At 35.8% G+C, this 57671-nt stretch carries 50 protein-coding genes, 2 tRNA genes and 1 riboswitch (2 of these 53 cut by a window edge); of the genes, 5 read left to right on the top strand and 47 right to left on the bottom strand.

What is annotated here, in order from left to right:
* Nucleotides 1-1343: the 3' portion of an aspartate ammonia-lyase gene (locus EUI_RS10025; RefSeq protein WP_010015988.1), read on the top strand. 82 nt of this gene lie to the left of the window's left edge; the window shows 1343 of its 1425 coding nt (coding positions 83-1425); the start codon falls outside the window, past its left edge; it ends in the stop codon at nucleotides 1341-1343.
* A 146-nt stretch (nucleotides 1344-1489) separates the two neighbouring features.
* Here EUI_RS10025 and EUI_RS0103060 read toward each other — a convergent pair whose 3' ends face one another.
* The 4 genes from EUI_RS0103060 to araA form a co-directional block, all read right to left on the bottom strand.
* Entirely contained in the window at nucleotides 1490-2194 is a 705-nt protein-coding gene (locus EUI_RS0103060; RefSeq protein ID WP_010015989.1) for an L-ribulose-5-phosphate 4-epimerase, read from the bottom strand.
* Between the two features lie 5 nt (nucleotides 2195-2199).
* Nucleotides 2200-3822: a xylulokinase gene (locus EUI_RS0103065; RefSeq protein ID WP_010015990.1), complete on the bottom strand. Its 1623-nt coding sequence runs from the start codon at nucleotides 3820-3822 to the stop codon at nucleotides 2200-2202.
* Nucleotides 3823-3918: 96 nt separating this feature from the next.
* Nucleotides 3919-5298 (bottom strand): sugar porter family MFS transporter, encoded by a 1380-nt coding sequence (locus EUI_RS0103070; RefSeq protein WP_010015991.1) that lies wholly within the window; start codon nucleotides 5296-5298, stop codon nucleotides 3919-3921.
* Between the two features lie 10 nt (nucleotides 5299-5308).
* Nucleotides 5309-6733: an L-arabinose isomerase gene (gene araA, locus EUI_RS0103075; protein ID WP_010015992.1), complete on the bottom strand. Its 1425-nt coding sequence runs from the start codon at nucleotides 6731-6733 to the stop codon at nucleotides 5309-5311.
* A gap of 496 nt (nucleotides 6734-7229) precedes the next feature.
* Between araA and fba the strand changes: the two genes are divergently transcribed.
* On the top strand, nucleotides 7230-8117 hold the full coding sequence (gene fba, locus EUI_RS0103080) for a class II fructose-1,6-bisphosphate aldolase (RefSeq protein ID WP_010015993.1): 888 nt from the start codon (nucleotides 7230-7232) through the stop codon (nucleotides 8115-8117).
* A gap of 76 nt (nucleotides 8118-8193) precedes the next feature.
* On the opposite strand, the gene EUI_RS0103085 is transcribed toward fba, so the two are convergent.
* The 18 genes from EUI_RS0103085 to EUI_RS0103175 all read right to left on the bottom strand — a co-directional run bounded on the left by EUI_RS0103085 (nucleotide 8194) and on the right by EUI_RS0103175 (nucleotide 25913).
* The gene (locus tag EUI_RS0103085) at nucleotides 8194-8919 is read right to left on the bottom strand and encodes a DUF1003 domain-containing protein (protein WP_010015995.1); all 726 of its coding nucleotides are present in this window, start codon (nucleotides 8917-8919) and stop codon (nucleotides 8194-8196) included.
* A gap of 241 nt (nucleotides 8920-9160) precedes the next feature.
* On the bottom strand, nucleotides 9161-10240 hold the full coding sequence (locus EUI_RS0103090) for a GntR family transcriptional regulator (RefSeq protein ID WP_010015998.1): 1080 nt from the start codon (nucleotides 10238-10240) through the stop codon (nucleotides 9161-9163).
* 216 nt (nucleotides 10241-10456) lie between these two features.
* Complete coding sequence (locus EUI_RS0103095) at nucleotides 10457-11509, bottom strand: HoxN/HupN/NixA family nickel/cobalt transporter (RefSeq protein ID WP_010016000.1); 1053 nt, start codon at nucleotides 11507-11509, stop codon at nucleotides 10457-10459.
* A 215-nt stretch (nucleotides 11510-11724) separates the two neighbouring features.
* The gene (locus tag EUI_RS0103100; protein ID WP_029508505.1) at nucleotides 11725-12513 is read right to left on the bottom strand and encodes an L-threonylcarbamoyladenylate synthase; all 789 of its coding nucleotides are present in this window, start codon (nucleotides 12511-12513) and stop codon (nucleotides 11725-11727) included.
* A gap of 89 nt (nucleotides 12514-12602) precedes the next feature.
* The gene (gene leuD, locus EUI_RS0103105; protein ID WP_010016002.1) at nucleotides 12603-13187 is read right to left on the bottom strand and encodes a 3-isopropylmalate dehydratase small subunit; all 585 of its coding nucleotides are present in this window, start codon (nucleotides 13185-13187) and stop codon (nucleotides 12603-12605) included.
* A gap of 9 nt (nucleotides 13188-13196) precedes the next feature.
* The gene (gene leuC / locus EUI_RS0103110) at nucleotides 13197-14573 is read right to left on the bottom strand and encodes a 3-isopropylmalate dehydratase large subunit (RefSeq protein WP_010016003.1); all 1377 of its coding nucleotides are present in this window, start codon (nucleotides 14571-14573) and stop codon (nucleotides 13197-13199) included.
* A complete protein-coding gene (gene leuB, locus EUI_RS0103115; RefSeq protein WP_010016006.1) occupies nucleotides 14570-15643 on the bottom strand; it encodes a 3-isopropylmalate dehydrogenase in 1074 nt (357 codons plus the stop codon). Before leuB ends, leuC begins: the two co-directional genes overlap by 4 nt.
* Complete coding sequence (locus EUI_RS10030) at nucleotides 15643-16815, bottom strand: 2-isopropylmalate synthase (protein WP_010016007.1); 1173 nt, start codon at nucleotides 16813-16815, stop codon at nucleotides 15643-15645. Before EUI_RS10030 ends, leuB begins: the two co-directional genes overlap by 1 nt.
* Nucleotides 16816-17120: 305 nt before the next feature.
* Nucleotides 17121-17426 carry a metal-sulfur cluster assembly factor gene (locus EUI_RS0103125; protein ID WP_010016008.1) on the bottom strand — a complete coding sequence of 102 codons (306 nt, stop codon included), beginning with the start codon at nucleotides 17424-17426 and terminating at the stop codon, nucleotides 17121-17123.
* Between the two features lie 2 nt (nucleotides 17427-17428).
* On the bottom strand, nucleotides 17429-18859 hold the full coding sequence (sufB, locus tag EUI_RS0103130; RefSeq protein ID WP_010016009.1) for a Fe-S cluster assembly protein SufB: 1431 nt from the start codon (nucleotides 18857-18859) through the stop codon (nucleotides 17429-17431).
* A complete protein-coding gene (gene sufU, locus EUI_RS0103135; protein WP_010016010.1) occupies nucleotides 18846-19307 on the bottom strand; it encodes a Fe-S cluster assembly sulfur transfer protein SufU in 462 nt (153 codons plus the stop codon). The genes sufB and sufU overlap by 14 nt, the downstream gene beginning before the upstream one ends.
* Entirely contained in the window at nucleotides 19285-20520 is a 1236-nt protein-coding gene (locus EUI_RS0103140) for a cysteine desulfurase (protein ID WP_010016011.1), read from the bottom strand. The genes sufU and EUI_RS0103140 overlap by 23 nt, the downstream gene beginning before the upstream one ends.
* Nucleotides 20507-21691 carry a Fe-S cluster assembly protein SufD gene (gene sufD / locus EUI_RS0103145; protein WP_010016013.1) on the bottom strand — a complete coding sequence of 395 codons (1185 nt, stop codon included), beginning with the start codon at nucleotides 21689-21691 and terminating at the stop codon, nucleotides 20507-20509. Before sufD ends, EUI_RS0103140 begins: the two co-directional genes overlap by 14 nt.
* 1 nt (nucleotide 21692) lies before the next feature.
* The gene (sufC, locus tag EUI_RS0103150; RefSeq protein WP_010016014.1) at nucleotides 21693-22493 is read right to left on the bottom strand and encodes a Fe-S cluster assembly ATPase SufC; all 801 of its coding nucleotides are present in this window, start codon (nucleotides 22491-22493) and stop codon (nucleotides 21693-21695) included.
* A gap of 1 nt (nucleotide 22494) precedes the next feature.
* Complete coding sequence (locus EUI_RS0103155) at nucleotides 22495-23337, bottom strand: helix-turn-helix domain-containing protein (RefSeq protein ID WP_010016016.1); 843 nt, start codon at nucleotides 23335-23337, stop codon at nucleotides 22495-22497.
* 363 nt (nucleotides 23338-23700) lie between these two features.
* Nucleotides 23701-24456, bottom strand: a complete 756-nt coding sequence (locus EUI_RS0103165) for a class I SAM-dependent methyltransferase (RefSeq protein ID WP_010016019.1) — start codon at nucleotides 24454-24456, stop codon at nucleotides 23701-23703.
* Complete coding sequence (locus EUI_RS0103170) at nucleotides 24453-25439, bottom strand: thymidylate synthase (RefSeq protein WP_010016021.1); 987 nt, start codon at nucleotides 25437-25439, stop codon at nucleotides 24453-24455. Before EUI_RS0103170 ends, EUI_RS0103165 begins: the two co-directional genes overlap by 4 nt.
* A 36-nt stretch (nucleotides 25440-25475) precedes the next feature.
* Complete coding sequence (locus tag EUI_RS0103175) at nucleotides 25476-25913, bottom strand: nucleoside 2-deoxyribosyltransferase (RefSeq protein WP_029508507.1); 438 nt, start codon at nucleotides 25911-25913, stop codon at nucleotides 25476-25478.
* A gap of 119 nt (nucleotides 25914-26032) precedes the next feature.
* Nucleotides 26033-26140, bottom strand: a riboswitch (TPP riboswitch).
* 349 nt (nucleotides 26141-26489) lie between these two features.
* Between EUI_RS0103175 and EUI_RS0103180 the strand changes: the two genes are divergently transcribed.
* A complete protein-coding gene (locus EUI_RS0103180) occupies nucleotides 26490-28856 on the top strand; it encodes a phosphoketolase family protein (RefSeq protein ID WP_010016023.1) in 2367 nt (788 codons plus the stop codon).
* Nucleotides 28857-29008: 152 nt separating this feature from the next.
* Here EUI_RS0103180 and EUI_RS10505 read toward each other — a convergent pair whose 3' ends face one another.
* The gene (locus EUI_RS10505; protein ID WP_010016025.1) at nucleotides 29009-29197 is read right to left on the bottom strand and encodes a hypothetical protein; all 189 of its coding nucleotides are present in this window, start codon (nucleotides 29195-29197) and stop codon (nucleotides 29009-29011) included.
* 635 nt (nucleotides 29198-29832) lie between these two features.
* On the opposite strand from EUI_RS10505, the gene EUI_RS10990 reads away from it, so the two are divergent.
* Complete coding sequence (locus EUI_RS10990; RefSeq protein ID WP_373306362.1) at nucleotides 29833-29949, top strand: recombinase family protein; 117 nt, start codon at nucleotides 29833-29835, stop codon at nucleotides 29947-29949.
* A gap of 671 nt (nucleotides 29950-30620) precedes the next feature.
* On the opposite strand, the gene EUI_RS0103185 is transcribed toward EUI_RS10990, so the two are convergent.
* The 8 genes from EUI_RS0103185 to EUI_RS0103220 all read right to left on the bottom strand — a co-directional run bounded on the left by EUI_RS0103185 (nucleotide 30621) and on the right by EUI_RS0103220 (nucleotide 37769).
* Entirely contained in the window at nucleotides 30621-31343 is a 723-nt protein-coding gene (locus EUI_RS0103185) for an SDR family oxidoreductase (RefSeq protein ID WP_010016026.1), read from the bottom strand.
* Between the two features lie 5 nt (nucleotides 31344-31348).
* Entirely contained in the window at nucleotides 31349-31876 is a 528-nt protein-coding gene (locus EUI_RS0103190; protein ID WP_010016027.1) for a PadR family transcriptional regulator, read from the bottom strand.
* Nucleotides 31866-32399, bottom strand: a complete 534-nt coding sequence (locus EUI_RS0103195; protein WP_010016028.1) for a 4'-phosphopantetheinyl transferase family protein — start codon at nucleotides 32397-32399, stop codon at nucleotides 31866-31868. Before EUI_RS0103195 ends, EUI_RS0103190 begins: the two co-directional genes overlap by 11 nt.
* Nucleotides 32380-33288, bottom strand: coding sequence for an MBL fold metallo-hydrolase (locus tag EUI_RS0103200; RefSeq protein ID WP_010016030.1), 909 nt, complete (start codon nucleotides 33286-33288; stop codon nucleotides 32380-32382). The genes EUI_RS0103195 and EUI_RS0103200 overlap by 20 nt, the downstream gene beginning before the upstream one ends.
* Before the next feature lie 4 nt (nucleotides 33289-33292).
* A complete protein-coding gene (locus tag EUI_RS0103205) occupies nucleotides 33293-33733 on the bottom strand; it encodes a 3-hydroxyacyl-ACP dehydratase FabZ family protein (RefSeq protein WP_010016032.1) in 441 nt (146 codons plus the stop codon).
* Nucleotides 33723-34019: an acyl carrier protein gene (locus tag EUI_RS0103210; protein ID WP_010016034.1), complete on the bottom strand. Its 297-nt coding sequence runs from the start codon at nucleotides 34017-34019 to the stop codon at nucleotides 33723-33725. The genes EUI_RS0103205 and EUI_RS0103210 overlap by 11 nt, the downstream gene beginning before the upstream one ends.
* Nucleotides 34020-34033: 14 nt before the next feature.
* Nucleotides 34034-36145: a beta-ketoacyl synthase N-terminal-like domain-containing protein gene (locus tag EUI_RS0103215; protein ID WP_010016035.1), complete on the bottom strand. Its 2112-nt coding sequence runs from the start codon at nucleotides 36143-36145 to the stop codon at nucleotides 34034-34036.
* A gap of 70 nt (nucleotides 36146-36215) precedes the next feature.
* Entirely contained in the window at nucleotides 36216-37769 is a 1554-nt protein-coding gene (locus EUI_RS0103220) for an MFS transporter (RefSeq protein WP_081460644.1), read from the bottom strand.
* Between the two features lie 1695 nt (nucleotides 37770-39464).
* On the opposite strand from EUI_RS0103220, the gene EUI_RS0103225 reads away from it, so the two are divergent.
* Nucleotides 39465-39851, top strand: coding sequence for an MmcQ/YjbR family DNA-binding protein (locus tag EUI_RS0103225; RefSeq protein ID WP_010016037.1), 387 nt, complete (start codon nucleotides 39465-39467; stop codon nucleotides 39849-39851).
* Nucleotides 39852-39989: 138 nt separating this feature from the next.
* Here EUI_RS0103225 and EUI_RS0103230 read toward each other — a convergent pair.
* From EUI_RS0103230 to EUI_RS0103305, 16 genes are all read right to left on the bottom strand, one after another.
* Nucleotides 39990-40061, bottom strand: a tRNA-Gln gene (locus tag EUI_RS0103230).
* 39 nt (nucleotides 40062-40100) lie between these two features.
* Nucleotides 40101-40183, bottom strand: a tRNA-Tyr gene (locus EUI_RS0103235).
* A gap of 205 nt (nucleotides 40184-40388) precedes the next feature.
* Nucleotides 40389-42086, bottom strand: a complete 1698-nt coding sequence (locus EUI_RS0103240) for a glycosyltransferase family protein (RefSeq protein WP_010016038.1) — start codon at nucleotides 42084-42086, stop codon at nucleotides 40389-40391.
* 81 nt (nucleotides 42087-42167) lie between these two features.
* Nucleotides 42168-44060, bottom strand: a complete 1893-nt coding sequence (locus EUI_RS0103245) for a M13-type metalloendopeptidase (protein ID WP_010016039.1) — start codon at nucleotides 44058-44060, stop codon at nucleotides 42168-42170.
* 121 nt (nucleotides 44061-44181) lie between these two features.
* Nucleotides 44182-45120, bottom strand: coding sequence for an ABC transporter ATP-binding protein (locus EUI_RS0103250; protein WP_010016041.1), 939 nt, complete (start codon nucleotides 45118-45120; stop codon nucleotides 44182-44184).
* Nucleotides 45117-46172 (bottom strand): ABC transporter ATP-binding protein, encoded by a 1056-nt coding sequence (locus EUI_RS0103255; RefSeq protein WP_010016043.1) that lies wholly within the window; start codon nucleotides 46170-46172, stop codon nucleotides 45117-45119. The genes EUI_RS0103250 and EUI_RS0103255 overlap by 4 nt, the downstream gene beginning before the upstream one ends.
* Before the next feature lie 14 nt (nucleotides 46173-46186).
* A complete protein-coding gene (locus EUI_RS0103260; protein WP_010016045.1) occupies nucleotides 46187-47218 on the bottom strand; it encodes an ABC transporter permease in 1032 nt (343 codons plus the stop codon).
* Nucleotides 47219-47229: 11 nt separating this feature from the next.
* Nucleotides 47230-48147 (bottom strand): ABC transporter permease, encoded by a 918-nt coding sequence (locus EUI_RS0103265; RefSeq protein ID WP_010016046.1) that lies wholly within the window; start codon nucleotides 48145-48147, stop codon nucleotides 47230-47232.
* Nucleotides 48148-48226: 79 nt separating this feature from the next.
* On the bottom strand, nucleotides 48227-49861 hold the full coding sequence (locus EUI_RS0103270) for a peptide ABC transporter substrate-binding protein (RefSeq protein WP_010016047.1): 1635 nt from the start codon (nucleotides 49859-49861) through the stop codon (nucleotides 48227-48229).
* 193 nt (nucleotides 49862-50054) lie between these two features.
* Nucleotides 50055-51692 (bottom strand): peptide ABC transporter substrate-binding protein, encoded by a 1638-nt coding sequence (locus EUI_RS0103275; protein ID WP_010016048.1) that lies wholly within the window; start codon nucleotides 51690-51692, stop codon nucleotides 50055-50057.
* A 181-nt stretch (nucleotides 51693-51873) separates the two neighbouring features.
* Entirely contained in the window at nucleotides 51874-52533 is a 660-nt protein-coding gene (locus tag EUI_RS0103280) for an amino acid ABC transporter permease (RefSeq protein ID WP_010016049.1), read from the bottom strand.
* Nucleotides 52534-52542: 9 nt separating this feature from the next.
* Nucleotides 52543-53184, bottom strand: a complete 642-nt coding sequence (locus EUI_RS0103285) for an amino acid ABC transporter permease (RefSeq protein ID WP_010016051.1) — start codon at nucleotides 53182-53184, stop codon at nucleotides 52543-52545.
* Nucleotides 53184-54050, bottom strand: coding sequence for a transporter substrate-binding domain-containing protein (locus tag EUI_RS0103290; RefSeq protein WP_010016052.1), 867 nt, complete (start codon nucleotides 54048-54050; stop codon nucleotides 53184-53186). Before EUI_RS0103290 ends, EUI_RS0103285 begins: the two co-directional genes overlap by 1 nt.
* An 86-nt stretch (nucleotides 54051-54136) precedes the next feature.
* A complete protein-coding gene (locus EUI_RS0103295) occupies nucleotides 54137-54874 on the bottom strand; it encodes an amino acid ABC transporter ATP-binding protein (RefSeq protein WP_013231176.1) in 738 nt (245 codons plus the stop codon).
* A 219-nt stretch (nucleotides 54875-55093) separates the two neighbouring features.
* Complete coding sequence (locus EUI_RS0103300) at nucleotides 55094-56890, bottom strand: ABC transporter ATP-binding protein (protein WP_010016055.1); 1797 nt, start codon at nucleotides 56888-56890, stop codon at nucleotides 55094-55096.
* Nucleotides 56874-57671 carry the 3' portion of an ABC transporter ATP-binding protein gene (locus EUI_RS0103305; RefSeq protein ID WP_010016057.1) on the bottom strand. 990 nt of this gene lie beyond the right edge of the window, so the window shows 798 of its 1788 coding nt (coding positions 991-1788); its start codon lies off the right edge, out of view; it ends in the stop codon at nucleotides 56874-56876. The genes EUI_RS0103300 and EUI_RS0103305 overlap by 17 nt, the downstream gene beginning before the upstream one ends.

Here is a 57671-nt window from a genome sequence, read left to right on the forward strand (position 1 = left end):
ATAATTTCCCCATCTCTTCACAACCAACACATCCTGAATTGATTCGTGCTTTTTTAGAAATAAAGCAAGCGGCTGCAAAAACTAATGCTACCTCTGGTAATCTTGATCGGTCTGTAGCCAAACATATCGTCAGTGCCACTAAAACACTCCTCAATAATCCAATTGATTTATCAATGTTTCCAATCAGTGATATTCAAGGTGGCGCTGGCACATCAGCTAACATGAATGTTAATGAAGTCATTGCTAATGTCGCCTTGGAACAAACTGGTCGTGTGCGCGGTGATTATACTTATATTAATCCAAATGACGATGTTAACATGGCTCAGAGTACAAACGATACCTATCCTAGTGCTGGAAAAATAGCTTTATTACGTTTGCTCGATCCACTACTTTTGGAACTACAAAATTTAATTGATGCTTTAGGCAACAAGGCTGATGAATTCTCAACGACCTATAAAATGGGTCGTACGCAATTGCAAGATGCCGTCCCAACGACTTTAGGTAACAGCTTTCATGCTTGGTTAAAACCGTTACTTCGAGATGATTTACGTATCAAAACCGCACGCGACGCACTTTATATGTTGAACTTAGGTGGTTCAGCAATCGGTTCAGGCATTAATGTGAGCTACCATTATCAAGTCCATATTGTGCCAAACCTTGCAGGCATCACCAAGTTGCCATTAACACAGGCTCATGATCTGTTTGATGCCACACAAAATCTTGATAGTTTGGTCGCTTTATCTGGTACTTTGAAAACACTAGCCATGAGTCTTTCTAAAATTGCCAATGATTTACGGTTACTGAGTTCCGGACCGCGATCTGGGCTTCTTGAAATCAATTTACCGGCAAAACAAGCTGGTTCATCAATTATGCCTGGCAAAGTTAATCCAGTCATTCCAGAAGTTGTAAATCAAGTCGCTTTTGAAATGTTTGGCTTTGATGCAACAATTACCGCAGCTGCAGAAGCTGGACAATTAGAACTCAACGCTTTTGAACCAATCATATTCCGCTCGTTATTTGCTGGTATTGAGCATCTCACATCAGCAATGACTACCTTACGACTTAATGCGATTGATGGCATCACAAGTAACAAATCACGACTTGCACAAGATATTGATTTATCTGTTAGTTTCGCTACTGCTATGACTCCGATTATCGGTTATCAAGAAGCTGCAAAACTGGCCAAAGAATCTATCAAAACAGGTAAATCATTGCGTCAACTTGCCGAGAAAAAATCATGCTTTACACCTGATCAATTGACTCATATATTCAAAATTGAAGATATTGTCATTAATGCACGAACACCTGAACACGGGTTAGTTTTGCATGCACCAACACAGTAAGGCATACATCACAAAACATAGAGCCGTATTTAAGCATTTTTCACAAAAAACCAACATATCTTCGCTTCAAAGAAGGTATGTTGGTTTTTTGTGAAAACATATATCATAATCAATTTACAAAATAAATGACTCAAATATTTTAAATTTTAGTCTTTACTCTGCCCATAATAAGCATTAGCACCATGTTTACGATAATAATGTTTGTCTAATAAATACTGTGGCACATGAATATCTTGTGCTGGATTAAGTTGCATCGTGTGATAATCCATGTCTGCTACAACATCTAAAACAATCGCATTGTGTACAGCATCCATGGCATCTTTCCCCCATGTGAAAGGACCATGATCATTCGTTAACACGCCTGGGATTGCCATTGGATCCAGGTTTTCTCGTTCAAACACACGAACAATTGATTTTCCTGTATTCAATTCATATTCATCCGCAACTTCCGCCTGTGTCAACCGATCGGCCACTGGTACATCGCCATAAAATGTGTCGGCATGTGTGGTGCCTGCGGCCGGCACTGGAATACCCGCTTGCGCAAACGCTACTGCCCATTTTGAATGTGTATGCACAATACCACCTAAATCATCCCAGTGTCGATACAAAAAAGCGTGTGTTGGGGTATCACTTGATGGGTTCATATCACCTTCAACCACATGACCCTCTAAATCAACCACAACCATATCTTCAGGCCGAAGTGTTTTATAATCTACACCACTAGGCTTGATGACAAACAAACCCTTTTCACGATCAATTTGCGAGACATTGCCCCATGTGAGTGTCACCAAATTATTGGCTGGCAAGGCCATATTAGCCTCATAAACTACTTTCTTCAAATTTTCTAGCATAACCTTTATTCCTTTCTTTTTTGTGATGGCAATGCTTTGATAGCCGCCAATTCAATATCTAATCCAGCAACATATCTTGTCATAAATGCCTCAAATCCAGCAACATCAGTTGGATCTGGTGATAAAGTTTCAGATTTTTCATTAGCGAAAACAACATGACTTAAAAAGTCATCTAATGTTTCATTAGTACGCTTATTTGCAGCATATAACGACAAAATTGCCATGCCCCAAGGGCCACCTTCACCTGCAGTTTTCATCACAGTAATGTCGGTATTTAAAGCCGCAGATAACAACTTTTGGGCAACAATTGGTGTTTTAAATACGCCACCCTGTGCCACAATATTATCAGTCAGTACTTGTTCATCTTCTAATATACGCATACCAATCTTAATTGCGCCAAAAGCTGTAAATAAATGCAAACGCATCAAATTACCAATTGTGAAATTAGAGTCAGGTTGTCTAACAAGCAATGGTCGCCCTTCAGGAACTGCAGTAATATTTTCTCCCGAATAATATCCATAGCCAGAAAGTCCACCTGCATCCGGTTCAGCATCATTTAATGCAGCATCAAACAATGTTTGATAGAGTTGACTTGTTGAAATGTCACAACCAATTAACTTTACAAATTGCGCAAAAAGTTTCGACCATGCATTTAAATCAGATGCAGAATTATTAGCATGTACCATTGCTACAGGTAATCCGGTGGGTGTTGTAACAATATCAATATTACTGTAAACATGTTCAAGATTTTTTTCCAAAACGATCATTGAAAAGATTGAAGTGCCAACCGAAATATTACCTGTTCTTTTTTTGACACTGTTAGTGGCTACCATACCAGTCCCAGCATCCCCTTCAGGAGGCGCAATAATTGCTCCAGCTGTTAAGTGACCCGTTGGATCTAATAACTTTGCGCCTTTTTCTGTCAGATGACCTGCATTGCCACCAGCTTTTAATGGTGTTGGTAAAATATTGTCTATTTGCCAATTATATTGTTGAACCGATTTAAGTGAACTAAATTGATCCAGCATTAACTGATTATAAGTTCCCGTTTTTTCATCAATCGGAAACATACCAGATGCATCACCAATACCAATTACCTTCTCATCTGTTAACTGCCAATGTACATAGCCGGCTAGTGTGGTTAAAAAATCGATATTTTTAACATGCGTCTCTTGGTTTAAAATGGCTTGATAAAGATGTGCAACGCTCCAACGTTGCGGAATATTAAAATTAAATAATTTGGTTAATTCTGAAGCAGACTCACCTGTAATGGCGTTACGCCACGTTCGAAAAGGTACCAATAATTGATTATTTTTGTCAAATGCCAAATAACCATGCATCATAGCAGAAAATCCCATTGTTTTAATACTGGTTATTGTCACACCGTAGTTATCATGAATCTGATTTTGTAAATTGGCATATGCCGTCTGTAGACCTAACCAAATGTCAGCAACCGCATAAGTCCAAAGCCCATCTTGAAAATTGTTGTCCCATTCGTAACTGCCTGAAGCAATTGTTTTAAAATCTTCTGTTGTTAACACAGCTTTAACCGTGGTCGATCCAAATTCGACGCCCAAGGCAATGTCGCCTGTTTTAATTGCTTGCATTGTTTCTTCATGTGTCATCATAAACATTCTCCTAAGTGAAAAACGCTAATCAGTTCGTGTTCATCTGACTAGCGTTTTTGTTTTGATTCAGATAAACCATTTGAATTTTGTCGTGTTTTAACGGTTTGTCCCTTGTGCCTCAATTTCTTCAAGTGTTTTACCGTAAGTTTCTGGTACGGCAAATTTAATAAAGAGCACAGCAATGATTGAGATAACACCAAAAATTGCAAATACTGATGCTTGTGGCATTGCCGCAGTCATAATTGGAAACAAAAGACCTACAGCAAATGATCCAAGCCAGTTAAATGATGACGCTAAACCACTAGCACGTCCGCGAATAGCTAACGGAAATACTTCTCCTACTAATACCCAAGTAAGTGGTGCCCAAGTAAATGAATAAAACGCCACAAATATAGATAGGAATACAACAATCAACATAGGTGGAAACTTATCTGCACCAAGAAGTGCATTTAACGCAGCAGGCATCAAGAAGGACAATGCCATAATTGTACCCCCAAGCATCAGCAATGTACGACGCTTGAATCTATCCGCAATGACAATGTAAAGTAGCGCACCAAGCACAAGAATGACACCTTGAATAATAGGCCACAATAGTGCGCTAGAAGCCGCTTGTCCACTGGCTCTTTCAACAATCAAAGGAATATAGTAGAAGATAGCGTTTGCTCCCATAAACTGTTGAAAAGCTGCTACACCAATCCCAGCTGTTACAAGATAACGATACTTACTTGAAAACAACGTTCCCAAGGTAATATTTTTTTGAGCACCTGCTTCAAGCGCTACAGTTTTTTGAATGTCCTTTAATTCTGGATCAACTTCTTTATCCGGACGAATATAAGTTAAGACTTGACGCGCTTCTTTTAATTTATTAGTTTTGACCAAAAATCGTGGTGATTCAGGTAACCGTAAAACACCAAAGAAGAGTATAATGGCAGGCACTGCTGCTAACCCTAACATTAGGCGCCACGCAATTGTGTGAGGTAACCCTTGCAATAAATAGTCAACAATATAGGATAAAAGCATACCAGACACAATCATCAGCTGGTTTAATCCTGATAAGCGACCACGCGTTTTAGCAGGAGCCATTTCAGACATATAGGATGGTACTAAAGCCGAAGCGGCTCCTACTGCCAAGCCAAGTAACACACGTGCACACAACAACCAAGCAACACCATTATTTGGCGAAAATCCCGCCATTATGGCACCAATGGCAAATACAAATGATGATGCAAGAATCATGCGACGACGGCCTAATTTATCAGATAATTGACCGGCCAATGCGCCACCGACAATTGCTCCTAACATGAGTGTTGATGTTATCCAACCAATTGTACCAGCATCAGTTAAATGCCAATCCCTTTGTAAAAACGGCAAAGCACCTGTCATAACGCCGATGTCATAACCAAATAAAATGCCACCAAAAGCACCGAAGAAATAAATGAAGGCACTTCCTATTTTTTTTGTAGCTCTATTTTCCATGTTTACACCATTACTTAATATCTACGAATGTCAGATCAAATAACTTCGCTAAATCAGTCAATTGTTCAGTATCCACTGCAAAACTCAACGTTGTATGATGGCCACCACCAACTGTTAACCAGCCTTCTGCACCAGCTTTAAGCCCTGATTTTGGTGTCCAAAGTTGCTTAGCAACAGGCAAAAATGGGGTTTCAGATTCAGGTTTATTCCCGGTAACTTCATAACTAATCAATTTAAATTCATCGCCAAAGTCAGCTAACGTGACATCAATCGCATCACCTGTGCGTCCAGTAAAGACCAAACGTGCAGGATCTTCTTTACCACCAATATCTAGTGGATGCACTTCAATACGTGGCTTATCTGAGGCAATTGTTGGGTCAACCTCTAACATATGTGATCCCAAAATTGCTTCATGCCCCTTACGCAGATCCAGTGTGTAGTCTTCCATAAAGGCTGTTGCCTGGTTATGAGAAACAATTTTTAGTAAACGCGTTAGGGCTGCTGTTTTCCAATCACCCTCACCGGCAAATCCATAACCATCAGCCATCAACAGTTGAACAGCCAAGCCAGGTAATTGTTCCAAACCAACTAGGTCCTCAAAGTTAGTCGTAAATCCTGAATAACCTTTGTCAGTCATAAACTTCTTAAGCGCAATATATTCACGTAATTGATATTTAACATTGTGCTCAAATTTTTCGGGCGTGTTCTTTCCTTCAATAAAATCATATTTTTCTTGTAAGTCTTCATACAGCTGGTCAATATCATCATCATTAACTGCATTAACATAGGCAACTAAGTCACCTACACCCCAATAATCTACTGTCCAACCCAACTTGATTTGAGCTTCAATTTTATCGCCATCTGTCACCGCCACGTTACGCATTTTATCCGCAAATGTGACGATTTTAATTTTAAAACTCTCATTGTAGGCAACAGCGACATCCATCCATTTACCAATTTGCGTTTGAATATCATCATCGGCCCAGTGCCCAAAAATAATTTTGTTGTTCAAACGTAGGCGCGCATTAATAAATGCATATTCACGATCGCCATGAGCAGATTGATTTAAATTCATATAATCAAAGTCAATCGTGTCATAAGGAATCGTATTCAACATTTGTGTTGCTAAATGCATAAGGGGTTTATTTAATAATTGCGTACCACGAATCCAATTTTTTGCTGGTGAGAATGTATGTGCCCAAGTAATAATACCGGCCACAGAATCATCATAGTTTGCTTCCATCATTGTTTTTGTAATGTTTTCCGCAGTGACACCAACCGTTTTAAATTCAATTGGATAAGGTAATTTACCTGATTCATTTAATTTGTTAATCAGTTTTTTTGAGTCTTCTTCAACTTGTGTCAATACTTCCGGTCCGTACAAAAATTGAGATCCTGTCACAAACCAAAACTTATAATCTTTTATATCAGCCACTTTAAATTCCTCTTTTTACTGGATTATTTATAATCATGTACAGCAAAATTACATTTATCTAGAATTAATAAGTTCGTTGTAAACGCTTACAAACAAAGTTTACAACATTTATACGTATAAGTCAAATGTATTTTATTTTATCTGATGAATTACGTTTGACTGTCATATCCAATTATGTTTCCAAAATCATGTCAAATCACTTCAATTGGTACACATTATAAAAGTTGTTGCTTTTTAAATTTCAAAGTTGTATAATTTCACTTATACTCAAAAAGTAAACGCTTACAAAAGAATTAAGTTACTCAGCTATTACTATTATTATTCCCATATACTCTAGGTGTATGTAAGATATTAATACGCTTTGTTTCTATAAATTTCTATTGAAGCCATCAACATGAACTAACTACTAAAGAACTGTCAATCAAAAATTGGTATAGTCATCTAATATCTTTTTGATTGAAGCTCTAAACTAACCAAAAAAGGATGGTATCACTAAATGACAATCGTTTCAGGAAAAGAAATTATTCAACAGGCACGGACTGAGCAGTACGCAGTGGGTGCCTTTAACACCAACAATCTGGAATGGACCAAAGCTATTTTGCATATGGCAGCAACTCAAAAAGCGCCTACATTTGTAGCAGCTTCTATGGGCGCCATTAAGTATATGGGTGGTTATAAAACAGTGGCTCATTTAATTCAAGATCTAGACGACGCACTCGATATATCAGTTCCAATTGCTATTCACCTCGATCACGGTGACTATGATGCATCTCTAGCAGCTATTGACGCTGGATTCACATCCATTATGTTTGATGGTTCACATTTACCACTAAACGAAAATTTAGCTCGAACGCGTGAAATTGTACAAATTGCGCATGAAAAAGGTATATCAGTCGAAGCAGAAGTCGGTAGCATTGGTGGCGAAGAAGATGGTATTATCGGTAACGGTGAAATTGCCCCAATTACAGATGCAGTTGCAATGGTGAACACTCAAATCGATTTTTTAGCCGCTGGTATTGGCAACATCCATGGCGCTTATCCAGATAATTGGCACGGCCTGAATCTTGATCATTTACAAAAATTAACAACTGCTGTTAACGATGTTGCAGGATACAATGTCCCTATTGTTTTACATGGTGGTTCCGGTGTACCCGATGACCAAATTCTGAAAGCTATTGCTTTAGGTGTCGCTAAGGTTAACGTTAATACTGAGGCACAATTAGCATTTCATCAAGCAGTTCGGGACTTTGTTTTATCGGGACAGGATTTGCAGGGTAAAAATTACGATCCTCGAAAATTCCTGGCCCCTGGTGTCGTAGCGATAGAAAAATCATTAACTGAGCGTATGTCCATATTTGGTAGCATAGGAAAAGCAACACACTAATAACGCTATCAAAAAAGCAATTGTATTTAGGAATAAACCTAAACGCAACTGCTTTTTCTTTATTTAATGATGTATATCACTTATTCTTCCGCTCCAACGCACTCATCTGTTGTTGCAATTCACCTAGCATTTTTGTTTGCAACTTTTGAACTTCAAATAAATCAGGATTATCCTTTTGGATAATGCGATCAATTTTCGCATGCAAAACGCGCATTTCTTCTTCTGTTTTTAAATTAATATGAAAATCATTATCCGCATGTAACCGATCATAATCTGATGATCTATTTTGACTCATCAATATTAATGGTGCTTGTAGCGCAGCAACCATACTTAAAAACAGGTTTAATAATATAAATGGATACGAATCAAAATGCATGTTGAACAAATGAAAGACATTAATGCTAATCCACACAATCATTGCACAAATGGATATGATGATAAACCGCCAACTACCACCAAAATGTGCAACTTTATCCGCAACTTTTTGACCAAAAGTGTAGGATTCCTTTTGATGTTTATTGACATTGACAATTTTGAAATTTTTATCTGTTAATATATGCGTTAACCTGTTATTAACATGAATACTTTCTCTATGCTTCAGTAATATCATTTTATCAATCTTAGCTAAACGATATTTAAGTAAATGATCTAAACAAATAAAATCATTCTCTGTGCTATTAGGATAATCATGATAAATGGTATTTTGCAAATCTAAATCTAGTTCCTGTAATAAAATACCTTCTGTAATATTTTTACTCGCACCATCAACTAAACAACTTAAGCTATCATTGATTTCAGACATCATGCCAACCTCCCGCATCATTATTTATGAATAAAACTACGTATAGTCATAATATCACTAATTAATGATAAAAACAGTATAGCAAACTAGGCCGAGATATGATTAGACAAAGATCACGGCATTATTACAAAAAAACTTTATCAATTGAGACTTTGAGGCATATAGAAGCAGAATGTTTTTATCGTAAATATTTTTAAAATTACAATGAATTGATGAAAAAAATATTGTATCTGTCAAAAAATCATCCTATATCTCTTACAGATTCTCGTTCTATTAACTTAGAACTATACACGACAGAATTAGTTTTATGATGTTTTATTTTTTGCAACAACAATTGGGCCGCATCTTTTCCCATATTTTCCTTTGCATGCGTCATTGTCGTCAGTCTTGGAGACAGATACTGTGACATTTGAAAATCATCAAAGCCTATCACAGATACATCTTCTGGCACCTTTAATCCAACATCATGTATTAAATCAATCGTTCTTATCGCTAATTGATCATTATAAGCAATAATTGCGGTTGGCCTTTTCTCAGGTTTCTTTGCTAATAGTTCACTAATATCATGTAAAGCATCAGTCACTTCATCAGATTTGTACATAATTGGGGTACAGTACGGTAAAATATTGGGATGGTCCTGATAGGCTTTTAGATAACCTGCCATACGATGAACACCTTGACTATCAGAAACTTGAAAAACACCGACAATTTTTTTGTGTCCTCTTTTAATCAGATAATTTGTCGCACGTTCAAAAGCTAACTTGTCATCACTAACGAGTTTGGTTCCCTCAAAATTGTTATAGGCTGCATTGATAAATACCATAGGAATATTCATTTGTTCAAGCTTTTGATAGAGATCAATATTAGTTGTGTCTAATGCACTTTGAGTGGGCTCTATAATTAATCCACCTAAATTTTGACCCATGAGATTTGTGAGTGCTGTACGTTCGCGCACAGGGTCATTATGTGTGTTAGCCAAAACAAGAGAAAACCCATTTTCAGATAAAACTTGGTCTGCACCATCAATAATAGCTGGGAAAATATACGATGCCACATGCGTAGACAAGATGCCAATGACTTTTGGTGCATCTTCAAACTTTTTTGTGACCGACCAATCGGCTACAAAAGACCCACCACCTTGCACCCGATAAACAAATTTTTCATTTTCTAAGTCCGAAATGGCACGGCGCACTGTATATCTACTTACTGAAAAGTCAGACATCATGTCACTTTCAGTAGGCAGTTGCTGATCTTTTTTATACGTACCACGCAATATTTTATCTAGAATACTTTTTTTAATAATTTCATATTTATTTGCCATAGTAACATTATTCGTGCAGAAATTTTATTTCTAACAATCATCTGCGCAAAACCCATCATTTATTTTGTATATTTTTCAAGACACTTTCATCTTAACATATTCTCATGTGTTCATACAAAATATAGTTTGCGACATCAAATCGCCTATTCGTGCTTCTAACGTTCAAAAATTTTATGCGCGCTCATGCCAATTAATTATTAACAATGCTTCGTGTTATTATTTACCCCTATTTTCCGTTATGACACCCACGTCCTCTTTATCAGCTAATTTAAAGATGTGCCAAAATATGATAGCAATTATCCAAGTGACTACAAACATCATGACCAAGATTAATCCCATTTTATTAAAGTCTAAAGCTGCTACCCAGCGTGTCAATACATTGTGCCAATCAAACATGGCGCTAAATGACTGCACCAAATCAATAAAACCAATAAAGCCCGCTGCCAATATAGAAATGCCGGTAATCGTTAAATTATAATAAACTTTACGATAGGGTGATGAAAATACCCAATTATAGGTGGTACTCATAAAAAAGCCGTCTACCGTATCCATTAAACACATACCAGCAGTAAATAACAACGGAAAAGCCATTGTTGCATACCACGGTACACCTGCATTTGCTGCGGTAGCCGATGTTGCCAACACTGCAATTTGTGTTGCCGTATCAAATCCCAAGCCAAATAAAAAGCCAACAAAAGCTACTTGCCAATTATGTTTAATCATTCCTAATAATTTTAAAAATAAGTGATAGATTTTAGATGTCACGACCTGTTTGCCCATTTCAATGGGTTGGTTGCGCTGATGGCTCATCTTCTTAAATTTCAACCAAATGTCATGTAAAATGACACTATTAACACTAGCCAATATGAGTAACATGATTCCTGCAATCAACGTACCAATAGCACCCCCAATTTGCTCAAAAATGGGCATGGTATCCTTAGCCCACTCAACAAATACTACTGTTAATAATGCCATTAACACGACAACCATTGAATGTCCAAATGAAAAACTAAAACCCACACCTCTTGTATTTTTACCATCATTAAGCATCTTACGTGTCATATTATCAATAGCTGCAATATGATCGACGTCAAACGCATGATGTAAACCCATTGTAAACGACAAATAAGCCATCGCAATCATTTCAGGATACTGTGTCGCACGAGTCAGCAATAAAAGTATGCCGGCTATTAAAAAAATCAGAATAACGCTGCCATAGCGTAAAGCATCGGACTGAATTGTCGCGTGTTTTTTTGTCATCAACATCATAAATTTTCTCCTCGTATTGTCTAATAGTAGATTATCATGTTCGTGACTTGATGGACATTTTTTGAACAAAACATGTCCTTAACGTACAAAAAATGTCCTTTTGCATCGTTTTTAGATGACAAAATATCGTTACAAAAATTTTTTAAGCTTTAATAATAGGGCTGATTTGTTGCTGTTTAAGATACCACTCCTACGAGAAAATTTTAACTTTTGAATCAATAGTAGAATCCGTGCCGATAATCCCAAGACGGGAAAATGTCACTCATATTTTTCATGATTTTATCAACATCTAGTCCCTTTCTAATCAAGATTGGTGCCGGCTGAACACCAACAATACCATTTTGTTCTGGAATTAGCTGGCCTGATTCATCAACCATTGACACCATCACACCTTGTTCATAACGTGTATCCAAATTCTTATCAGATTGAATTGATGCGACATAGTCATTTGCTTCAATGATTAGATCAGCAGCATTTTCAATTTGGTCACCAATACCAGTGACTACGCCTCGATTTCCCTTACCAGAAGGATTAGCCGAACTAGCAAATGAGAACTTACCATATTTCCCCCACATTTCTTTGGCAATATTTTCACTCGGTGTGCCAAATTTGATAACAAAGCAGCTGGTTTCGCGTTTATCCATCATTAAATCTTTTGTCCCATCATTTGGTATCTTACTCTTAGCTTCTTCTTTCCACGGCAAGATGCAACCCAACAAGATATCCTCATCCCAATGCTTCTGATACATCTGTTCAATTTCCGGTGTCATCTGAGCTAATTCTTTTACTTGTTCTACTGAACCACATAGCACCACACCAGGCTTGTTGCGTTTACGGTTTTTAGCTGCAAATTTACGTTCCAAACCTTTGTCATCTGAAGTCATGATAATATAACCAACTTTTGTTGGGCTAACAATCATGCCGCCATCTTCTTTCAAAATGCTAATGGCTTCACTTTGAACGCTGCCGTTCCAGTGAATCTTTGTCGTTGTTGCTTCTGTCATTATAAAATACCATCCCTTTAATATTTTGCTTTTTTTTAGTTATATTTATACGTTAGTACACACTGATTGCTTGTTTCATTAACTATTGACTATAAAAAAATTGGTCGTTGCTTTTCAAAGGCAGTGATTAATTTTTCATACTTCATCGTATTATCAATATCATCTTCACCATTAATAAATTTTTCTTTCCATTGTGAATTGATATTAAAATGGAAAATGTCATCTTTATAAGTTACAGTTTGCTTAGGCAAATCAATTCGAATATATTCATCAGCTTGAATACCACGTAATATTTGGCGATTTTCTTCTGGTAAAACAATTGGCAACAAACCGTTTTTAGTTGCATTCATGTAAAAGATATCTGAAAATCCGCCGCCAATTACCGCTCTAAAGCCATAATCCGTCAACGCCCATACCGCGTGTTCTCGTGATGACCCTGATCCAAAATCATCTCCTGTAATTAAAATTGAGGCCCCCTTGTGCTCTGGCTTATTCAGTTCAAATGCTTCATTCAACGAACCGTCGGCATTGTAACGCCAATCGTAAAATAAGTCTTTGCCAAACCCCGTTTTTAAAATATTTTTCAAAAATTGTTTAGGCAAGATAATGTCAGTATTGATGTTGTCATTTGGCATAACAACCGCTCTACCTGTCTCTCTTACAAAAGCTTCCATACTATTCCCCTATACAAATTCATCTGCTGTAATATCAACGAAATGGCCAGCTATACCTGCTGCAGCAACCATGGCTGGAGAAGCTAAGTGTGTTCTTGACCCTGCACCTTGCCGGCCAATGAAATTCCGATTTGATGTTGAAGCAACATGCTTTCCCGCTGGAATTTTATCTGGATTCATAGCTAAGCATGCTGAACATCCCGGTTCGCGCCACTCACAACCTGCGTCTTCAAATACTTTGGCAATTCCTGATTTAATTGCCCGATTTCGAATTGCCCGACTGCCAGGCACTATCCAAGCAGTGACATTAGGCGCTAAGTGATGCCCTTCCATCATGTTTGCAGCAATTTCTAGATCTTCGTAACGACTGTTCGTACAGGAACCGATGAAAATATAATCCAAATTAATGTCAGTTGCCTTCATATGGGGATGCAATCCAATATATTCATAGGCATTTGCATCATTATCATCTTTGATTGCGGGTAATAATTGATCAACAGGTGTAGCCATGCCTGGATTTGTTCCCCATGTTACCATTGGTTTCAAATTTGATACGTCAAAAGTCAACGTCTCATCAAAATCACTTTCATCATCTGTGTAGAATTGTGACCAATAATTTTTAGCAGCTTCAAAGTCTTTTGGTGCTTGTTCACGGCCTTTAATGTAATCAAATGTCGTTTGATCTGGTTGTACCATACCAGTTCTTGAACCAGCTTCAATTGACATATTACACATCGTCATACGGGCCTCCATTGAAAGGTTCTCAACAGTTTCTCCGTAAAATTCAATCGCATAACCGACCCCAAATGACACACCATATTTAGCAATAATGCCCATAATAATATCTTTTGCATAAGTATTTTTGAGCAATTTTCCAGTGACCTTGATTCCCATTGTCTTTGGTTTAATTTGCCAAATCGTTTGGGTTGCTAACACATGTTCAACTTCAGAAGTGCCAATACCAAAGGCAATTGCACCAAAAGCACCATGAGTTGCCGTATGCGAATCACCACAAACAATCAACTTGGCAGGTTGTGTCAGCCCTCTTTCTGGTCCCACAACATGCACAATGCCTTGCTTATCATCTCCAATTGATGCCAATGGCACACCAAATTCTTTTGTATTTTGAACTAACGTATCCATCTGTAATTTTGACATTTGATCTTGCACATTAAATATATCTTTCGTTGGTACATTATGATCCATGGTTGCAAAAGTCAAATCTGGTCGTCTCACACGGCGATTCGTACTTCTTAACCCATCAAATGGCTGAGGTGAAGTCACTTCATGTATTAAATGTAAATCCACATACATCAGTTGCGCTTCACCAATTTCCCCTGTAATGACATGTTTATCCCAAATTTTATCAAATAATGTTTTGCTCATTTTATAGCCGCCAATTCATGTTTTTTTATATAAGCAATCATTTTTTGTGTGACTTCATCGGTCGTCATCACACCACCCATATCTGGTGTCACATAATGATTTTTAATAATATAATCCACTGCTGTAGTCATTTTAGCTGCAATACGTTTTTCATCAAAACTTTCGATCAACATCATAGCTACTGTATTTACCATTGAAATTGGGTTCGCTATGCCTTGACCAGCAATGTCTGGTGCTGATCCATGAATTGGTTCATACAAATTAGGACCATTTTCACCAATTGACATAGAAGGTATTTGACCGATTGAACCTGTGATTTGTGCTGCTTCATCACTTAAAATGTCCCCAAACAAATTAGGCGTAATCACAACATCAAATGTTGCAGGTTTTGACATAATAGCCATTGTCATTGCGTCAACATAATAGTAATCAATTGCAACACCTGGATAATTTTTACCCACTTCATTTGCAATTTTTCGCCAAAATTTTGACGTAGCTAATACGTTTGATTTGTCCACAATGGTGACATGTTTATGCCGTTTCTGAGCCAGTTTAAACCCCTGGTGCATAATTCGAGTTACTTCTTGTTCATTGTAGTAAATCGTATCAATGGCTTGATGTTCTTCAAGCTTGCGTGGTTTTCCAAAATAGGCGCCTGAAGTCAATTCACGAACAATTACGAAATCCGTATTTTTAACATATTCTGGTTTTAATGGTGACCAATCAATTTGTGCCAATGTCACTTTTGTTGGTCGTATATTAGCAAATAAATTAAGTTGTGATCTAATTTCTAGTAGTCCTTGTTCCGGACGACGGGACATATTATCCCATTTAGGACCACCAATAGCGCTAAGTAACACCGCATCAGCCTGTTTTGCAATATTAATAGTTGATTGTGGTAGTGGATCTCCCGCACGATCGATACCATCCCCACCAAAAGGTGCGTCTATGAGTTCATATGCAAATGTTTCATTCCTTGTCGCTGCCTCTAATACTGCTAAACCAGCCGTCATGATTTCAGGGCCGATGTAGTCGCCTTTTAATACGACTATTTTTTTTACTGATGTCATTATTGATAACTCACCATTTCTTTTTCTTCAACAACTTGCATAATGACCTTTAATTGTTCATTTGTAATCAAATTTGATTCTTCTGCCACTGATTTAAAAATTGGAAAAATCACCTTCATATCATCACGTGTCACATCATAGCCTAGATTATTTAGTTTTGACATAACTGCATGTGAGCCTGATAGTTTACCCAAAGGCAAGGATGCCATTGCACCGACCATTTCCGGCTTCAAAATTTCATATGTTTCTGGATTTTTTAAGTACCCATCTTGATGAATACCAGATTCATGAGCAAACGCGTTTCGTCCCATAATTGGTTTATTACTGGCAACTGGCATATGTGTTGCGCGTGCAACAATATCAGAAATGGCCTTTGAATGTGACAAAACAATATCTGTTTCGACATTGAATTTTTCATGTCGAACATATATAGCTGCTGCCGCTTCAATCATGTCAACGTTACCAGCTCGCTCGCCGATTCCGTTAATTGTGCCTTGAATTTCCGTTGCACCATGCGCAATACCCGCCAAGGCATTTGCCGTAGCCATTCCCAAATCGTTATGCGTATGTGTTGACCAACCAACTGTGTTAAAACCAACAATATTTCGACGCAAATTTTCAAAAACTTCACCGTATTCTTCTGGCGTATCATAACCAACAGTGTCTGGAATATTAATCATTGTTGCGCCAGCATCAATGGCTGCTTGCACACTTGCCACCAAGAAATCGGGTTCAGTGCGTGTTGCATCTTCGGGTGAGAACACAATGTCTTGGATATGTTGCTTAGTAAAAGTGACATCTGCTTTGATTTTGTCTAAAATTTCTTCTTTAGTCAAATGCAGCTTGAATTCACGATGAACCGGTGATGTAGCAATAAACACATGAATCATTGGCTGTTTGGCACCTTTTGTTGCTTCAATTACCGCATTAATGTCATTTCTAACTAACCGTGCCAAACCAACAACTTTTGCTTTGTTCACAACTTCTGCAATACTTTTCACTGCTTCAAAATCTTTCTGAGAAGCTGCAGGAAATCCCGCTTCAATTGCTGATACGCCATAGTCATCCAAACCTTTTGCTATGGCAATTTTTTCTTCAACTGAAAAGTTAACCCCAATTGTTTGTTCACCATCACGCATTGTTGTATCATAAAAAGTTACTTTATTTGTCATAATTTCCTCCTGAAATTAAAAATCCCGGACTAGTCAGATTGACTAGTCCGGGATTACGCACGCACATCCTTTAATTCACTAGCCATTAGGTAAATACCTAACAGCCAGCTTAAAAGCTCAACTTGCTAGGGTTTGTCTGAGCAAGTTGAGGAGAAGGGCTGAATTTATTTTATTCATTTGTACTGTAATCCGATTTATCATGTGAAAAATTTCCTTTTAATTTAATATGATAATCATAACTAATGACCAGTTGAGCGTCAAACAAAAGTTTATTTTTATTCCTATTTTATATAATTAAGATACTTTTATAACCCTAATGCCATTTTGGCGTATCTAGACATTCTATCAATTTTCCAAGCTGGTTCCCATGTGAATACCACTTTAGTTGTCTTCACTTCCGGTAAGATAATTAATGCTGCATCAATCATTTCTTCCAGCACACTACTTAACGGACAACCCATTGTAGTCAGTGTCATATTTATTATCACATCACCAGTATCATTAATATCAACACAATTAATTAATCCCAGATTAACAATATCAATTCTCAATTCTGGATCAATTACTGTTTCTAAAATAGCCATAATGTCATTTTTTATTTTTTCTGGCATATTCACCCCACCGATCCAATCATTTCAAATTTCATTAAGCGATTTAATTCTACGGCATATTCCATTGGTAATTCTTTTGTGAAAGGCTCAATAAATCCCATGATAATCATTTCTGTGGCTTTTTCTGCAGAAATACCACGTGTCATCAAATAATATAGTTGTTCTTCAGAAACACGTGAAACTTTTGCTTCGTGTTCCATCGATACATTGCCATTTAAAATTGTGTTATACGGGATTGTGTCTGCTGATGATTGATCATCAACCAGAATTGTGTCACATTCGACATGGGCAAACGACCCATCAGACTCACGGCCAAACTTGACCGTCCCACGATAATCTGTTTTCCCACCATCGTGTGCAATTGATTTTGAGATGATGGATGATGACGTATTTTTAGCATTATGGATCATTTGTGCGCCAGAATCCAAATTAACGCCTTCACCAGCAACCGCAATTGACAACATAGTGCCCTTTGCGCCCTCACCATTCAAATAAACTGATGGATATTTCATCGTTGTTTTCGATCCAAAATTACCATCGACCCATTCCATAGTCGCATTTTCATGAGCAGATGCACGTTTTGTTTCCAACGAATACACATTATTTGACCAATTTTGAATTGTTGTGTACCGGCAATAACCATCTTTTTTGACAATAACTTCAACAACGGCTGCATGTAAAGCATCTCCAGAATACATCGGTGCTGAACAGCCTTCAACATAATCAACATGTGCACCCTCATCAACAATGATCAGCGTGCGTTCAAATTGCCCTTCGTTTTCTGTATTTATTCGAAAATATGATTGAATTGGCGTATTAACGTGCACGCCTTTGGGGACATAAATAAAGGTGCCACCCGACCAAACCGCAGCATTTAAAGCGGCTAATTTATTATTGGTTGGTTTCACCAAAGAACCAAAATATTCTTTCATCAGTTCTGGATACTCTTGCACTGCCGTATCTGTATCAGTAAAAACAATTCCCGTTTTAGCAAATTCATCTTTCATACGATGATACACCACTTCTGATTCATACTGTGCGGAAGATCCAGCCAACCATTTCCGTTCTGCTTCGGGGACACCTAATCTTTCAAACGTTTCTTTTAGTTCAATTGGCACATCATTCCAATCACGATACTTATCGTTTGTTGGTTTATTATAATAATAAATATCTTCAAACCGAATGTCACTCAAATCTGGTCCCCAACTATGCATTGGCATATCAAGATATGTTTGATACGCTTGCAACCGATAATCTAACATCCATTCTGGCTCGTTTTTCTTAGCAGATATTTGACGAATAATGCCCTCGTCTAATCCTTTGCCTGTCGAAAATACTGCCTTATAATCATCTTGAAAACCTAACGCCTTAGCTTTATCAACTGCAATCGCTGCACGAGTCTTATCAATCGCCTCTTGTCTATCTATTTCCATCATCGCACCTCCTATCATCTTTTATGACTAATAATTCATCTAAAGCATGCCATGCTAGTGTGGCACATTTGATACGCGCTGGAAATTTTGTCACACCAGCTAAAATCTGAGGTTCACCAAGAGACTTAACATCGGCTGCCTCACCACGCATCATTTTAGAAAATTCTGTCACTAAAAGTGTAGCTTGTGCGCGCGTTTTCCCAGATACCAAATCACTCATCATAGATGCTGATGCTTTTGATATCACACAACCATCACCATAGAAATGAATATCAGTCACTTTATCATCGACAATATCAAATGCCAAATCAATTATATCGCCACAAGTTGGATTATATTTTTGTATATGATACGTTTCTTGTCCCAACATTTGTCGAAAATGATGCGGATATTGCGCATATGACATGATTGTCTGGCGATATAAATTATCTAAATTGTGCAAACTCACGGTTAAAATACTCCTTAATTTTTTTAAGCGCATCAATCAATCGATCAATTTCTTCACGGGTATTATACAGGTAGAAACTCACACGCACTGTTGCTGCAACACCTAAGTAATCCATAAGAGGTTGCGCACAATGATGCCCTGCCCGTACTTCTATGCCTAATTGATCCAGCGCTGTTGCTAAATCATGAGCGTGCACGCCAGCCATATTAAACGCAATCACACCTGTATGATGCTCGCTATTTTGTGGCCCATAAATTGTAATTCCCGGCATCTTATTCAGTTGTGATAGTGCATAACCTACTAATTCATGTTCATGCTTTGTCACGTCAGCCATACCAATATGAGTTAGATAATCAATAGCTGCACCTAGTCCAATAGCACCGGCAATATTTGGTGTCCCAGCTTCAAAACGCCAAGGTATTGGTTGAAACGTGGCTTCCTGTAAATTTACGCGTTCAATCATTTCACCACCATATTGTGCTGGGGTCATTTTTTCTAATAGTTCACTTTTACCGTATAAGACACCAATGCCTGTTGGCCCCAACATTTTATGTCCTGAAAAAACCAAAAAATCAACAGCCATATCTTGTACATCGACTGCCATATGGGGCACTGATTGTGCACCATCTACAATCATAATAGCACCATGTTCATGAGCCATTTGGGCGAGCAATTTAATAGGATTAACAACACCTAACACATTAGAAACATGTGTCAGGGCAACTATTTTAGTTTTGTTAGTCATTTTTTGTTTAGCATCAGTTAAATTTAATGTGCCATCATTATTGAGGGCAATGTATTTCAAACTGGCTCCAACACGTTGTGCTAGTTGTTGCCATGGTACGATATTTGAATGGTGTTCCATATATGATAAAAGGATTTCATCACCTGGTTTGAGTTGATCAACACCATATGTGCTTGCCAACCAATTCAATGATTCAGTTGTCCCACGCGTAAATAAAATTTCAGTTCTTTTTTTTGCATGAATAAACATTTGTACTTTATCACGAACTTGTTCATATTGCTCAGTTGCACGTTGTGAGAGTTCGTAAATACCACGATGCACATTAGCATTATCATTTTGATAATAATTAACCAAGGCATCCATCATAACTTGTGGTTTTTGTGACGTCGCTGCACTATCCAAATAAATCATTTGTTGACCATTAATTTTTTGATTTAAAATCGGAAAATCAGATCTAATCGTCTTCATATTGTAACTTTCTTTCTATTTCTGACATCACTTTTTGTTGGGCTGCCCGAGTCGGCATTTTCATTAAAACCTCTCCCATAAAGCCACGAATAACTAACTTACGAGCCACGCGTTCACTAATGCCACGACTCATTAAATAATACATTTGCTCGTCATCCACACGGCCCACAGAAGCAGCATGCCCTGCTGTGACGTCATTTTCATCAATAAGCAATAACGGATTAGCATCCCCTCTCGCTCGACGAGATAACATCAATACGCGTGATTCTTGTTGCGCATCTGATCCCTTGGCGCCTTTAATTATTTGACCAATACCATTAAACACCAAGGTTGAACGATTTAAAATTACACCACGTTGAAAAATATGACCAACAGTATGTCGGCCTTTATTTAGAACAGTTGTAACTAGGCCTTGCGTTTGTTTTTTTATCGTTAATCCAATGACATTAGCATGCGATGTGGCGCCTTCACCATTTAGTTGACTAGCTACTCGCATCACGACATTGCCATCATTAAATTCCGCATTTTGCCAATCAACAGTAGCATGGTCTTTAACTAGGACCTCTCGGTTAATGAATGCGGTTGTCTGTTCCCCTAAAGAATCAATATTAGCGTAAGTCACTTGTGCACCAACCTTAGCCAATACTTCTATTACCACAGAGGCCTTTGTTTTTTCAGAACCAATCGTATGCATTTCTTGCAGAATAGTAACTTTCGCATGCGCGCCAACACAAACAAAAATTCGAGCCACAAAATCTTGACCTGACATAGCCAAATGATTCAATGTGAGATGCAAAACATCATCAAATTTTACTTGGTCTGGAATATATACAAATATACCAGTATTAAATTGTTCATAGTTTTGAGCAGATAAACGATCAGCGCGTTTTGAAATAACACTACCAATGAGTTTATTAACTAAGGGCCCATACACCATCTGTGCTTGTTTCATGCCCATTACAATGACACCTTGTGCTATCATATTTTCCGACAAATGTTGATACGTAGTGGATTGCCCACTCACTTCGATGCCACTGATAGTATTCTTCAGAAAGTAAGTTGTTTTAGTATTTTCTGTAGCCGGTGTCAGCTCATCAAGTTGCCAACCACTATATCGAACTTTAGCGAACTCTGGCAATGGTAGAGATGCTATTGCAATATTATCAACCATATTAATCCTCCACAAAATACGAATTTGTTTCTTCGTCTGTCAGGTGAACATCCAAACCAAGTTCATCTCGCAATCCTGCGTACCCCTCAGCCTCCAATTTTTTGGCTAAGTTGGCATCGCCTGTTTTTACAATTTTACCGTCCATCATCACATGAACAAAATCAGGTACAATGTAGTCAAGCAAACGTTGATAGTGTGTAATCATCAGTGCCCCGAATTCATTAGAACGCATACTATTAACACCACGTGAAACAACTTTTAAGGCATCAATATCTAATCCAGAATCAATTTCATCCAAAATAGCAATTTGTGGTTGAATCATCATCATCTGTAAAATTTCATTTCGCTTTTTTTCGCCACCAGAAAATCCCTCATTTAGATAACGTTCCGCCATTTCTTCAGTCATAGCCAAAAATTCACGTTTTTCATCTAGCTTTTCAATAAATGACATCACACTAATTTGATCATCTTCAGGGCGTCGCGCATTAATTGCCGCACGCATAAATTCAGTATTAGTGACACCTTGAATTTCTGAGGGGTACTGCATAGCCAAAAATAATCCCGCGCGTGCGCGTGCGTCAACTGACATTTCAGCTAAATTTTGACCGTCAATGTAAATATTGCCTTGGGTCACTTGGTATGCGGGATGTCCCATAATTGTTTGCGATAACGTTGATTTTCCGGTACCATTGGGACCCATAATTGCATGTATTTCACCTGTATTGACAATTAAATCAAGGCCTTTTAAAATTTCTTTACCTGCCACCGAAACATGTAAATTTTCTACTTTTAATGTTGTCATATTATATATCCTTTTTTCGCTGATTAATTTTATTCAGCATACTTTCATTTTTATGAAATTTTGCAATCATACGGACATTATTAATCATTTCATTGACAATAAAATGTTGATTATGCCATATGTCGCCAGCTTCTATCAGTAACCAAAATAAATTTTCTAAAAAATAAGTGCTATCACTATCATTTGTGAAATTAATTCCATAAGTTGCCAACATCATAGCATATTTATAGTTTTTAAGCGACATTTGATACTGTGCTAATAAATAGAATATTGCTGCTTGAAAACCTGATCTATCTGCTACCATTAGGTTTTTCTGATGCCGCCAGACATCATCAAATATTTTTTCTGCTTCATTAAAAAAGCCTTGTTGATAATAATAATGGATAGTTATCGCATAAAATAATAATTGTTGTAGTTGACTAAATTGTGAAACATCAATTTTTTTGAGTAATTTTGTTGCTTTTACATCATTTTTCTGAAAAAAAACCAATGAAAAATATTGTAACAATTGATAAGTGCTTTGCTCTGAATCCAGTAGGTTATCGATGTCAACTTGTGTCATCAGCTGATGATATTTTACTAGATTTTGATAAAACAGCGCTTTCATGGCAAGTGCTAGAACCTGTTCATTAGATGTTGTTTTTAGTGTCACATGAATTGGAAAAATATCGTTGAGTGTTAATCCTAAGCGTTCACATAGTAAGATCATAATATCAACCGCTGGCACTTGTCTATGTTTTTCAAATTTAGACAAAGTAGCCTGCGTGCAAATATTGATGCAAAGTGACATTTGTGACATTTTCAAACGTTTGCGTGTATGAATAAATTTTTCTACATTAATCATTTTGACCTCTTTAATAGTTTATATTTTTCTATTTAAAAAGTGCAGACCAACTGTTTTCACAGTTGGTCTGCACTTTTTAAACACATTACCAACTGTCCACTAAATTGAAAAATTTTAGTAGACAGTCACAAAAATTAGCCTACTAATCAACAGATGAGCAGTAGGTTAACGATGGCAAAATTATTTGATTTTCTTATTGTTATTTTCATTTATTTTTCTTCTATTTTTTATATGATATATATTGATTCTAATAGAAAAACATTATTATGTCAAATTTTTTTAGCAATTTTAATTAAATAATTTATAAAATATAACTAATCACTTATGTTTATAAGAAATAAATATGTTGCTTGTTTATCATTATTATTTAATTGCTTGATACATAATAAATGGCGCTTTTGTTTTTTCATTCGTCCAACCATTATAATGATATCTTTTTTTAATCTCTTTTAATTGCGCCGTCGTAAAATCACTTAGCACCGGGTAAGTTACCTGTATATTTAAGAATCCTGCCTTTTTTAAATTATTTTCATACATACGATTGGGCCAATGAAAATCATGCAAAATAAGATTTTCGCCCTGAGAAACATGTAATGTTTCTACTCTTGATTCACCATAACCATAATGCTTACTAGTTACCCCATTTTGAAACGTTGAAAACGGAATGCCTGTCGTATTTGGATTTGTATCTAATATAATAAAACAACTACCTGGTTGAAGCACACGATATATTTCAGCCATAATATGTTGAATACGACTTTCAGAATGATTATTTATAAATACGTAACAAGCGATAGCGCCACCAATTGTATTTTCTTGTACATCCTTTAAACTATCATTTTCAACAACACCATAAACAACGTTTTTGTGTGATCTTTCTGTTTTAGCCAAGTTGATCATTTTTTGAGATTCATCCACCGCCAAAATATGAGCATTTGTTTGTTGTGCTAGTCTAAGCGATACTTTCCCCGGTCCACAACCGTAATCTAAAATAGTGTCGATTGATTTTCCTGAAAAGAATGAGAATATTTTATCATATCCTAAAACTTGTTCTAACACATCATTATACCGATTAAACTGATCAGCAATTTTATTATTTTTGAACATATTTTCTATCATAATTTGCCTGCTTTTATTATATTTGGCCACTTGTTATGTAAAAAAAAACGATATATTGGTAACAAATGTGCGACTATGACGTCGTCAATTATTTTATGATAATAAATCATTTGATAAATGCTCAATAAAGCCAATACTTGTTGCCAATATACCGATAGGCCTGTTTGCTCGATAGATTGCCAACTCATTGTCAATTGATTCTGACGTAATTGCTTTTCATATGTCATAAGTTTTTGAATCATTAACCAGTTATTTTCCTTCGGCATGCTGGGGAAAACAAATTGATTATATCGCTTTTCTTTTAATACATGAGTGACCCATTGATTATCTGGCTCATAGATATGCATGGTGCCTACACGATGATAATAATTACCTACGGCAAGGTTAAGTTCAGTTGCCATTAACTCCTGTATAATAGTGAACGAAAACACGTCACTCACCATACCTCTAAATGCGTCATTTGCCCGCATATAGGTAATCATCTGCAATTTGTTATGACGAATTAAAAATTGCAAACCAAGCGTACATGAAACATCCAAATTGTCTGCCACCGCCAATTCATTGGCATCAAAAATTTGAATCACAGCACGCTTAGAATCTGGATCTTTACGTAAAATTTTTTTAACATTTTCCCATTGATTCAGTTGTCCTTGTCCAAAATGAAAAATTTTAGAGCCATATGCTGTACCCGTCAGCGTTTGCTTATCCATTGAATAATTAGTCATACGTTGATTGTAATAACTAATATCGCTTAGCTTATTACTACCAGATAAGTACCACAAGGCCTCTGCAAAATTAAAAATAATATTACATTTACGTTTTGTATTATATATACCACGTTGCACTGGATTTTCAATTTCAAAATCAAACGCTAACTTTTCACGGCTTTTAAAGCCACGTGGCGCATTATAAAAATCTGCATGATAATAAAGATCATCTAATACAGACATATAGGCACTATCAAATGTTTTATAAGTTGTCATACCAATCCCCTTAATTAATTTTAGTAACTATCTATCTTAGTCTAGAAAATGTTGTATTTGCGATAAACAATCAGCTGCATCTGCATAGTACAGATATGTCACATTGCCAATTGCACCTAAACCAGTGACTAAATAAGCGTAGGTTGTATCTTTTTGTAAAAGTAAGACAATTTGCTTTTCACATGCCGAAGCCCACCCAATCTCTATATGTGTTCCTGGAGAAGCAGGTGTGCCTGGAAATGCCATAAATAACTGGCAACTTTTAATAGCTTGGAAATCTGCATGCGTACACTGATTTGGTGACATCATATTTCTTCCCCAATTTTCGCGTTTATGCGCATTATCAACTATAAAATGTTGATTTTCAAGTAGTTGAATCACTTTGTTGATCATGTTCTTGTTTCGCGAGTCTATCACCTGTTCTGCCGTAAGCAGTTGTTTAAATGGTGCGGCCAAGAAAATATGTTTGTTCAAAAAATGCCCTCCTAAATTTAAAAGTAACGTATAGAAAAAAGCATTTGTAATAACAATGGTTATCATTACAAACACTCTAAATAGATATGGTATGGTTTTTTACGATTGTGTGAGCAGTCATCGTATGTATCATACTTTCCTACGCTGTTTGCAACAGATCAGGTTCAAAGGGTTCAAAGTCTATCACTTCTCTCTCAGCTTTTTCAAAAGCACCCCTAGCATGTTAATTATTAATCGATTAATAACAAAATGATTCTACCACACATCATAAAAATAATGCAAACCTTAGCCACTTAATAAAATAATTTTTTTCGCTCATAGACACCTACCATGAGTGACATTATTTTATATAATTCAATACCAATATTTAAATTGGTTCGGTCCAATTTAAATATTGGTATTGACTTTTTAAGAAAGAAACATTACGCTAAGGGTGTAAAAAAATAGTTGATGTTTGACAATTTGATTTTTAAATTTTTCATAATACTTTGCAAAGTAATGATCATACGTCGCTGTGCTTTTACATGATTATTTCATGCACGTTGTCATATATCATCATAACTTGGAGGAATAAACATGAATATTGACTCAAAAGATTATCTTCGTCATTTAGATGCTTACTGGCGAGCAGCTAATTATCTATCAGTTGGTCAGCTTTACTTGTTAGACAATCCACTACTAAAAGAAAAACTCACCGCAGATCAAATAAAAATTCATCCTATTGGTCATTGGGGAACCATTCCTAGTCAAAATTTCATTTACGCACATTTAAACCGTGCGATTAACAAATTTGATTTAGATATGTTTTATATTGAAGGCCCTGGACATGGTGGCCAAGTCATGATTTCCAATGCCTACTTAGATGGTAGCTATACTGAAGCGTTTCCAGAGATTACACAAGATTTGACTGGCATGCAAAAAATGTTTAAACGTTTTTCATTTCCGGGCGGTGTTGCCTCACATGCCGATCCAAAGGTACCTGGTTCTATTCACGAAGGCGGTGCATTAGGTTATTCGATACTGCATGGTGCAGGTGCTGTATTAGATAATCCAAATCTTATCGCTGCTGTAGTGGTGGGAGATGGTGAAGCTGAAACCGCACCACTTGCTACATCATGGCATGTCAATAAGTTTTTAAATCCAAAAAATGACGGCACTGTACTACCAATTTTGAATTTAAACGGCTTCAAAATTGCTAATCCAACAGTCTTGTCACGAGAATCTGATGATACCTTAGCAGAATATTTCCATAGTCTTGGTTGGCATCCTTATTTCGTTAGTTCGTTTGATAAGTCTATCATGCAAGTTCATGAAGAAATGGCCAAAACAATGGACACTGTATTTGAAGAAATCAAACAGATTCGTGAACATGCGGCACAACAAACAAATGATAACGTTACTCGCCCAATTTGGCCAATGATTGTTTTACGTTCACCCAAAGGCTGGACTGGTCCCAAAACTTGGGATGGTCAACCTATTGAAAATTCGTTTCGCGCGCATCAAATTCCAATTCCAGTTGACCAAAATCATCCTGAGTATATACCAGATCTCGTTAATTGGCTAAAGTCATATAGACCAGAAGAGTTATTTGATAAAAATGGTCATTTAGCAGAAGCTATTCAAGAAGTATTGCCTAAAAAAGACCTGCGTATGGCAAGTAACGCTGTTACCAACGCTGGTATCATTAAATCTTTGTCACTTCCTGATCTCGATGCTTATCTCGTTAAAGATGCTAAACCAGGAAAACGCCTAGCGCAAGATGCAACTCTGCTAGGGGAGTATATCAGAGATATTATTAAACTCAATCCTACTAATTTCCGTGGTTTTGGGCCAGATGAAACAGCCTCTAACCGTTTTCAAGACGTTTTTGAAACAACCAATCGTCAATGGTTGCTACCAATTAAAGAGCCAAATGATCAATTTATGGCACCTGAAGGTCGTATTATTGATTCGATGCTATCTGAACACTATGACGAGGGTATGTTAGAAGCATATACTCTGACAGGTCGACATGGGTTCTTTGCAAGTTATGAAATCTTCATTCGTGAAGTTGATGATATGATTGTACAACACTTCAAGTGGCTGAACCATTCGCATGAGGTATCATGGCGTAAAGATGTACCAGCTATAAATATCATTGCTGACTCAACAGTATTCCAACAAGATCATAATGGTTATTCACACCAAGATCCTGGTGTCACAACAATGTTATACGAAAAACAGCCTAATTTTGTTCGTGAATTCTTCCCAGCAGACGCCAATAGTTTAGTTGCAACTTTCCAACATGCTGTACAAATGACACAACAAATCAACTATATTGTTGCAAGTAAGCATCCCCGTCTGCAATGGTTTTCTCCTTATGAAGCACGGCAACTTGTTAAAAACGGATTGCGCATGATTGACTGGGCAAGTACTGATCATGGTGAAAAACCTGATATCATTATTGCCTCTGCTGGCTCCGAGCCAACTACTGAAAGTTTAGCAGCGATACAAATTCTCCACCAACATATACCAACATTGAAAATTCGTTATATCAACGTACTCGATTTGTTTAAATTACGTGCAGACGCAACTTATGGTTTGAGTGATGATGAATTTGATAGTTACTTCACAACAGATACACCTGTCTTGTTTGCTTTTCACGGTTATGAACCTATGATTGAATCGATTTTTTTCAAGCGTCATAATCACAATCTAACAGTTCATGGCTATCGCGAATTTGGTGATATTACAACACCATTTGATATGCGTGTACTCAATCAAATTGACAGGTTTAACCTGGTCAAGTCAGTGATTACGGCACTACCACATGATGTCGCTATCAAGCATACTGGTCTTATTCAAGAAATGACAGATATGCTTGATAAACATGTTATCTATACAAGAACGAAAGGGGCTGACTTGCCCGAAATAGAAAATTGGCAGTGGCAACCTTTGAAATAACTTTTTATATATTTTAAATAAAGCACATTTCATTTGAAACTCAAGTATTGTTTACTTGAGTTTTTTGCGTTTTTAGTCATAATAGAATACAAATGATTGCTTAAAACAACTGCAACAATTAGTAGCATACTCAGAACTATAAAACTGAATGGTTATAACCGTACGCCAAGCGTTGGCATCTCGTAAATGTTTGATAAATTTGGCCGTTGACGGTACGCATACACCGTAGTTGGCTGGTTAAAACGATGATTCATAACAGAAAAAATATCGAATTCTCGAATTAAACGATGAATATGATTTGTCTCATGGTGTAAAGTTAAGACAGTTAAAATTCGTGGCACCCCATAAGCTTTTTAGTTTTTCTACTGCATTCTCAGCAAAAATCCCTTTAATAGGTTATCTTCTCGTTGTCGAATCGTCCTGCAATAATTAATCCAATCAAAATAAGTACTCTTGGATATCAGATCAGATGAAGCATTGTGTTGAGCTTAAAGTTGTGCTTCAATAACGATTAAGTAATTGGCAAATGGCTCCTTTTTGTGTCACCTGCATGTTTTCGCCCAATAAAACTGATGCAATTGCTTATCAAGTTGTGCGTGATAAGCTCTCATTTCTTCTTTAAGTCGTGTAACTTCTTTTTGCATCTCATGAAACTCAGAACGACTAACAATCTTACCGTTCGTTGGTATCAGCATCAATGATTTGGGCTTTTTTCACACAACAAGTACCAGTTTAAACTGCTAGGTTGTATTCAGTTCGCCGACCGTCCCTCGTTGTACAAGGCAATGCTTGATGATTTAAATTCAAGTGAGTATCTTTTAACTTTCATAAATAAAAAGCTTCTACATTTAATTCCCTCGAGTTCTGCTCTAGAAATAAAGCAGTTCAGATTTTCAATATGCGAGCCAATTAATGAGGAAAAAAGTATTCAGGAATTACAACTTCACGAACACAATTTAAAAAACAAGTAGAACTTATCCAGCTAAATGACACATTGGTTGTCACAAAATTAAATCACTTTGCTCATAAAACACGAAAAACATTAAATTTAATTGATAATTTATTGAAGAAAAAGTCATCATCGCAGTTTTAAATTTGAAAAAAATTGCCGAAACCTCAATGAATAGTATGATTGTTAAAACCTTGCTATCAGCTTCTTAAATAAGACTGACATGATTATTGAATTAACACAAGCCCGTAAAATGTTTATCAAACAACATAAACACATAAACACATAAAATTAATTATTGATCCACAAGAAAAAAGATAGCCAAAATCCAGCCATCTTTGATTATTCAATAACTCACACTAATAAATTAACAGCTGAAGTATTTAATAGTTCACCAAGAACAGTATCTTATATAAAAGCCATGTTTACTTAGTAAGTTAACATCAGAACCAGATCAATTTCTTAATTAAACTATTGCTATTCTATATTGCAATAGACCGTCCAATCAGAAAAAATTATGCTAAATATATATTAACTAGCAAATAAATAATATTAATCCCACTAATCAAATAGTCACTTGAATCATACATTTGTATTGTAACAAATAACCAGATACTGAGGTATTGCTTCAGATAATTGGAAATCTAGTTAATTCGGTAATATTTTCAACCATGTACTTGAATAGTACATTTCAACTATTTTAATTCCATGTTTAATTAAGTATAATTTCTTCTTTTACCTTAGAAGTAATTTTTAAAAATAGCTACTCACTTGATATTACTTGTTCTAATGCAGATATCCACAGCTATAATAACCTAAACACTCATACCACCATCGATTACTAATGTTTGTCCCGTAATATAACTATTAGTAATCAATAATGCTGCTGCATCAGCAACATCAGATGTTCTTCCAAACCTTTTTAAGGGTATATCATTAATAATTTTTTGTTTATTACGCTCACTAAGTTTATCGGTCATATCTGAGTGAATCATTCCAGGAGCAATTGCATTAACTCTAATATTATACCTAGCAGCTTCCAATGAAAGTGTCTTAGTAAAACCAATAACCCCTGCTTTTGAGGTGGCATAATTAGTTTGCCCAACATGCCCCATTTTTGCCACAACTGAAGCCATATTTAATATGCTCCCCCCTTGCTTTTTCATAATCATATTTTTATATATCAGTTGTGTAACGTTAAACATACTATGCAAATTAGTATCAACTACTTGTATAAAATCACTTCTTGTCATAGATGAAAATAGTTTATCACTTACAATTCCTGCATTATTAACCAAAATATCAATATTTTTTTCATTTAAAAATTTGCCCAACTGTAATTGACATTCATCAAAGTTATCCACATCAAATTTTAAAAAAATAACCGGTTTCTCAAATTCTGAAAATATCTTATTTTGCGGTTCATTTCTTCCATTCAGAATAATATGCCCACCCATTGAATCTAGCTTCTTAGCAATCGCTAATCCAATGCCCTTTGTTGATCCAGTAACAAGGATATTTTTCCCATTTACATCCATTTATTCTACTTCCTTTTATTGTAGCTATCCAACTGTAGTTGAATTACTTCAATTACTGCTTTATAATATGCCATTCCATATGTTACCGTAAAGTTCTGATGATCTGTTATTCCATTACTATCCCAGTCTGACATATTACTTAGTAAGTCATTTAAATCAGATTTTTTCCTGTTTAACTCCTCTTTCAAAAAATCAATTTGTTTCCCAGGTAATAATGAATCACCAAAATAAATCTTCATCAAAAAATCAGACTTTAAAATTTCTGGCTCTGTTTTCTCATTTACAGATTTTTTAAACTCAATTTTACCAGAATCGGTAATAAAAAAAATATTTTTGTTTGGTTTATCATCTTGATTAATTCTTTTTTTAGAAACCAAGCCATCTTTTTCAAGATTCTTTAGAGTTGGATATATCATTCCAAACCCACCATCATAAAAATGGCGCAAATGAATTTGCAAAATATCGTTTATTTGATAACCTGTAAGTCCACATTTAGTATTTAATAATCCTAAAATTACCTCTTTACCTTTCATAATTTATCCTTTCCACATTATAAATTATAGAAATAATATACTTTTTTACTTTAAAAATATAATATCTTCCCATATACTGAAAACCTGTTTTTGTACTAATAAATTCTACACATTTTTTATCTATAAGATATATATATACTGAATTAATTCCAAATGTTAAGCCCAAACCAATGCTCTTTGCAGCAGCCTCCTTCAATGTCCACATTAATGTTAAGGAAATTGATTCATGGTTATTCATAAGCATTTGTTCCGCATTATGAAATAAGTAACTAAGTTCAGATTTAATAATCTTTGATTCTACATCAATTCCAATCACTGAATCACTCAAGACAATTAATTTTAATATTTCTTTATGAGAAATAGAGCACCAAATTTTTTCTTTACCGTTTGCAAATATATGCGGCTTATTAAATCTGTCCTTAAAAAATTTAATATCATGTAAATCTGGGTAAATTAAAGAAATTTCATTTAAAATCAATCTTTCAGAATTTTCATTTATATCTTCAATCATCAAATGAATCATAATTGTTATCCAAATAAATATTCAATACTTCGGAAAAGGGCAGAAAATAGTCATAGGAAATAAATGTTTTGAATATTTCTTCTGCAGTTTGCGCAACTGGTTTCAAACGGTCCGTCTCAAATATGTTATTAACTTTTTTTTCTGTTCTCTTTCTACGTCGTATTGTATTTTTTATATTAATTTTTAATCCATCTAATTCAAACGGCTTTCCATGGCCAATAAATATTTCGATAGGTTGTAAATCAACCAATTTTTTCATTTCACCTATAGACATTTTTCTAAAGCTAACCAATTTATTTTGTGTTTTATCCATTTCAATAATATTATTAAAAAATACATTATGTAAAATGATGTCTCCAGATACAATTTCGGCATTCTTTCTTCGATAACATATTAAATCACTTGATGAATGCCCCTCAACTGGTATAAATGTCCATTCTCCAAAACTCGATGTTTCAGTTGATGCTTTAATAGGAAATCCTCTACGTTTTTTTACCGAGTATGAATCGTCATATTCCATCAACATTCTATTTAGGATTTGTACTTTATACTCGTCCTTAATTATAAATCTATCAATAAGTCTTTCATTATTTTTGATAGTATTCCACTGAATTCCTTGAAAATTCAAAATATTCTCGTTATAAATAACAGGAATACTTTCCGGGAAAAATTTCAATCCACCGATATGATCAATATGATGATGAGTTAGAACTATATATTTTATATCGTCTAGCTCATTACCTGCATTCCTAAACATCCTTAAAAATACCAAAAAAGATTGCAATCTATCAGGCCCGCAATCAAACAATATTTTGTTTTCATTATCCCAATATATGTTAACATCCGGTAACAATTCATCTCCTTGTGAGACCGTGAATTGTTTTAGCATCGAACTACTCCCCTGCTTTTAATAATAATGTGGCTTTAGCTACTTTCTTATTAGTTTCAAATTTAATTTTCAAACTAACTTCCCAAAAATTTCCTTTTAAAGTCATATCAGTGCTTTCAATAAAAATATTATCATTTGGTTTTACTATACTGTAAAATGTCGAAACTACTACTTTTACTAAATAAGCCTCATGCATTTCAATATCAAGAACCTTCTGCAGTAAAATCAAAGCCGTCTGTGCCATGCATTCTATCAGTAAAACACCTGGTACTATTGGCTTATTTGGAAAATGGCCCTGAAAAAAAATTTCATTTTTTCCAAATATTTGATGCGCCTTTATATGATTTAAATCAAGATCTAATTCAATTACATCAGTCACAAATCTAAATGGTTCTTTTTGAGGAAGAAGTTCTGAAACCTGTTTCGAGTTTAAATTAGTCTGCATCTCTATTTCCCATTTTGTAAATGTAATTTGCAATTTCATTTACTGTTTGAAAATTATTTTCTTCTCCACTATTCATGACAGCCTCAACATCTAACTTAAACACGTTAGATATTCCATCAACAATATCTAATGCTTCAACTGAATCTAATGCTAACCCCTCTTCATTGTATAAATTTTCATCATCATCAATTTCATTTTCAATAACATCTTCAAGTTCCAAACGATTAATTAGAATTTCTTCCTTAATTAAATGTTTAATTTCTTCTAAGCTCATAAATCTATTCATAATTTTCGAATCTCCTAATAATTTTTTAAACTGTTAACATCAAGAACTGTCAGTTCGTTATTTATACTTAACTCCAGTATCAAAACTCTATCCCATTTTTTCGCAATACTATCTAGTAAAGCTTTGATTCCCTGGACCCCCGTTCCATCCTCTAATATAAAATCAACATTTTTACTGCTAATAAAATTATTAATTTTATTGGGTGCAATTAATAATACTTTAGTTTTATCTTGTTTCGTCGCGTTATCAACTGTTTTTTTAACAATCTTTCTAGTTGTAGCATTAACTTGATACGACCTAACTTCATTTACTTTTAGTATAGATGTATCTGGTTTAAACTCATTAACCATCTCAATCATAACTACATCTGTTTTAACTGGATGACCTAAAATTTTTTCTGTAACTGAATTGGATTCTATTCCACTTCCACTCAATATAACGTCCGCACGATTACTTTTTAGGGCCTCAAATGCAATTTCCATTGACTTAAAATCTTCGTTACCACCTGAACTAATTGAAGCCGAATACCCTTTTAAATTTAAAGCCCGTGATATTCTCCCTGAGGTAGAATTAACTACTAAATCAGGGAAATATATCCCGCTAGCTTTCCCAAAACCGTCTTTTCGTATTGAATCACTATATTTTGTAGTAGCATTCATACTGCCTAATGGAGTCCCAAAAATCAAACCATTTCTAGTCGGAATTGTTTGATCCTTAAAGACTGAGATGCCTGCAATAATTGAAACTTGGCTCAGTTGATTCATTCTTCGCTGGTACAACAATTTATCAAACTCTTTTAATGGCTTTTCAGGATTTAATTTAATTCTCTCGTTAACATTTTTTAATTCATTTGTCGTCGATTCAGAAATATAATTAATATAAACAGATTTTTCATCAATTGCTTTATATGAATTTTCTGTATTATATTTATTATCTAAATTAGTTTTAAAAATGACTGCTGAGTTGTGACCACCAAATGCCGCATTGTTATTTATAAAGATAATGTCTCTAGTCTTCTGATTTGATAGATCAATGTGTTCTCTAAAAATTTTTTTGTTCCGTGTTTCTTCACGATAATCTTGAAAAGGAAAATTACAATACAATACATTATTTTTTAAGCCAATCAAAGTTAAAGCTAATTCCGTACTTGCTGCAGCACCTAAATTATGACCCATATAGCCCTTTAATGAACTGATAAGAGGAACATTTTTACCAAATACTTGTTCTATTCCCTTTAACTCAGCAACATCATTAGCTTTGGTTCCTGTTCCATGAGAATTTATATAAAATATTTGATCACTTTCAAGACCACTGCTTTTAATTGCTTCTCGAATAGCAAATGAAATCCCATTTCCCTCTGCATCAGGTGCTGTTGGATGATGGGCATCGTTAGAAAAACCATATCCCAGTATCTCACAAAGAATATCATCACCATCGCGCAATGCTTCCTCTTTGTCTTTAATGATAAAAAATGTCGCAGCCTCTCCTAAATTAAGTCCATAATCATTTCCATACGGAGTAGCATTTTGTGTATTAAAAGTTTTCAAAGCATTAAATCCAGCATATACCCACTTAGACATTGGATCTGAACCACCGGCAATAACTGTTTTAGCCTTTCCACTTTCAATCATCTGAGACGCATAAGCAATTGCAGCTGAACTGGCTGCACAAGCTGAATTAAATGAGAATCGTGGTCCCTCAAATCCAAAGTAGTTACTTAGATCAAACATTTGTTTATATAAAGGATAATTTTTCAAATTATCCTTACCCGATTGACCGGCATCAATGTCATCAAAGTAATCAGACATCGATTGAATTCCACCATTACATGTACCTAGAGATAAACCAACATTTTGATAATTGAAGCGTGTATTCTTCAAAAGTTTATTTACTGTATAAATCGTGAGAGCTGAGCTATTATCAACATTTTCATCAATTGCGATTTTTCTCACTTTTTCCCACGTTTCATGATTCAAGTTTCCAGCAATACTTGACATAAATTCATCTGTATCAAAATAATCAATAGTTGATATCCCAGAATTAAATTTCATAATTCTTTCGTGAATTTCATCCTCATTCTCGCCTAGTGAAGACGTCACAGCCATTTTTGTAATTACAGCAGTCATTTTTTCTCCTAATATACTTCATTATTTATTTTATTGCTACATTATATTAATCAACTTAAAAACATTGGCTCTAAAATTTGTTCTTCCAGAACAGTAATGTCAAAACTATAGTAACTATCAGAAAAGGTATTGCTTCTCGATACAAACGTTTGAAAGCATTCAAAACATTACTTTGTGCCGTATTTTTTATATCTAATAATGCCTTGTTTATCCTTTTATCAATTTTAATATTACCAGTATGCCTTTTAGGTATTTTTGCTGATTTTTGGTTCTTAAGACCTTCATTAGATTTTTTAATCAAATGTGGTTTTATTTCTTCAGGAACATTTAATTTTGATACAGTTGATGAAATATAACTTTCAGATTCAATCTGTGCATCATTTAAATTTGAGTATAAACCAGATACAAAAAGTGCAACTGCTAAGACGATACCAATTTGTCGCAATACCCCAGTTACACTCTGTGATGAGGAAAGTAATTCACCAGTGAAGTCAGAGGCAGCAATAACAGTTATTGGTCCTGTAATCAACCCATATCCAGCCCCCACAAGGGCGCCATAAAAGCAAGAATATAACTGAATATTTAGTCCATTATACGTGTAGCCAATGTACCCAATCATCATTAATGAAAACCCAAATGAAATCAGAATTCTTGGACCAACTTTATTTAATGCAAAGCCCGCAATAGGTGATGTAATGAAAATAAATAAGGTAATTGGTATTAGCATAAATGAAGCATTTAAGGCATCGAAATTTTTAACATTAGTGTAATAAGTTGGTAATATGACGGTAACTGCCACTAAAAATAGATTACTAAAAATTATTACAATAGATGCACCCATAAAATTTCTATTTTTAAATAATTTCAATGGAATCATAGGTTTTTCTACTTTAAGTTCAACAAACAAAAAACTGACAAGAAAAACTACTGAACTAAACATAAATATCAATGAAGTTGTTGATGCCCATCCCCAATTTCTTCCTTGTGTTAGAACCGTTGTTAAGCTTAAAAGAAATGAGATACTTAGACTTGATCCCAAAATGTCGAAATTGTGAATGTCGTCATTTTTTTCACTAAAATCGAGTAAATTACATCCAATAATTAAAATGAAAATCACAATTGGCAAGTTAACAAAGAAGATCCATCTCCAAGTTAAATATTGTGTAATAACTCCACCAATTACTGGTCCTAATGCGGCAGCAAGTCCTTGTGTAACACCCAATACCGCTATAACACCAGTTCTTTTATCAGTTTCTACTAATTTAATTCCAAGTATCATCGAAAGTGGAAAGACTAAAGCAGCACCAATACTCTGAATAGCACGGCCAAACACCAATATTTCTATCCCATTGGACAATCCTGAAATCAGTGAACCAATACCGAATAATATGAAACCTAACATTATCACTTTATTCATACCAAACTTTTCAGCTACTCTCGTTAAAGGAATAGTCAAAGCGGCAAATAAAATTGTATAAATGTTTAGAGCCCAAGATAAATTGTTTAGAGAAGTAGAGAACGCAACACTAATCTCTGGTAACGCTACATTCATTACCGTAGTATCAAGCATGCATATGAATATTCCACAAACAAAAATTGTAAGTTTTAATCTGGTTCTGTTCATAAATATATTTCCTTAATTTTATTATTAACATTGTTAATACAATCATGTTAACAATATACATATTAACACAGTTAATATGTATGTCAACATTTTTCACTTAAAAAAATATAGGAATATTTTTTGACTATGTTGACATATTGTTTACTGATGCTACCACCTCTTGAATCCCTTATCTTTTATTACGTATAAATCTAGCATTGATGAATGATAAATACTTACTAAGTATTTTACACATCCAGACAATTTAACATATTTGTATTCAGTTTTTTATTACTAAATTGTTACCCATACATCAATATACCCTGATGATAACTTATTTTATATCATAGTTTCTCACTATTATGATTAATAAAAAAATGATACAGCTATTAAGTTATTTCACCTTAGCTTGTTGATTTATAAAAGAAGATTGAACGTTGAAATTATTTAAAATAAATGTTAGAGAGGTTAAATAAAATCTTAAAAATACCAAACATTCCAGATGAATGATAGTCAATATGGTATTGCCTTCGAATTAGGAACCACGAAATTTCAATTATAGGGTCTAGCAAATAAAAAACAGAAAAATTTACTTCACTTAATCAACATATCCCATGAGATAATTATATTTAGAACTTTTTTGCTAACATCCATTCACAATCATTAAAACTTTATGGCGAAGTTGCATTGTATTTTGATAACCAAGGCATGTAAGACCTTCTTGTTGAACGCTTTTTAAAAGATACTATTAATTGCATTAAAATATATTAAAAGTTATCTTGTGTTTCGAAAAGATTACAATCATGTATTTTGCCATATTAGTAATGATTTTGATAATTTTTGACGTTTTATTCAGTATAAGCTGTGGTCGAAATTTAAGTCATTCGTCTTTTTAATTATCTCTACATATAACTTAATTTTATAATTGTTACGTTGTGAATTTTTTGGACCAACACCCTATAATTACTAGATCAGGTTACTTTTCTAGTATAAGAAAAGTACAAATTTTTTTTAAACGTTACTTAGTCATAATAGAAGAAGAAAAGACCTCGTTAGGGAGAAGACATTTTTTTGGTTTGAGAGATAATATTTTATCGTGAAAGTTAGTAAAAATATATGTTTTTTATTTTTCTGAACTGTTTAGATTTATTATTATAATTATTTTTTAAATTATTTACAAGTTGTATCCTTTACTCGCGAGATTAATTATTATGATAAATTGAAAGAAAACTACTATTTGCCCAATTGTAAATCGTTTTGAAAGCAGTAACTAAAACATAAGCAACTATTTCTGATGACGAATTCAGAAAACGAGCAATTTCACGCATTGAATGATTGAATTAAGACATTGTTTCGATAGCAGAGAGTTCATGGGAAGACATAAGCTGCGGGTTCTTATGTTTGTTTTAGACAATTACCATTAAAATCACTGAATTTTTTTCAAAATGCTCAGTTCAATTTTGCAATCTGCCATATTCTAAAACGTGTCATAATACCTTATGATTCTGGTCAAATTAATTAACAATTTTATTATTTTTGAACATTTTTTCTATTATGATTTACCTACTTTTATTAGTAGCATACTCAGAACTATAAAACTGAATGGTGATGATAAATGACACTATTTTTGCTGGCCTAGATTTTAAATTTTCAACACTTATTCATTTTTTAATTTGATATAATAAACATAAACTAGCGGTCAAAGGACACTCACTTATGGTTAATCAAACAGTCACTAAACGGATAAAACACTTTCAAGACTTTGGAAATAGTTTACCCCATGCCAAAGCATATTTTCGTGATGATTGGAAAATAATTTATTTTGACCTATCTGGGAAAATGTTTGGATTGCTGTCTCCTACTGCATCTGAAACATCGATTATTACACTAAAAGGTGATCCAGAGTCTAATGTTGCGCTTCGTGAGATATATTCTGATATTACTGCAGGTTATTATGCAAATAAAAAACATTGGAACACAATAAAACTCTCAACATCAGAATTATCAGATCAAGAAATTGAAAAAATGATTACGCATTCCTATAAACTTGTGTATGAAAATTTACCACTTTATGTTCGGAAAGCATTTGCGGCGTCGGATTAATTTTTGTCAATAAGATGCTTTGCATTGTTTAGGCTAAGCATGTCAAACGCTTATGTCATCTGTTTTCAGAGCAATCTTTTGATGACAAATATATCATACAAAAAAAGAAATCCAAATTGGATTTCTTTTTAATTTATATTGCCCCTGCTGGATTCGAACCAGCGCATAGCGGTACCAAAAACCACTGCCTTACCACTTGGCGAAGGGGCAATAGTTAATCTTTTTAGCCGTTAACTATTAAATCGGCTATGGGAGCGGTAGGATTCGAACCTACGAACCCGAAGGAACGGAGTTACAGTCCGTCGCGTTTAGCCAGACTTCGCTACACTCCCATATCTCAAACAACTATATAATAATACCAAATTTCTCAAGAGTTAGCAAGCATTTTCGAAATTTTATATTCATTATTTGCCTATAAATCACAAAAGAGCATGTCATACGTGCACAATAAAAAGCGATTTTTTAAATTTTATGTTAAAAAGCATTGCTTGCTAAACTAGGAATCCTAGCTTAGTGAGCAATGCTTAATTATACAATTTATGATCTTCTATAGATATATGGAAAGACAAGAATAACCAATGTAGCCATAATGCTGACGAGAAGCATAACCTGAAACTTCTTATCCGCTTTTGTACTTACCCTAATTACATGATGACCTTTAGTTACAGATACTGCGAGCGTACCTCGCTTTGACAATAACGATTCCACTGGTGTGTCATCGACGGTAACCGTATAGCTAACACCGTTATACTTTAGAAATGGTAAATCCAATTGTTGTCCAGTAGGGTTAATAACATCATAACCTATACCTGATTTCTTTAAAATTGTCTTAGAAAAAATTGGTTTGCCAGTACTATCCAAAACTTTATGACTAATGATTGTACTTTTATTTTTAAGCGCTAATGCCGTCCAATAATCAAAGGCACCATAAGTATTGAAAGAATTGTTATATTGCTTATCAAAAGTTAATTGATTAACTCGATAGGACGCAAATGGTGTATAATTCAAATGCCCTGTCTGTACTTTCTCAACTTTAAAAGTATCATCCATACTTTTTTTATACTTATGAACACTAACAATCGTCGTTATCATTGTGATCATAATTAACACTATAACCACTCTCGATTTAGTATATCCTTTCTCTTTTGTAACTGAATCAGAAGTAATATCATTAACGCCAGACACTATAGCCAGCGTTAAAAATAAGATTGCAAACGGCAGAATCCGATATGGGAATTGCAAAATGGACATAACGCTATGTTCTACCAAGTGCCATGGGAAATCTGACGAAGAAATAAAAACCAAAAATGTGCCTATCCAAAAATAAAGACGCGTTTTTTTCGATAGATAACCCCAAAGCGTAAACATACCGATCAATGTAACAACAAAAACAAATCCAAGTGTTCTTGCTGATAACAATTGCATACTAGAAACATAATAACCAGCAAAACTTTTAGCCCATTGATAATGCAATACGCTTTCAGGGGAAATAATTTGATTTCCACTTGTCAGAATTAAAAAAGGTCCCAAAAATGCCAAAAAGCTCAAAGAAAAAGACGCTACAGCTTTAATATAATCTAATAGTTCACCAATTACGGATTTATAGTTTAGTAATAGTCGTACAAATGTTACTACCGTTAACAGTAATACTGTCAAAAACAAACTCAATAAATGTGTATAAGCCATCAATGTCATTGCAATCCAAAGTGTTCGCCAACCTCTTTTTTGAATAACACGACAATAACCTAAAAATACTAATGGCATCCAAGCAATAGCCAAAAACTCACCAAAAGCTGATACGCCTATAATTGAAAAAACGCGATAAGCAGATAAAGAAAACATAGTACTCGATAATGTGGATAACCACTTATCTTTCAGTACAGAATTAAAAGCAAATTGTGCAACAGCAAAAGTAATTAATCCGTAGACTAACAAAGTAACATAGTAGGCTGTCACACTATTTTTGATTACTAGAAATATTAAAACTGCTGGCGTCAGAGTCAATGACGGATAAAAATATTCTACCCCGCTACCCACTGAATTAAATGAGGAATAGGAGATCAAACTAACATGACCTGATTGCAATTGGTTAACTATTTCATGGATACGATTAAGGTGAAATTGCAAATCCGAGCCAGAATAAACGGTTTGGCTATGCCACAACTCAAAAATAGGTATTCCGGCAACTAGTAACGCCATAGTCAAATTAATTAACCATGTTCTCTTTATATGCATAACAGCTTCTCTTTTCAATAAGTCTAAATACAAGTATATCAAAAGCAAAAGGCATCTTGATAACTTTTTACTAAAATGGCCTTACCAAATCTGCACGCGATCATTTGAAGCTAGCCACATTTTGTCATCAGGTCTCACATCAAATGCATCAAAGAATTCATCAAAATTTTTGACTTGTACATTAACACGTAGTGCTGCTGGCCCATGGGGGTCGGACGCAGCCAATAAGCGCATATATTCTGGACGTGCTTTCATACGCCAAATTGTGGCCCAACTCTCAAAAAAGGCTGTTGCCGAGAAATCTGAATCTAATTTAGCAGCTGCTAATGCTGCACCTAAGCCACCCAAATCCGCAACATTTTCAGATACAGTTAACTTGCCATTCACTTTGGCGCCATATGAATCTAGACCATCGAATTGTTTGACGATTTGATCTGTGCGTAATTTAAACGCCGAAAAATCAGCCGTTGTCCACCAATTATTTAAACTACCATATTCATCAAATGATGCCCCGTTCGTATCAAATGCATGCGAAATTTCATGTGCAATCACCGCGCCGATACCACCATAATTAGCTGATGATGATTGTTTCAAACTGTAAAATGGCGCTTGTAAAATAGCCGCTGGAAAGACAATTTGATTTTGTTGTGGATCATAATAGGCATTGACTAAATGTGCCGGCATATGCCATTCGCTGCGGTCAACTGGTTGATGCCACTGTGACCATGTATGCGCAATTTCAATTTGTCTAAATTGCGTCGCTGTGTCAAACAAAGTCATTCCAGGTTGTACTATTTTTTGGTACAAACGCTCTGGCAATTTCTCTGGATAGCCAATGTGAGGTACGATTGTATTAAGTTTGATCACAGCTTTCTGACGCGTTGCATCATCCAGCCACTGATTAGACTGCAGACGTTGTTTGAAAACATCAATCATTGTTGCCACTTTATGTTCAACATCTATTTTAGCTGCTGGTGAAAAATTATCTTGTGCATAATAAACGCCAATTGCTTGGTTAAATGGCTGTGCGGCCAGATATACAGCCGCTTTTTGAGACGCCATGGCTTCTGGCAATCCAGTCAACTCACGTTGATACTGACCACCTAACACACGCAATTCGTCAGATAAATAACTGGTAAATTGATTAGCGACCGTTACGATGAGATACGCCTTCAATAATGGCCAGGCCTTTTCTGAATAAAATTGATCAGCTGCAGCCCAAAAACGTTCTTCTGGTACAATAATTTTATCTGGTTTTTGACCAATTAGTTCACTTAAAATATCATTGAGTGGTAATTCTGGTGCCAAATTGGTAAATTGCTGCCAGTCATATGGATGGTATAACTTAGCATACTCATGATTTTCTTCTTGACTCAACACCACATTGGCAGCACGTGCATCAAGCGCTAGATACTGATCAATTAATTCAGTTGTTTCAGACTTTGAGAAACCAAAATGTGGTAACAGGCTTTCTTGTTCCTCACGAAACTTAGCCAACAATATTTTGCCTTGTGCATGATCCTTTTCATAGTAGGTTGTATCTGGCAAAAGAATGCTTAAAGCCCCAGCCCATAAAACATTTGTTTGCGCATCTTTGAAATCCGGTTCAACACCTAACGGTAAAGCATTAGGAAACCCTGACTTTTCTAGTTCAACAATATGACTTGCAAAATCCGAAAACGAGGTATAGCTTTGGTACTTTTTAATCAGTGGCTGCACAGGTGATGTCCCTAATTCATCTCGTGTCTTGGTATCAACGGTCAAACGATGGTACGCAACAAAATTTCTCAAAATCGGTGATTCTGGTATATCATTCCCTTTTTGCCATTTTGTTGTTGTTGTCATCAACCATTGCTCAATTTCGTCAGACAAGTCACTAAAACCACCCGTTCGTGGTTTATCATTAGGAATGACTGCTGTTTTCTCCCAATCACCATTAATTGCTTCGAAAAAATCATCTTGTAATCGTACCATATTATCCTACTTTCTCATTAATAACTCACACTAATTATACACATTTTTCATTTTAATTTCATGATGATGTGCAACATAAAAGCTGTCATAGATGTAAAAATTCATGACAGCTTTTAATGATTTATTTATTTTGTTGTAATTTATATAAAGCAACTTCTTCATCTGTTGCCAAAACAAAATGGCCTGGGTTTGCTTCAACCATGTGCCGTTCTTTACCATCTGTTTCAACCGTTGTATCATACTCAACGTGTTGCCTGAGACTCTCAACTTCTGGATCTGGTACAGGAATCGCTGATAACAAACTCTTAGTATACGGATGCAGTGGATGATTGTATACAGCATCTGCCGTTCCAATTTCTAATAACTTACCCCAATGCATGACGCCAATACGATCAGAAATATACTTTACCATCGATAAATCATGGGCAATGAAGAGATAAGTTAGTGAATGTCTCTTCTGTAAATCTTTCATTAGATTAACAACTTGGGCTTGGATAGAAACATCCAACGCTGAAATAGGTTCATCAGCTATAATGAATTTAGGATCGACTGCTAATGCCCGAGCAATCCCGATACGTTGCCTTTGACCTCCTGAAAATTCATGTGGATAACGCGTCGCATGATCTTCATTTAAGCCAACCAATTTTAATAATTGTTGTACTTTATTATCGCGATCTGTTCTATCTTTAGCCAGTTTATTGATATCAATACCTTCAGCAATGATGTCACGTACTTTCATACGTCCATTTAAACTTGCTTGCGGATCTTGAAAAATCATTTGCGCATTTTTACGAAATTCTAATAATGCTTTGCCTTTCAAGTGAGTGACATCTTCACCATTAAACAATATTTCGCCAGCAGTTGGTTCATGCAATTTTAAAATTGTCCGACCAATTGTTGTCTTACCAGAACCCGATTCGCCGACTAAACCAAATATTTCACCTTCGTAAATATCAAAAGTTACATGGTCAATGGCGCGAACTTCATTAGCCTTCCCTTTATTAAAATAAAGTTGCAAATCCTTAAGCTCAACTAACTTCTTCGGTGTCTCTTCCGTCATGATTGAGCCTCCTGTCCTTGAATTTCTCGCCATCTTTCCCAACGTCTTTGAATTTGTACAGGCGGCGTCACTTTGGGAGCACGTTCATCAAGCAACCACGTTGCTGCATAATGCGTATCACTTACTCGAAAGAATGGGGGCTCTTCCTTTAAATCAATAGCTAAGGCATATTCGTTACGTGAGGCAAAGGCATCACCAGTTGGTGGGTCTAACAAATCTGGTGGCGTGCCAGGAATTGCTACCAAAGAACCCACTTTAGTATCTGTTGTTGGCATTGAATTTAACAATCCCCAAGTATAAGGATGCTGTGGATTAAAGAAAATTTCGTCGACTGTACCATATTCAACAATTTTACCAGCATACATAACCGCCACACGGTTAGCCATTCCAGCAACAACACCCAAATCATGCGTAATAAAAATAATTGAACTGCCAGTATCTTTTTGTAGTTCTTTCATTAATTTCAAAATTTGTGCTTGGATAGTCACATCCAATGCGGTTGTTGGTTCATCAGCAATCAAGATCTCAGGATCTACTGCCAAGGCAATGGCAATCACCGCACGTTGTCGCATACCACCAGACCATTGGTGTGGATAATCATTAATATGTTCTTCAGCATTGGGAATACCAACACCTTTCATCAACTCTAATGCACGTGCCAACGCTGCTACTTTTTTCATTTTACGGTGTTTCATCAGAGGTTCAGCAATTTGCATGCCGATCCTCATCGTTGGATCTAGACTAGTCATGGGATCCTGGAAAATCATAGCAATTTCGTTGCCACGCACAGATTGCCATTCTTCTTCCTTCAAGTCAAGTAAGTTACGATCTTTAAATATTAATCGTGAATTATCTGGAATTAAAGCGTTTTTTGCATTCAAGCCCATCAATGTTTTTGTCGTGACCGACTTACCAGAGCCAGATTCACCAACAATGGCCAAAGTTTCACCTTTATTTAGATCAAAAGACACGTCTCGAATTGCTTGTACAGTTCCTGCATACGTGTTGAAGTTTACGTGCAAATTTTCAACTTTTAAAATTGGATTACTCATAATCTGCACACCTCTTAGTCTTCACTCGCACGCGGATCAAAAGCATCACGTAAGCCATCACCTAAAAGAATGAAAGCTAATGATACTAAGACCAACACTGCTGATGGAATTAATATTTGATAAGGATAGAATTGCAACATAGCTTGTGCATCAGAAATCAATGATCCCAAAGATGCAGTTGGTGGTTTGACACCCAAGTTAATTGCCGACAATACTGCTTCAAACATAATTGCATTCGGTACTGTCATCATAATTTGAACAATAATCGTGCCAGCCATATTTGGAATTAAATGTTTGATGGCAATCTTAAGTGAACTTTCACCCAACGATTTAGCTGCCAAAACATAATCACGTTCTTTCAGTGTTAGCGTCATGTTACGTACCTGACGTGCCATGCCAAGCCAACCTGTCATAGCAATAGCTAAGATAATTGACAACACACCACCACCCAGCAACAGACCGAGCATAGTAACAATAATTAAATTCGGAATGGATGATAATATTTCAATAATACGTTGCATCACATTATCAATCCAACCGCCCTTCCATCCAGAAAACACACCATAGGCGACACCAATAAGTAAATCAATCAAAGTGGCAACAATAGCAACCAACAATGAAATACGTAAACCAACTGTCACACGCTTAGCGACTGAACGGCCGATATTGTCCGTTCCCAAAATAAACTTTTTATTTTCAGGCACACCTTGCGACTCATAGACATTAGTCGCTGTTGTATCGCCAGGTGCCTTTATTTTCCCATTCCAACCAGGAATTGGTAAGCCAGAATTAGGCGGTAAGTTCTTATATACGCCAACTTTGTCAGAGTTGAATGCGTTAGCATTTTTTTGTGGTACAAATATATTTGATAAGACCGCAAAAGCCAAAATAAATATTAAGAACCACAATGAGATAACCGCAAGCTTATTAAGCTTGAGTCGACGCCAAGCATCTTGCCAAAATGACAAGGCCGGCTTTGAGATATGTTCGTTGGCTTTAGAATTTTGTGCGCCAACGATGACAAAATCTTCAGTATTTGCTGCCATCATAAGCCTCCTTATTGCAAACGAACACGCGGATCAATAATTGCTGTCAAAATATCCGTGATCAAAATCATAACCATCAACATAGCTGAATAAACGATCGTAGTTCCCATAATAACTGGAAAATCCTTTGACGGAATCGACAAAACGAATTGTTGACCAATACCAGGGATTGAGAAAATTTGCTCGATTAACGTTGATCCCGTCAATAAACCTGCAGCCATTGGTCCAATCAGTGTCAAAACTGGAATCATAGAATTACGATAGGCATGTTGATTAACGACTTCTTTAGCACTCAATCCTTTAGCTTTAGCCAACTGTACATAATCTGAACTTAACGATTCAATCATCTCTGAACGAACAAAACGTGTCGTAATAGCTGCTGGACTCATAGCTAAAGCAAGAGTTGGTAAAATAGTTTGTGAAAATGAATCACCCCATCCTGAAACTGGGAAAAGTGGCCATTTAAATCCAAACAAATAAACCAAAATAATTCCTAAGATAAAACTTGGTATTGAGATACCAAGTGTTGAGATAATACCTAACGTACCATCAATTTTATTGTTTTTATTACGTGCAGATGCAGCACCCATAAATAGTCCTGCAATCACACCAACCACCAATGCTTGCGCACCCAACTGCGCTGAGATAGGCAAGCGTTGACCAATTAACATGCTAACTGGCTGATTTTGATATTGAAATGATATGCCAAAATCACCATGAGCCGCACCAATTAAGTAATTCAAATATTGTTGCCAAAGTGGTAAATCTAAACCGTACGTTGACTTCAACTGCGCTATTGCTTCTGGTGTTAATTTAGGGTTAGTAAACGGCGTTCCAGGCATGATTTGCATCAAGAAGAAGGTCGCAGTAACCACTAAGAAAAGCGTAAAGATAAGTAACAGCAGTCGTTTTAAAATATATTTCCACATAATATCATCTTCCTAAACAAATAAGAACCAATCCAAACTAATTCTTATTTGAAATTAAATATTTTTTTACGATCTATTATTACTTGCGATATGCGTACTTGAAGTCTTGAATCAAACCTGTTGTATTTGTCACAACGCCTTTGACATCAGAATTCTGCAAAGCGTAATGTGCCCTGAACATCAATGGACTATAATTAGAATTTTTAAACAAAGCTGCTTCTGCATTTTTATAATCCATATCACGATCCGACTGGTCTAGTGCATCTTTTGTTTCAGCCTTATTAACGGCATCAGTATATGCGTCATTTATAAACTTGCCATCATTGTAAGAACCATTATTTTTAAACAAATCATAGAAAGTCGAACCCTCAGGATAATCACCACCCCATGCAGTTAACAATATCTCAAAGTTTTGAGTCTGAGCATCTTGTAATCGTTGCTTAAATGGTACAAATTTTTGATTGATTGTCAGACCTGGCAAATCTTTCTGCCAAGAACCTTGCAAATAATCAACAACTACTTTGTTAGCTGGTTGATCCGAAGCTGCTTCGATTGTCAAAGTTGCTTTTGTTTCGCCAATTTCTTTCAATCCTTCAGCAAACAATTTGGCTGCTTTGTTTTTATCGTATGTATATCCAGGCGCAACATACTGAGCTAAGTCTTTACCACTTGCTGTTTTAGCTAATCCTGTTGGTACCAAAGCTATACCAGCTGTAGATACACCGCCAGTGACCTCTTTAACAAGTTCAGCACGGTTTGTAGCCAAATTCAAAGCCTCTCGAATTTTAGTATTTGCCAAAAATTTGTTTGTTCCTGTTTGGTTATACTCAATATAATCCGTTCGTGCTTCTGGTACCTTAACACTGTCTTTACTACCCTTATTGGCACTATAAAGCTCTGTTGTTGTTAAGGGGGCTTCATCTAATTTACCTTGTTTATAAAGTTGCACAGCCGTTTCAGGTTTTTTGACAACTTGATATGTTAATGTTTGTGTTTTGACACTTTTAGCATCCCAGTAATTTTTGTTCTTCACAAGTTCAAATGTACCATTAGTCCCATTCCAACCCTTAAAGGTATAAGGGCCTGAATACAATTGCTTTTCGGATGTTGTGCCATAGGACTTACCTTGCTTAGCAACAAATGATTCCTTTTGAGGCATGAAATTTGAGAAAGTCAATAGGTATTCAAAATGTGGCATTGGATGTGCTAAATTAAAGGTCACTGTGTTTCCTTTAGAGGTAACACCTAATTTACTTACTTTTTCTTTACCTGCAACAATTTCATCTGCATTTTTAACACCTGATGCAAGATAAGCATATTGTGAAGCTGTCTTAGGGTCGACAATTCGTTGCCATGAATAAACAAAATCCTGTGCTGTTAACTTTGATCCGTCAGACCACTTTAAACCACTACGTAATTGAGCAGTGTATGTTAGTCCATCACTTGACACTTTAATCGATTTAGCTAAATCAGGGATAGCCTTCCCCTTTGCATCAACTCGCAACAAGTTAGATCCAGAATTACCAATAATCTGATTAGAATATTGGTCTGTATTTTTTGAAATATCTAACGTTTGAATATCTGTTGGTAATGAATAATTCAATGTCCCTTTTGCGGCAGATTTTTCACCGCCCCAAAGACCTACAGCACGTGTACCACCACCGACAACAACAACTGCTGCTGCGCCGATAGCCACCTTTTTCCATGTATCCATACTAATATCCTCCCAAGATATGCCAGTCATTTTTTAAATACATATTAATAAATAATACTATATCATTTAATATTCTCATATACAACTAATATTCAATCGTTATATCTTGTGAGATCATTTTTAAATAAAATAAGAATCAACTAACGTCAATTCTTAATCTACTCATTCAAACTGATTTGTTATTAAGCAATATTTACTTCTTAACTGCTAATTTCCAGTCTTGATTCAATCCAGTTGAATTAAGAACAATACCGGTCACCTTAGGATTTTGTAATGCATAACCTGCACGGAAATATAATGGGTTGAAGTTGCTATCCTTTAACAATGCTGCCTCAGCCATTTTATAGTCGTTATCACGAGCTGATGCCTTCAATGCATCAGTTGATTCAGCCTTATTAACTAAAGCGTCATAAGCTTCATTCTTGAACTGGCCATTATTATTTGAGGCATCTGTTTTAAAGATATCGTAGTATGTTGATCCCTCTGGATAATCGCCACCCCACAATGACACAACAATGTCAAAGTTTTGTGTTTGTGAATCTTTAATACGTTGTGAAAATGGTACAAACTTTTGGTTGATCTTCAAACCTGGCAAAGCCTTTTCCCATGATCCCTGCAAATAATCCAAAGTTGACTTAGCTGCTGGTGAGTCTGCGTCTGAGGTAACAGTAATCGTTGCCTGACTCTCACCAACTTCTTTCAATCCCTCTTGGAACAAAGTGGCTGCCTTTTTAGGGTCAAACTTATAACCCGGCGCAACAAACTTAGCTAAATCTTCACCAGAAGCTGTCTTAGCCAGACCTTCTGGTGCCAAACCAGTTGCTGGCGTTGAAATTCCTGCAGTCACTTGATCTGTTAATTCTTTACGATTAGTTGCTAAGTTTAAAGCTTCACGAATCTTAGCATTGGCTAAGAATTTGTTCTTACCTGTTTGATTATATTGCAAGTAAGCTGTGGTTGCTTCTGGTGCCTTTGATACATTTTTATCATTCTTGTTAGCTTTGTATAGTTCAGGTGTACCAGAGATAAGTACACGATCAATCTTTCCTTGCTTATAAAGCTGAACTGCTGTTTCCGGCTTTTGAACGACTTGCACATCAATTTGTTTTGTCTTAATATTTTTGGCATCCCAATAATTATCATTCTTAATTAACTTAAAACTATTGTTAGTACCATTCCAGCCTTCAACTTTATAAGGGCCTGAATAAAGTGATGTTGCTGCAGTTGTTGCATATTTTTTACCTTCTTTAGTCACAAAACTTTGTTTTTGTGGCATAAAGTTAGAGAATGTTAATAGATATTCAAACTGTGGTAATGGTCGTTCTAAGTCAAATGTAATTGTGTTTCCCTTAGCTGTTACACCAAGTGTATCAACATCGGCTTTCCCTGCTGCAATTTTGTCAGCATTCTTTACGCCTGACGCAAGATAGGCATATTGAGAAGCTGTCTTAGGATCAACAATTCGTTGCCATGAATAAACAAAATCTTGTGCTGTTAACTTTGACCCGTCAGACCACTTTAAACCATTTTTCAAAACAACTGTGTATTTCAAACCATCATCAGAGACTTTCACTGACTTAGCCAACTCTAACTGTGCTTTTCCTTTAGAATCGACACGCATTAAGTTTGAGCCTGAATTACCAATAATTGCTCCAGAATACGTATCCGTATTCTTAGAAATATCCAACGTTTGAATAGGCGTTGGCAACTGAAATGACAAATTCTTACTATTTCCTGATGAGCTTCCGCCCCAGAGACCTGCTGCACGTGTACCGCCAACAACAACCACAACAGCTGCTGCGCCGATAGCCACTTTTTTCCATGTATCCATACTAATATCCTCCCGAGATATGTCAGTTATTTTTTAAACACACATTAATGAAATTAGTATATCACTTAATATTCTCATATACAACTAATATTTAATCGTTATATTTCACAATACTATTTTAAAATAGATTGATTACATAGTTAACAGAGAGCGATAACTAACCTTAGTAGCATTATTGTATCTAAGCCAATTTGTGATCAGCCCATTTTGCTAATAGTGATAAGCCATAGTTTAGCAAGAAATAAACCAACGTAATTGCAATTAGTACAGGAACTATATATGTTGAATTTTGTGCATAAACAATTTGACCACGATAAGTCATTTCAGATAGCACAATTCCCAATGCCAAGCTGGTGTCTTTTACCAATGAAATTAATTGAGAAATAATTGGTGGTATCATTTTTTTGTAGGCTTGTGGCAAAACAATATAAACCATTGTTTGCATATTACTCAAGCCATTCGCTCGTGCACCTTCAAACTGACCATTATCAACTGATTCCAGACCACCACGCACAATTTCTGCTAGCATAGCTGACTCAAATGTACTCATTGCAATAACTGTGGCCCAAAAGATTGGTAAATGAATGCCAATTTTAGGTAGTGCAAAATAAACAAAAAATATAATTAATAACAATGGTAAATTACGAATGATATTGTTAATTGTACCCACAAATGTAGAAAAATAAGGTAAACGTTCAAATTGAATAATGCCAACAATAGAACCAAAAATCAAACTCAAAATAACTGATATAACTGATACACCCACAGTAATACCCAAACCACCCAACAGATAAAGGACGTTTTGTGGTGTGAAGGCGCTAAATATTCCTAATGTAACCATAATTCCTCCTTACAATGCGCGCTTAAGCTTACGCTCAAGGTGTTGTATATAGTAGCTTAACGGTAATGTGAGAATTAAGTAGAAGATTGCCACAATAATATACGTACTGAATGTGTCAAATGTATTTGCCGCAACCATATTTCCTTGATACATCAAGTCTAATCCACCAACAAACGCGAGGATAGATGAATTTTTTACCAAATTAATAAACTGATTTCCCAATGAAGGTAAAGCAATTCGAAATGCTTGAGGTAAGATAATATACTGCATTGCTTGTCCAAACGACAAACCATTGGCACGTGCACCTTCCATTTGTCCACCATCAACTGCTAAAATACCCGCTCTAACAGTTTCGGCAATAAATGCTGACGTATACAACATTAAAGCGACCGTTCCAGAAGTGAATCCACTCATCTTAACGTACTTTGAAACAACTAGAAAAAAGAAGAAGGTAATAATTAACAAGGGAATATTTCGAAAGACCTGAACATAAACGTTTCCTATTACTTGCGCCCATTTTTGTGGGACAATCTGCATAATTGCAAAGCCTGTTCCAAGAATCATTGATCCAATCAATGCAATTATACTAGACAGTAATGTATAACCAAATCCTTGCAAGAATGTTGGGAAATTATTTTGTAATAATGCCATTATTTCGCCTCCAAACTGCGCCAATCAAGACCTGGAACGTGACTAAACCACTTCTTAATGAGCTGATTATAAATACCATTTTGTTTAATCGTAGCCAATGCCGCATTCGTTTCTTTAATCATTGGCTTTTGATTATTATCAAAAGCAATCCCATAAGGGCCATGTGTGAATGTTCCACCAGCAATATGATACTCAGGGTTTTCCGTGGCAAAACCATACAAAATAGCATTATCCGTTGACATCGCTTGCCCTTGACCACTTTTTAGAGCTTGCATCCCTGTCGCATAGTCCTGAACAGCTAGTAGTTTTGCTTTTGGCGCAAATTTTGCCGTTTCAGTGGCCGCTGTTGTGCCAACAACCACAATGACCGTGTATTTAGAACTGTTCATATCTTTTATTGAATTAATACCAGAATCTTTTTTAACTAAGATTGACTGGCCAGCATCAAAATACTGATTGGTAAAATCAATAATTTTTTCACGTTCTGGCGTAATTGTCATTGTTGATACAGAACCATCAATATTTGTGTTTTTCAGTAACTGCATCTTTGATGCTGTTGAAACTGGCACAAACTCAGCAGACATTGGTACACCAGTTTGCTTTGAAATTTGAACTGTCAGTGCTCTAGCAATGTCAATATCAAATCCTTGAGATATACCCGTTTTTGTATCCATCAGTCCAAATAAACGTGTATCAGCTTTCACACCCCACACAATTCGGCCTAATTTTTCCACACGAGCGAGTGTATCTTGATGTTCTGCATTTCTATTGGCTGTTGCTGTTGCCCACATTAAACCAAGGACAATAACGGCAGCCAAGACAATTGTAGCTATAATGCCAAATTGTCGCTTTTTAGCTTTTTCCATAATATATATACGTCACCCATCTAGTTCATAGCTTGATTGTATACCCCTCAAGCCATGGGCCTCAGTAAACGCAATTCCTCCCTATTTTAGTGATGTTCAACTTGACTCAAAAACTTTTGTGCACGAACTTCCTTTGGCTTTTCAAAGAATTCCTTCGTTGTGCTATCTTCTAAAATTTCTCCCTCAGCCATAAAAATAACACGATCTGCAACGGCTTTCGCAAAACTCATTTCATGTGTGACAACAAGCATTGTCATTGACGAATCTTTAGCAATGTCTCGCATAACATCTAATACATCCCCAACCATTTCAGGATCTAAAGCGGAGGTTGGTTCATCAAACAATAGTGCTTTTGGTTGCATAGCTAATGAACGCGCAATTGCTGCACGTTGTTTTTGACCACCAGATAATTCTGATGGCATATTAGCCGCTTTATCAGCTAAACCAACTTTTTCCAACAACTCCATCGCTAATTTCTTATTTTCAGCCTCATCTCGCTTCAAAACCAAACGTGGTGCTAACATTACATTTTCTAAGGTTGTTTTATTATCATACAAATTAAAATGTTGAAACACCATGCCAACATTTTTACGAATACGATTCATATCTGTTTTTGGGTCGTGCAAGTCAAATCCGTTGACTAGTAACTGTCCTTCTTCGATTTCTTCCAAACCATTAACAGTACGAATCAATGTTGACTTTCCTGACCCAGAAGGGCCAATTAAAACAACTGTCTCACCTTCATCAATTGTTAAATTAACGTTTTTTAGTGCGTGAAAGTTACCATAGTACTTTTCTACATTTTTAAACTCAATCATTGACATACGTAAATCTCTCCTTATTCATGCGTATTCACCATATCGCACACATATATTAACTGTAAAAAGATGACAATTAAAATACTTTTTCGTATTTTAAGTCTGTTCACCTGATTATGTTCTATTTCTATTGTACCCGTTTTAACTCATTGTCACCATATTCATGGCAGAAAACATAACATACAAATGTGAACTATTTAACATTTTACACACATTACTTTATTTTCAATTACTATCATTAGTTATACCTTGTAAGCGATATAAGTCATAGTATTGTCCCTGCAACTGCAGTAATTCCTCATGTGTTCCATGTTCAACAACCTCACCTTTATCTAACACTAAAATCAAATCAGCATCTTTAATTGTCGATAACCGATGTGCAATAGCAATAGTGGTACGATTTTGACGCATTTTTAATAGTGATTTTTGAATCAAAGCCTCCGTCTCAGTATCAACATTTGCTGTTGCTTCATCCAATATTAAAATTTTGGGATCTCTAACAATTGCCCGTGCAAAACTAATTAATTGTTTTTCCCCAGCAGAAAATCCTGATCCGCCTTCTTGCACTTTTGCATGATAATTACCTGGCAATGCAGATATAAACTTATCAGCCCCAACAAACTCGGCAGCTGCCTTAACTTGTTCATCTGTAATCGTATCATCATACATACGAATATTAGATGAAATATCACCAAAAAACATGAACGGATCTTGCAAAACCAATCCCATTTTTTGACGAATATTTTTTAAAGCAATGTCTCGAATATCATGATCATCAATTAAAATATTTCCAGATTGAAACTCATAGAATCGCATCAGTGCATTGATTGTTGAAGATTTACCAGACCCAGTGTGACCAACAAGTGCCACCGTATCACCCGGATTAGCCGTAAAATTGAGATCTTTTAATATTTGATGTTGCCCATCATAACTAAAATCAACATGCTGAAACGCGATTTTTCCTGCTGTAATATCTTGCTTGGCATCCACATTCTGTGCTGGCGCATAAGTATCATCAGCTAAAATACCTAAAATGCGATAACCTGACACAAGTCCTTCTTGAAATGGACTAAATAAGTTCATAACACTTTCTAATGGACTAAATATGTTGTTTAAATACGTGGTAAAAGCATAAATGACACCTGCAGAAACAACTGTTGACATGGACATCACACCAAAGTACCAAAATACGAGTACCATGGCTGCGCCCAGCAACATATCGACCATTGGCTCCAGCAATAAAGCATCTGCCTTTACCATACGAAAACGGGCATTAAAATATTCACCATTGACTTTAGCAAACGACTTTTTAAAACGATCTTCTTGATAAAACTCCTGAATAACATCAATACCTGTAATACTTTCAGCAATTTTAGCATTTAAATGTGATAGCCGTTCACGCATATGTCGAAACAAGCTAGATGAAAAACGTTGATATAAAATCACTGACCCGACAATAAACGGCACAACAATAAGCATCAGCAAAGTTGCTTTGACGCTCACCGTCAACATACCAATGTAGGCACCAATCATGCTCATAACAACAAATGTTAATTGCATGAAAAACCGCCAAAAATCAGCAAGCGAGGCTGTGTCATTGTTAACACGAGTGACTAACGAACCAGCTGGCACTTGGTCAAAAAATCTCATACCTAAGGTATGTAACTTACGAAATACTTGCACTCTTATATCTTCTAGTGCATATTCAGCAGCTACTGTGAAATAATAGGCATTTAATGCATCTGCCACAGCTTGACTGACCCGGATGACTGCTACTAAGACTGCAAAACTAATCATTACTTGTAAAGTAACGCTATCACGCTGTTGCAAATACGTCGTCATATAGTAAGCAATAATACGAGGTGCTGCTGCTTGCAGTAAAGCAAATGCAGCGCCAATGGCTAATGCACCAAAAAACATTTTTCGAAAGGGTTTGGCCATTCTAACCAGTGTCACAATAACTCTTATCTGTTCTTTAATCGGGATACTTTTTGCCCACACAGAACTATTTTTTCCAGACATCGTTAACCCCCTTTCCACTTAATTTATCTTCAAGTTCCGTTGCTAATTGCTGTTGTTGATACATTTCTGCATACCAGCCATTTCGCGCAATTAAAGACGCATGCGTCCCACGTTCTTTAATTTCACCATGGTCAAACACAATAATTTCATCCGCGTTCATCACTGAACTAATACGGTGTGCAGCAATAATGGTTGTTTTTTCGCGACGCTCAGACTTTAAGGTCCCCAAAATATGTTTTTCCGTCAATGCATCAACTGCTGAAAGTGCATCATCCAAAATCAATATTTCTGGATCAGTAATCAATGCGCGCGCAATAGCTAATCGCTGTTTCTGACCACCAGACAGGCTAACTCCCTGCTCACCAACTTCAGTATCATATCCATCTGGCAATGACAAGACATCTTCATTAAAATCAGCTTTTTTAGCAGCTAACATCACATCACGCTGATTTTTATTGATATCAGAAAATCGAATATTATCTCGAACCGTTGTTGAGAACAAAAAATTCTCTTGTGCTACGTAGCCAATTGATTTTAAATAAGCGCTAAATGTATACGCTTTAATATTCACATCACCCACTCGAATATCACCGGTGTAGCCATCAAATTGACGTAATAGTAGTTTAATTAAGGTTGTTTTGCCAGCACCAACACGACCAACAATGCCAAGCGTCTCCCCTGCCTTAACCATGATATGGACATTGTGTAACGCCGGCTTTGTAGGATCCCCGTCTGGATAAGTAAACTGATCAATATTAATATTTAAATCACCTTTTGCCTG

The sequence above is a fragment of the Leuconostoc gelidum subsp. gelidum KCTC 3527 genome (assembly GCF_000166715.1).
In the GTDB taxonomy this organism is placed as follows: Bacteria; Bacillota; Bacilli; order Lactobacillales; family Lactobacillaceae; genus Leuconostoc; species Leuconostoc gelidum.

Coding starts and splice junctions, on each gene's coding strand:
- EUI_RS0103190 (WP_010016027.1), bottom strand. CDS start 31,876: ATGAAAGGTAAAGAGGTAATTTTAGGATTATTAAATACTAAATGTGGA.
- sufC (WP_010016014.1), bottom strand. CDS start 22,493: ATGACAACATTAAAAGTAGAAAATTTACATGTTTCGGTGGCAGGTAAA.
- EUI_RS0103220 (WP_081460644.1), bottom strand. CDS start 37,769: ATGAACAGAACCAGATTAAAACTTACAATTTTTGTTTGTGGAATATTC.
- EUI_RS0103095 (WP_010016000.1), bottom strand. CDS start 11,509: ATGATGTTGATGACAAAAAAACACGCGACAATTCAGTCCGATGCTTTA.
- EUI_RS0103265 (WP_010016046.1), bottom strand. CDS start 48,147: ATGTGGAAATATATTTTAAAACGACTGCTGTTACTTATCTTTACGCTT.
- EUI_RS0103240 (WP_010016038.1), bottom strand. CDS start 42,086: ATGCATATAAAGAGAACATGGTTAATTAATTTGACTATGGCGTTACTA.
- EUI_RS0103280 (WP_010016049.1), bottom strand. CDS start 52,533: ATGGTTACATTAGGAATATTTAGCGCCTTCACACCACAAAACGTCCTT.
- EUI_RS0103155 (WP_010016016.1), bottom strand. CDS start 23,337: ATGATTAATGTAGAAAAATTTATTCATACACGCAAACGTTTGAAAATG.
- EUI_RS0103285 (WP_010016051.1), bottom strand. CDS start 53,184: ATGGCATTATTACAAAATAATTTCCCAACATTCTTGCAAGGATTTGGT.
- sufB (WP_010016009.1), bottom strand. CDS start 18,859: ATGGAAATAGATAGACAAGAGGCGATTGATAAGACTCGTGCAGCGATT.
- EUI_RS0103255 (WP_010016043.1), bottom strand. CDS start 46,172: ATGAGTAATCCAATTTTAAAAGTTGAAAATTTGCACGTAAACTTCAAC.
- EUI_RS0103260 (WP_010016045.1), bottom strand. CDS start 47,218: ATGGCAGCAAATACTGAAGATTTTGTCATCGTTGGCGCACAAAATTCT.
- leuB (WP_010016006.1), bottom strand. CDS start 15,643: ATGACATCAGTAAAAAAAATAGTCGTATTAAAAGGCGACTACATCGGC.
- EUI_RS0103085 (WP_010015995.1), bottom strand. CDS start 8,919: ATGTCTGAAATCAATGATAGCTTAAGTTGTTTAGTTGATGGTGCGAGT.
- sufD (WP_010016013.1), bottom strand. CDS start 21,691: ATGGTTGATAATATTGCAATAGCATCTCTACCATTGCCAGAGTTCGCT.
- EUI_RS0103295 (WP_013231176.1), bottom strand. CDS start 54,874: ATGTCAATGATTGAGTTTAAAAATGTAGAAAAGTACTATGGTAACTTT.
- EUI_RS0103170 (WP_010016021.1), bottom strand. CDS start 25,439: ATGACAACTTATAAAACATTTGATAGTGCCTATATGTCTGTATTAGAT.
- EUI_RS0103185 (WP_010016026.1), bottom strand. CDS start 31,343: ATGGATGTAAATGGGAAAAATATCCTTGTTACTGGATCAACAAAGGGC.
- EUI_RS0103245 (WP_010016039.1), bottom strand. CDS start 44,060: ATGGTACGATTACAAGATGATTTTTTCGAAGCAATTAATGGTGATTGG.
- EUI_RS0103275 (WP_010016048.1), bottom strand. CDS start 51,692: ATGGATACATGGAAAAAAGTGGCTATCGGCGCAGCAGCTGTTGTGGTT.
- EUI_RS0103300 (WP_010016055.1), bottom strand. CDS start 56,890: ATGTCTGGAAAAAATAGTTCTGTGTGGGCAAAAAGTATCCCGATTAAA.
- EUI_RS0103060 (WP_010015989.1), bottom strand. CDS start 2,194: ATGCTAGAAAATTTGAAGAAAGTAGTTTATGAGGCTAATATGGCCTTG.
- leuD (WP_010016002.1), bottom strand. CDS start 13,187: ATGGAAGCTTTTGTAAGAGAGACAGGTAGAGCGGTTGTTATGCCAAAT.
- EUI_RS0103215 (WP_010016035.1), bottom strand. CDS start 36,145: ATGACTGCTGTAATTACAAAAATGGCTGTGACGTCTTCACTAGGCGAG.
- EUI_RS0103090 (WP_010015998.1), bottom strand. CDS start 10,240: ATGGCAAATAAATATGAAATTATTAAAAAAAGTATTCTAGATAAAATA.
- EUI_RS0103290 (WP_010016052.1), bottom strand. CDS start 54,050: ATGGAAAAAGCTAAAAAGCGACAATTTGGCATTATAGCTACAATTGTC.
- EUI_RS0103270 (WP_010016047.1), bottom strand. CDS start 49,861: ATGGATACATGGAAAAAGGTGGCTATCGGCGCAGCAGCAGTTGTTGTT.
- EUI_RS0103225 (WP_010016037.1), top strand. CDS start 39,465: ATGGTTAATCAAACAGTCACTAAACGGATAAAACACTTTCAAGACTTT.
- fba (WP_010015993.1), top strand. CDS start 7,230: ATGACAATCGTTTCAGGAAAAGAAATTATTCAACAGGCACGGACTGAG.
- EUI_RS0103195 (WP_010016028.1), bottom strand. CDS start 32,399: ATGATTCATTTGATGATTGAAGATATAAATGAAAATTCTGAAAGATTG.
- EUI_RS0103210 (WP_010016034.1), bottom strand. CDS start 34,019: ATGAATAGATTTATGAGCTTAGAAGAAATTAAACATTTAATTAAGGAA.
- EUI_RS0103200 (WP_010016030.1), bottom strand. CDS start 33,288: ATGCTAAAACAATTCACGGTCTCACAAGGAGATGAATTGTTACCGGAT.
- EUI_RS0103205 (WP_010016032.1), bottom strand. CDS start 33,733: ATGCAGACTAATTTAAACTCGAAACAGGTTTCAGAACTTCTTCCTCAA.
- EUI_RS0103140 (WP_010016011.1), bottom strand. CDS start 20,520: ATGAAGACGATTAGATCTGATTTTCCGATTTTAAATCAAAAAATTAAT.
- EUI_RS10030 (WP_010016007.1), bottom strand. CDS start 16,815: ATGACAAATAAAGTAACTTTTTATGATACAACAATGCGTGATGGTGAA.
- EUI_RS0103070 (WP_010015991.1), bottom strand. CDS start 5,298: ATGGAAAATAGAGCTACAAAAAAAATAGGAAGTGCCTTCATTTATTTC.
- EUI_RS0103250 (WP_010016041.1), bottom strand. CDS start 45,120: ATGACGGAAGAGACACCGAAGAAGTTAGTTGAGCTTAAGGATTTGCAA.
- EUI_RS0103100 (WP_029508505.1), bottom strand. CDS start 12,513: ATGACAGAAGCAACAACGACAAAGATTCACTGGAACGGCAGCGTTCAA.
- EUI_RS0103065 (WP_010015990.1), bottom strand. CDS start 3,822: ATGATGACACATGAAGAAACAATGCAAGCAATTAAAACAGGCGACATT.
- EUI_RS0103165 (WP_010016019.1), bottom strand. CDS start 24,456: ATGATAGAAAATATGTTCAAAAATAATAAAATTGCTGATCAGTTTAAT.
- leuC (WP_010016003.1), bottom strand. CDS start 14,573: ATGAGCAAAACATTATTTGATAAAATTTGGGATAAACATGTCATTACA.
- EUI_RS0103125 (WP_010016008.1), bottom strand. CDS start 17,426: ATGCCAGAAAAAATAAAAAATGACATTATGGCTATTTTAGAAACAGTA.
- EUI_RS0103180 (WP_010016023.1), top strand. CDS start 26,490: ATGAATATTGACTCAAAAGATTATCTTCGTCATTTAGATGCTTACTGG.